Below are 57,671 nucleotides of genomic sequence, written 5' to 3'. Positions count from 1 at the left end.
TGCGTCCGTCCCGGGCGCCCACTCTCGATGTGTCGCGGCGGATCGCGGCCAACCCGGACTTCGTGGTGACGGTGCTGGCACCCACCCGGGACCGGCCGCCCGAGGGGCGGGAGGCGTCCTGGTACGCGGAGAGCAGCCGGCTCTGGCGTCCCTTCGGGGCCCGGCAGGAGCTTCCGGTGGCCGAGTACGCCGCGAGCATCGCCGAGCGGCTCGGACTGTCGGTGCACACGAGTGACTTCGCCGACGCCGGGGACCTGCTCGAGATCCGCCCCGGCGCGCTCCTGATCGACCCGTGGTTCACCGAGCTTCCCGGCGGCGTACCCGCTCTGCGGGCCGCCGCGCGGGCGCTGCCGCCGTGGGTGGTCCCGCTCGTGGTGACCGACGCCGACGACCCGCGCGACGCGCACCGCGGCGCCGACCTGGCGCGGCTGGTCCTGGGCGTGCTGCAGGACGCGGGCGCGACGCGAGCGCGGTGGGTCGGGCGGACGGACGAGTTCGCCGGGCTGATGCCAACAGTGGTGACCGAGGCCCGGCGGCTCTACCTGAAGCACGGCGCGGTGTTCCCGGCACCGGGGCCTGTTACCCGGCCGCCCAGCCTCCGCAACCCGGCCCCGTCATCGTTCGAAGCCCCGGAGATGCCCGATGAGCACTGAGCGCGACGGTCAGATAGTCACCTTCTACTCGTTCAAGGGCGGAACGGGCCGGACGATGGCGCTGGCCAACGTCGCGTGGATCCTCGCTGCCAACGGCAAACGGGTGCTGGTCACCGACTGGGACCTGGAATCGCCCGGACTGCACCGCTTCTTCCACCCCTTCCTGGACGTGTCGACGATCGGCGGCACGGCCGGGGTCGTCGACCTGATCCGGGACTACGAGTCGGAGACCATCCGCGAGGCGGTACGGCCGGAGGGCTGGGTGGAGCAGTTCGCCCGGGTCAACCGGTACGCCTTCTCGCTGGCCTGGGAGTTTCCCGGCGGCGGCGGGTTGAACTTCCTCTCCGCCGGCCGGCAGAACAGCGATTACGCCGTTTCGGTGAACGGGCTGGACTGGGACACCTTCTACCACCGGTTGGGCGGTGCGCAGTTCTTCGAGGCCCTCCGCGAGGACATGAAGCGCGAGTACGACTACACCCTGATCGACAGCCGGACGGGGCTCAGCGACGTCGCCGACATCTGCACCCTGCACCTGCCGGACACCCTGGTCGACTGCTTCACCCTCAGCGACCAGGGCATCGAGGGTGCCGCTCAGGTCGCCAGAACTGTCGCCGTGCACCCCTCGCGCCGCGGCATTCGGATCCTTCCCGTGCCGATGCGGGTCGACCAGGCGGAGAAGGAGAAAGCCGACGCCGGGCGTGCGCTCGCGATGCACCGCTTCGCCGGTCTGCCCACCGGGATGACGGAGGAGGATCGGCGCCGCTACTGGGCGGCGGTTGAGGTGCCGTACCGGCCCTTCTACGCGTACGAGGAGACGTTGGCGACCTTCGGCGACACGCCGGGCTCGCCCACGTCGCTGCTGGCGGCGTTCGAGACGCTGACCGCGCAGTTGACCAACGGCGAGGTGCACGCGATGCCGCCGATGGACGAGTCGGTGCGCGAGCGGGAGAAGGCCCGCTTCCGGCGTCGCCACAAGCTTCCCGGCGACGACCTCATGCTCCGCTACGCACCGGAGGACGCGGTCTGGGCGGAGTGGATCGAGCGGGTGCTCAGCTCGGCGCAGATTCGCGTCGTCGACGGAACCCAGCCGATCGAGAGCGGCGTTCGCCTGCCGGCCCGTACGCTGACCATTCTCTCCCCGGCCTACGTGGCCCTGCCCCCCGCCGCGTTGCCTCCGCGGGACCCGACCGTCGACACCACTCCGCTCGCGGTCTACGTGAGCGATCTGCGGCCACTCGCGGAGTTCGCGGTGGCCTCCTCCACCCAACTGGCCAACGTCACCGCGGCGACCGCCGCCGAGCGGCTACTTCGGCTGGTGGGGGGCCCGTTGCCGCTCCGCCTCGATGGCCGGGCGGACGGCGGCCTGCGTTTCCCGGCCGCCGAGCCGGCCGTCTTCGAGGCCCCGAACCGCAACGCGCGGTTCACCGGACGGGAGAATGAGCTGGCCCTCCTGCGCCGACACCTGACCGGACCGGTTGCCGTGCCGGTCGCGTTGCAGGGGATGGGTGGGGTCGGCAAGACCGAACTCGCCCTGGAATACGCGCATCGGTTCAAGTCCGCCTACGACGCGGTGCTGTGGATTTCCGCTGGCGCGACGGAGTCGATCGGCGCCGACGTGGAGAAGTCGCTGGCGGCCTTCGCCGACCGGCTCGGCGTCGGTGGCAACCCGGACCAGGCGGACAACGCACGCGCGGTGCTGGAGGCGCTGGGGCGGGGTGAGCCCGGGCGGTGGCTGTTGGTGATCGACAACGCCGAGGAGGTCGACCCGTTCAAGCGATTCCTGCCGCGCGGCGGGCACGTGTTGCTCACCTCGCGCAACCAGGGTTGGGGGGAGCGGGCCACGCTGATCCAGGTCGACGTCTTCGCCCGTAAGGAGAGCGTCGCCCACCTGCAACGTCGGGTGCCCACCCTCACCGAGCAGGAGGCGGACCGGATCGCCGACGCGCTCGGGGACCTGGCGGTCGCGGTAGCCACGGCCGGCGCCTACCTGGCCGACACCGGTACCTCGGTCGACGCGTACCTGGAGCAGATCGAGCGGCAAGGTCCCAGCGCCCTCTCCGTGGAAGCCACCTGGGATCTTTCGTTGGCGCGGCTGCGCGCCCAGTTCCCGGCGGCCTACCGGCTGTTGCAGCTCTGCTCGGTGCTGGCCCCCGAGATAGACCTGGGCCTGCTCTACAACGACGAGATGGTGAAGACGTTGGCGCCGTTCGATCCCGCGGTGTCGGAGCCCATGATGATCGGGCGGCTGGTCCAGCGGATCAACCGGTCGGCGCTCCTCACGATGAACATGTCCGAGCAACGGATCCTGGTGCACCGGTTGCTCCAAGCGGTGGTCCGGGGCGGAATGACCCCGGACGAGATCGCCGACACCCGACACCGGGCGCACCTGGTGCTGGGCAAGGCGTGGCCCGGCGGTGACGCCGACGATCCGCGTACCTGGGACAGGTTCCGCAGGCTCTGGCCGCACATCGAGGCCTCCGGCGCGATGGGCAGCAAGGACGAGTCGGTCCGGGAGCTGATGATCGACCGGGTGCGGTATCTCTGGCGTCAGGGAGAACTCGATGCGGCGAACGCGTTCGCCAAGGAGGTCGACGCGGTCTGGTCAAAGCGGCGGGACCGCCTCTACGGCACCGAGGAACTCGCCACGTTGCGTCGGCAGTTGCTGCACCTGCGCTTCAACCGTGCGAACGTGCTGCGGGCGCTTGCCCACTACGTCGAGGCCCACGACCTGGACCAGGAGACTCACGAAGCGCAACGGGCGCTGCTGGGTGACAGGCATTCGCACACCCTGATGACCGCCGGCAGCCTGGGTGCGGATCTGCGGGCCCTCGGCCGCTACACCGACGCGATCGAGCGTGATCAGGAGACCTACGACGCGTGGAGTGAGGAGTTCGGCGAATACCATCCGCGCACGCTCTTCGCGGCCAACAACCTCGCACACTCCTACCGCCTGGTGGGCGACTTCCGCTCGGCCCGCAGTCGGGACGAGGCGGTGTTCCAGCTCCGCCGGCAGGTGCTCGGCCCGGAACACCCGTACACAGTGCACTCGGCCGCCCAGCTGGCACGCGACCTGCGGGAGGCCGGTGAATACGCCAACTCGGCCAAGATGCTGCGCACTGTGCACGAACAACTCGCCAGCCTGAAGGAGATCGGCAGCGAGGCGGGGGACACGCTGAACGCTCAGGTCAGTCTCGCGGTGTCGCTGCGGAGCGCGGGCCAGTTGGCGGAGGCGGCCGGACTGCTCGACGCGGCGTACCCGGTGCTCGAGGAGAAGTTCGGGCGGGACAATCCCGAAACGCTGATCTGCCAGGCGGCGCTGGTCGCGAATCTGCTGGCATTCGGCGAGACCGAACGCGCGGTGGCCGAGGCGACGCAGGTGGCAAGGATCTACGAGCAGCGGCTCGGGGCCACCCACCCGCACACCCTTGGCGCGTTCAGCAACCTCGCCGTGGCGCAGCGGGCCGTGGGCCGGGTTGCCGAGGCCCGCGCGACGGCCGAACGGGCGGCCGGTGCCCTGCGCGAGGCGCTCGGTCCGGACCACCCGCACACCCTCGCCGCTGAGGAGAACCTCGGCATCTGCCTCGCCGAGGAGGGGGACCGGGACGCCGCACTCGACCACCTCCGGGCAACCGCCGAGCGTTGGCTGGCCGCGTCCGGGTCGCGCCATCCGGACGCCCTGCGTTGCCAGGCGAACCTGGCACTCGTCGTGCGCGAGAACGTGGGCGACCGGCCGCCGACGGCCGCCCCGGTCGTCTCGTTGGGCGAGGTCGTCGGGGCCGACCACCCGGGCGTGCGGGCTCTGCGGGACGGGCGCCTGGTCGCACGGATCATCGACCCTCACCCGTTCTGAGTTCCAACGACACCAGACCGGGTCCGCCGCGTCCCCACGGAGCATGCCGATGAACAACGATCGCGAAGGCCAGGTCGTCACCTTCTACTCGTTCAAGGGGGGAACGGGTCGGACGATGGCGTTGGCCAACGTGGCCTGGATCCTGGCCGCCAGCGGCCGGCGGGTGCTCGTCGCCGACTGGGACCTCGAGTCACCCGGTCTGCACCGCTTCTTCCATCCGTTCCTCGACGCCGAGGCCATCCAGGGCACCAGCGGTGTGATCGACATGATCCGTGAGTACGAGTGGGAGACCACCAGGGTCGACGACCGGCCGGACCGCTGGATGGAGCAGTACGCCCGGGTCGGGCGGCACGCGTTCTCGCTGCGCTGGAACTTCCCAGCCGGCGGTGGCCTGGACTTCCTCTCCGCCGGCCGGCAGAACAGCGACTACGCCGTCTCGGTGAGCGGGCTGGACTGGGACAACTTCTACAACCGGCTGGGTGGGGCGCAGTTCTTCGAGGCGCTGCGGGCGGACATGAAGCGCCAGTACGACTTCACCCTGATCGACAGCCGGACGGGGCTCAGCGACGTCGCCGATATCTGCACCCTGCATTTGCCGGACACCCTTGTCGACTGCTTCACCCTCAGCGACCAGGGCATCGACGGCGCGGCCCGGGTGGCGCACTCGGTCCGGGACCGGTACCGGCGGCGCGACATCCGGATCCTGCCGGTGCCGATGCGGGTCGACCAGGCCGAAAAGGAGCGGGCCGAGGCGGGTCGCCTGCTGGCCATGCGCCGGTTCGCCGGCTTGCCGGCCGGCAAGACCGAAGCGGAACGGCGGCGTTACTGGACCGCGGTGGAGGTGCCGTACCGACCGTTCTACGCGTACGAGGAGAAGCTGGCGACTTTTTGTGATCCGCCCGGCTCGCCGACGTCACTGCTGGCCGCGTACGAGACGTTGACCGGGATCCTCACCGACGGCGCGGTGACCGCGCTGCCGGTGATGGACGAGTCGGTGCGGGAGCGGGGCAAGGCCCGTTTCCGCCGTCGCACCGAGGCGATCGACGACCAGATCGTGCTCCGGTACGCGCCGGAGGACGCCATCTGGGCCGAGTGGCTGGAGCGGGTGCTCAGCTCGGCCGGGCTGCGGGTGGTGGACCCGACAGCCGCCGTCGGGTCCGCCGGGACGCCGGCCCCGCGCACGCTGACAGTGGTCTCACCGGCGTACGTGGCGACGCCGTCCGGCGGTCTGCCCGACCGGGACACGAGCACCGGTTCCACGGCCCTCGCCGTGTACGTCGCCGACCTGCGCCCGCTTGCGGAGTTCCCGTCGCAGAGTTCGACCAACCTCGTCAACGTGAGCGCCGCGACCGCCGTGGAGCGGGTGCTGCGGCTGGTCGGCCGACCGGTGCCGTCGTCGGCGGACGGGCCAGCGGGTGGGGGCACCCGTTACCCCGGCACCGAGCCGCTGATCTTCAACGCCCCCAACCGGAACGCGCGCTTCACCGGCCGGGAGGACGACCTGGCCCAACTGCGCGCGCAGTTGCAGAGCGGGGGTAGCGCGGTGGTGCTGCCGGTCGCCCTGCAGGGCATGGGCGGCGTCGGTAAGACGCAGGTGGCCCTGGAGTACGTGCACCGGTTCAAGGCCGGCTACGACGTGGTCTGGTGGATCGTGGCGGACCCGCCGCAGTTCGTCGACACCGCCCTCGCCGACCTTGCCGGCCGCCTCGGCATTCTCGTCGGGCCGACCCTGCCCGACACGGTCCGGTCGGTGCTGCAGGTGCTCGGGCGCGGTGAGCCGTACGAGCGGTGGCTCGTGGTGCTGGACAATGCCGAAGAGCTCGACCAGATCGAGCCCTTCCTGCCGCAGGGCCCCGGGCACGTCCTGCTGACCTCCCGCAACCGCGCCTGGGGCGACCGGGCGAACCCGATCCAGGTGGACGTCTTCCACCGCACCGAGAGCGTGGCGCACCTCGCCCAGCGGGTGCCCACGATCAGCGCCGACGAGGCCGACCGGGTGGCCGAGGCGCTCGGCGACCTGCCGATCGCGGTGGCCGCGGCTGGCGCCTGGCTCGCCGACACCGGCACGTCCGTCGCCGACTACCTGCGGCAGATCGAGCGACACGGCCCCAGCGCGCTCTCCGTGGAGGCGACCTGGGACCTGTCGCTGAACCGGCTGCTCGACCAGGCGCCGGCCGCGTACCGGCTGTTGCAGCTCTGCTCGGTGTTGGCCCCGGAGATCGCCCTCGAACTCATCTACAGCGACGAGATGGCGGAGGCCCTCGTGCCGTTCGACCCGTCGGTGTCGGAGCGGCTCGTGCGCGGCGCCCTGGTCCAGCAGATCAACCGCCTGGCACTGGTGAAACTGGACGTTCAGGGCGGCCGGGTCCAGGTGCACCGGCTGTTGCAGGCGGTGGTCCGCGACCGGATGACCGACGACGAGATCGACGCCGCCCGCCACCAGGTGCACCTGGTGCTGGCCGCGTCCCGACCCCGTGGAGACGTGGACGATCCGACCACCTGGGCCCGGCTGCGCATGCTCTGGCCGCACCTGGAGGTCTCCGAGGCGCTGACCTGCCCCGACGAGTCGGTGTGCCAGCTGCTGATCGACCGCGTCCGCTATCTGTGGCAGCGCGGTGGTCTGGATCAGGCCGACAGGTTCAGCCAGGAGGTGGACGACACCTGGAGTGCCAGGCTCGGCGACACGTACGACGAGGTCGAGGCGTCTGCGCTGGGCCGCCAACTGTTGCACCTCCGGTTCAACCGGGCGAACATCCTGCGCAGCCTGGGCCGGTTCAGCGAGGCCCGAGACCTGGACGAGGCGGTGCTGGCCGAGCAACGCCGACTCCTGGGCCCGCTGCACCCGCACAGCCTGATGACCGCTGGCAGCCTCGGTGGTGACCTGCGGGCGCTCGGCCGCTACGCCGAGGCCCTGGAACGGAACCGATCCACCTACGCTTCCTGGCTCCACGTGTTCGGCGAGGACCACCCCGGGACGTTGAGCGCGGCAAGCGACCTCGCCGTCTCGTACCGCCTGGTCGGCGACTACCGGTCGGCCCGTCGCTGGGACGACGAGGTGCACCAGCGGCGGCGGCTGGTGCTCGGCCCCACCCACCCCCACACTCTCGCCTCCGCCATGCGCCTCGGCATCGACCTGCGGGATGCGGGCGAGTACGAGAGGTCGGCCACCCTGCTACGCACCGTGTACGACACGTACTGCGAGGTGCTCGGGCCGGATGACGGCCAGAGTCTCGTCGCCCAGATCAACCTGGCGGTGTCCCTGCGCAGCTCCGGGCGGGGCAGTGAGGCCGCGCCGATGTTCGAGACGGCCTACCGCGAGTTCGACGAACGCTTCGGGCCGGACAACCCGGGCACGGTGGCGTGCCGGGCGAGCCGGGCGGCGAACCTGTTGGCGGTCGGCGACGCGGCTCAGGCGCTGACCGAGATGAACGCCGTGCGCCAGGCGTTCGAGGAGCAGCTCCAGCTCGGCCCGGAGCACCCGCACGTCCTGGCGACGGTGAGCAACATCTCGGCGGCGGAACGCGCGCTCGGACGTAAATCGGACGCGCTCGCGTCGGCGGCCCGGGCGGTCGGTGACTTGCGCAAGGTGCTCGGCCCCGACCATCCGCACACGCTCGCGGCTGAGGTGAACCAGGCGGTGTGCCTCGCCGAGGAGGGTGATGGGGAGTCGGCGCGGGACCGGCTGCGGGAGACCGCCGGCCGGCTGGCCACGGTGATCGGCACCGAGCACCCCGACACGCTGCGCTGCCTCGGCGATCTCGCCCTGGTGGCGAAGCTGACCGGCGGCAGCAGCGTCGAGGACGTCGACGTCGTGGCGGATCGGCTGGCCGAGGTGATTGGCGTGGAGCACCCGACCGTGCAGACCCTGCGTGAACGGCGGTTCTTGGTCCGGGTGATCGACCCACACACCATCTGAGCGCGGCGTTCGGCGGGCGGCCGGCCATCCGGGCGGCCCCGCCGGCCCCGGCCAAACGGTCAGAGCCGTGGGCTGGTCGCGAGGGCCGGCGTGGCCAGCCAGGTCAGGGTCTGCGGGAGGATCTCCACCGCCCCGAAGTGCGCGGCCCCGGGCTGCACCTGCACCTCGGCGCGCGGGATCCGCGAGGCGAGCCAGTGCGAGTGCTCCACCGGGGAGAAGCTGTCCAGCTCGCCGTGCCAGAGCCGGACCTCCGCGCGGATGGCGCTCAGGTCGAATCCCCAGCCACGCCGGATCGCCAGCACGTCGTCGATCCAACCCTCTGGGCCGTGTCGCAGCGCCTCGGAGTACATGTTGGTGAGCAGCCGGCGGATCGCGACGTCGTCGACGACCCGGATGTCCTCGTCGGGCAGTTGAGGGCGGAGGAAATCCAGCAGCGTCATCGGGTCCCGGCGGGCCTCGTCCGCGCGGACCTTCAGGTTGAGCGTGAGCTCGGCCAGGTCCTCGTCGGCCTGCCCGTGCTTTGCCAGGTTCGAATCCGCCATCCCGGCGTACCAGTCCAGGTCGGGTGCGCCGGCCGGGACGAGCCCCACCAGTACGGCGGCCCGGGTGACCCGGCCCGGCAGGAGCGCAGCACAGGCCAGGGCGTGCGGCCCACCACCGGAGCGGCCCACCACCGCGAACCGCGCGATGCCAAGGTCATCGGCGATCGCCGCCACGTCGGCCGCCGCGTCGGCCACCCGCCGGCCTTCGTGCCGGTCGGAGTCGCCGTACCCGGGTCGGTCGTAGCAGACGAGATGCACGCCGAGGCGGTAGACGACGATGCCCCGGGGCCGCGGGCCGCTGCGGCTGCCCGGGGTGCCGTGCAGCAGGAAGACCACGGGCCCGTCCGGCGCGCCCGAGGTCTCCACGGCGAGGTGCCGCCCGTCCGGCGTCATGACGGTGCGTTGTGCCGCATCTCGTCCCGTCACGCGTGGCCTCCCGCGGGTCGTTCTGCGCTGCCCGGCTGTGTGGAGCCGCGCAGCGGACCTGAGTACGAAGACCCCGAATCGCCCAGAATCACGCTTTGTGCCGCAGCGTACTGCCCGCCGCAAAACCTCACCACGGCTCGCCCGGTCGACGCCACAGGACCGGACAAAGCCGGTCGGAGGTGCCACCGGACCGGGCCGCTACCCTGGTAGCCCGAGGGGAAGGGGCACCAACAGGGTGGCTAGGACCTACAACGTCGTCACGTACGGCTGCCAGATGAACGTGCACGACTCCGAACGCATCTCCGGCCTGCTCGAGCAGGCGGGATACGAGCGTGCACCCGCTGGCGACGACACCCCGGACATCGTGGTCTTCAATACCTGCGCGGTGCGGGAGAACGCGGACAACCGGCTCTACGGCAACCTCGGTCGTCTGCGCCCGGTGAAGGACAAGCACCCCGGGATGCAGATCGCTGTCGGCGGCTGCCTCGCCCAGAAGGATCGGGGCGACATCGTCCGCAAGGCCCCCTGGGTGGACGTCGTCTTCGGCACTCACAACATCGGCGCGCTGCCGGTGCTGTTGGAGCGGGCCCGGCACAACGCCGCCGCCGAGGTGGAGATCCTGGAGTCCCTCGACGTCTTCCCGTCCACGCTGCCCACCCGCCGCGAGTCCACGTACGCCGGCTGGGTATCGATCTCGGTGGGGTGCAACAACACCTGCACGTTCTGCATCGTGCCGGCGCTGCGCGGCAAGGAGAAGGACCGGCGCCCCGGCGACATCCTCTCCGAGGTGCGCGCCCTTGTCGACGAGGGCGTGCTGGAGGTGACCCTGCTCGGGCAGAACGTCAACTCGTACGGCGTGGAGTTCGGCGACCGGTACGCGTTCGGCAAGCTGCTGCGGGCCTGCGGCGACATCGACGGGTTGGAGCGGGTGCGGTTCACCAGCCCGCACCCGAAGGACTTCACCGACGACGTGATCGCCGCGATGGCCGAGACGCCGAACGTCTGCCACTCGCTGCACATGCCGTTGCAGTCCGGCTCCGACGACGTGCTCCGGGCGATGCGCCGGTCCTACCGCTCCGAGCGCTACCTGGGGATCATCGAGAAGGTCCGCGCGGCGATGCCGGACGCGGCGATCACCACCGACATCATCGTCGGCTTCCCCGGTGAGACCGAGGCCGACTTCCAGCGCACCCTGGACGTGGTCCGGGAGGCCCGCTTCTCCTCGGCCTTCACCTTCCAGTACTCGAAGCGGCCCGGCACCCCCGCCGCGACAATGGACGACCAGCTACCCAAGCAGGTGGTGCAGGAGCGTTACGAGCGGTTGATCGCATGCGTCGAGGAGATCACCTGGGCGGAGAACAAGCGCCTCGTCGGTGAGACCGTCGAGGTGCTGGTCGCGGTCGGCGAGGGCCGCAAGGACGAGCGGACCGGCCGGATGTCCGGTCGGGCCCGCGACGGTCGACTTGTGCACTTCGCGACCGAGACCGCCGACGGGGAGTCCCTGGCCGGTCAGATCCGGCCGGGCGACATCGTGCACACCACTGTCACGTACGCCGCGCCGCACCACCTGAACGCCGACGGCGCGCCGGTGGCGCACCGTCGCACCCGGGCCGGTGACGCGGCCGAGGCGGGGCGCTCCCCGCGTACCCCTGGGGTGTTGCTCGGTCTGCCGACGATCGGCGCACCGCCGGTCGTGGCTGCCCCCGCCGCTGGCTGCGCCACCCACTGACCGCGCGGAGGGGCCCCTGGACGAGGGGCCCCTCCGTGATCAGATGGTGATCTTGCCGGCGCCGGCGCCCGCCGTCACGATGGACTTGACGTTGCTCGCGGTGTCCAGCTGGTACGAGTACGGGATGCTGGCGACGCTGCCGCCGGTCTGGCCGGTGGGCGAGTTGACGAAGTGGTTGTTGCGGGCGACCAGGCTGCCGGGCCCCGAGTCCCCCTCGCCGAGGTGGTACGGGTCGTCGACGTTCTCGAAGTAGTTGCCCTCGACGAGCACGCCGGCGTTCTCGGTGGACGCCACGCCGTAGCCGCCGTTGGCCCGGTAGTAGTTGTTGTAGACGTGCACCGGGTTGCCGAAGCGGACCCGGGGGTTGCGCTGGTTGCTGCCGTCGAACCAGTTGTGGTGGTAGCTCACCCGCAGGTGGCCGACGTCCTGGCTGGCGTTGTCGTCGCTGTGACCGAGCAGCATGGTCTTGTCGTGGCTGAAGACCCGGTTCCACGAGACGGTGACGAAGTCCGAGCCGCGCTTGATGTCGACGGCGCCGTCGTACCCGTTGCTGAAGCTGTTGTGGTCGATCCAGATGTTGGTGGCCGACTCCTGCACGTTTATCGCGTCGTCGTTCCAGTTGCGGAAAGTCAGGTTGCGAATGATCACGTTGCGGTCACCGCTGACGTTGAGCCCGCAGCCGACGATCGTCGCCCCGTAGTTGCCGATGATGGTCTTGTTGGACCGGACCCGCAGCATCCCCGAGCAGGTGATCGTCCCGGTCACCCGGATGACGGCGGCGCCTGTGGCGTTCAGCGCGCTGGTGAGGCCCGAGGCGTTGCTGACGGTGGTCGTGGCGGCGTTGCCGCCACCAGTGGTGCCGCCGTTCTGGGTGGCCCAGCCGACCAGCGCCGACGGCTGCTGGCCGGGCGGGGGAGTGCTCGACGGTGGCGGGGTGGTCGGCGGTGGGGTGGTCGGTGTGGTGCTGCCGGTGCAGGCGACGTTGTTCAGGCTGAAGCTGCTCGGAGCCGGGTTGCTGGAGTTGTTCCAACTCGCGTTGAAGCCGAACGAGGCGCTGGCGTTCGTCGCCAGGTTGCCGTTGTAGTCGACGTTCGTCGCGGAGACCTGGCTGCCGCTCTGCGTGACTGTGGCGCCCCACGCCTGGCTGGTCTGCTGACCGGCCCCGTACGACCAGCGCAGCGTCCACCCGGAGACCGGGTCGCCGAGGTTGGTGACCGTGACGTTGCCGGTGAATCCGCCCGGCCACTGGCTGGCGACCGAGTAGGCCACCTGGCAGCCGGCGGCCGCCTGGGCCGACACGGAGGTCAGAAGCCCGGCGGTGACCAGGGTGGCGGTGGCTGCGGCAGTGGTGGCGATCAGCGTCATTCGACGCCGTCCTGTGCGCATGCTGCTTCCTTTCGGTGAGGCGGACGGAGGTGTCGCGACGCCCATGCCCGTGGGCGGCGAATCTCGGCCGGGACCAGTGGTCCTCGGGCCCGCCGGTGCAGGTTCGTGAAGGAGAGCGGCTCCCGCGCTCGCACCCACCAACGAAGAGGCAAGCGCTTTCCCGATGAAAACATAGAAGAATCTGAATGTAAATGGCCGGGACGGCCGATGCGCTGCACACCGGCCGCCCCGGCAGTGGCGCACCGGCCGTCCCGGTGGATCAGCAGGCGGTGCCGTTGAGTTTCACAGTGCCCGGCGCGCTCGCCGTGCCGTTGGCGGTGAAGCCCACCGTGACCGACCCGCCTGCCGGCAGGGACGGAGCGTGGCTCGGAGCCGCCGCGGTCACCGTCGTACCGGACTGCGTGACAGTGGCGTTCCAACCGCTGCCCAACGTCACCCCGGACGGCCAACTCCAGGTGACCGACCACGGGTTCACCGCGCCCGAGCCGGTGTTCTTCACCGTCAACTCGCCCTGGAAGCCGCCCTGCCAGGCGTTGACCTGCCGGTAGGTGGCCGTGCAGGCGCCGGTCGGCGGGTCCGTCGGCCCGCCGGTCGGCGGCCCGCTGGTGCCACCACCGGACGGCGCGATCAGGTACGGCTGGAGGATCGCCTGCTTGGCGGTGTTGACATTGGTCCAGTCGTCCAACGCGATACCGCCGGTGTCACCCGAGTTGGGGTTCCACGACCAGTAGGTGAAGGACATCCCGGTCACCCCGGTCCCGGTGTACGCCATCAACTTCTCCAGCCACACCTTGTCCTTCGGGTCGACCAGGGTGCTGCCGAACTCGCCCATCATGATCGGGGCGATGTTCTGCTTGTAGAGGTAACCGAAGTACTTGTCCCAGATGGCCGGCATGTTCGCCGGGTAGTCCGGGGCGTCGAACCAGGTCTGCCGGTACACCGAGGTGGCGTACTCGTGCGGCGAGTAGACCAACCGGTTCGCCACACTCAGCCGGACCGGGAACTGCCCCGCCTTCGACAGGTTGCCACCCCACCAACCGCAGTCCTCGTCGTTGCTGGTGTCGCCGTCCCAGACGTTGGAGAGGCCACCACTCGGGCAGCTCACCCCCTCCACGAAGATCAACCAGTTGGGCTGGACGCCGAGGATGGCGTTCCCGGCCCGCTCGGCGGCGAGCCGCCAGTCCCGGGCGGTGTCGCCACAGCCCCAGCACGCGCCGGTGGCCGCCGGGTTGGTGCCCTCCGCGTGCGGCTCGTTGTGCAGGTCGGCACCGATCACCGTCGGGTTGCCCGCGTACCGCTGCGCGAGCATCTTCCAGTCGTTGATCCAGGTCGCCTCGGAAACAGTCGACGTGTACCAGAGTGGTGACTGCCCGGCCGCCGTCGGCCGGTGCCGGTCCAGAATGATGCGCATGCCCTTGCTGCCGGCGTAGTTGATCACCTTGTCCAGGATCTGCAACGGCGACAGCCCGATCAGGTCCGGGTTGACGAAGTCGTTGATCCCACTGGCGGTCGCACCCGGCTTCAGGGCGTCGTTCGAGTACGGCACCCGCAACGTGTTGTAACCCAACCGGGCCATCGTGTCGAGCTGCCCCCGCCACGGGTTGTTCGACCACAGCCCGTGGAAGGTCTTGTTGTCGGTCTCCATGCCGAACCAGTTGATGCCGGTCAACCGGACCGTCGCACCGGTGCTGTCCACGATCTGGTTGCCACTGGTATGCAGATAACCCGTACCGGTGCCGGCGGCGACGGCCGGGCTGGTGCTGACAGCGGTGGCGAGGAAGACGCCAGCCGCGACGGTGACGAGCGCGGTGAGCGCGCCGCCGAGAGCCTTGGGACGGAACAATTCAAGCTCCACTTCGGAGATCCGGCGCCGTCCAGAAACGACGCCGGCGGGCGGCCGTCCGCACGTCACGGTCCCTCAGGGGTACGCGGACAGCACGCGACGGACCATGTCACGCGGACGTGGTCACTCGCGGAAGCTCACCGGCGACCCTCGACGGCGGATGCTCCGCCTTCGTCGCCCTCGCGCCGGTGGCCCTACCTGGCTCCGTCGCTCATTCTGATCAGCCCACGTCAATGCGTCAACATCAGGGATGTTGCTGTCTCCGGCCTGTCCTAGGCAGCAACATCCGGGAAACTGCGCGCATCTTGACGCGGTAGCGGCGACGCGGGCCCGGGTGAGCGGGGGTTCGGAGCGCGGAACGCGGGGCCTGTGTCGCGCGGATGCCGGAGGCCGGAAACGCGGGAGCCCCCGGTCCCATCAAGGGAACCGGGGGCTCCGGACGTCGTCAGCTCAGCCGGCCTGCTCGGCGAGTTGGAGGAACTGCCGCTTGGAGGCGAGGGCCTGCTCGGCCTCCTTGATCCGGCGTGCGTCCCCGGCGCTCTGCGCCCGGGCCAGCCGGTCCTCGGCTTCCGCGACCTGCGCCCGCATCTGGGCGAGCAGCGGGTTGTCCTCCTTGGTGGTGCGGCGCCACGCCGAGTCCATCACGTCACGGACCTTGTCGTCGATGACGCGCAGTCGACGCTCCAGCCCGGCGGCCGCCTCGCGGGGCACCCGGCCGGCCTCGTGCCACTGGGCCTGGATCTCCCGCAGCTTGGCCTGGGCGCCCTTCGGGTCGGCGTCGATGTCCAACGCCTCGGCCTCGGCGAGCAGGGCCTGCTTGCGCTCCAGGTTGCCGCGCTGCTCGTTGTCCCGTGCGGAGAAGACCTCGCTACGCCGGCTGAAGAAGGCGTCCTGCGCACCCCGGAACCGTTCCCAGAGCTTCTGCTCGGCTTCCTTGGAGGCGCGCGGGGCGGCCTTCCACTGGGTCATCAGGTCCTTGAGCTGGTTGGCGGTGGCGGCCCAGTCGGTGGAGTCCGCGAGCTTCTCCGCTTCGGCGACCAACTCTTCCTTGGCGGTCTGGGCCTGCTTGCGCTGCGAGTCGAGGGAGGCGAAGTGGGCGCCGCGGCGGCGGGTGAAGCCGTCCCGGGCGGCGGCGAACCGCTTCCACAGCTCACCGTCGGCCTTCTTGTCGACCCCGCGGATGGTCTTCCACTCGTCGAGGATCTCCTTGAGCCGGTCGCCGGCGGTCTTCCACCCGGTGGATTCGGCGGCCAGCTTTTCGGCTTCCTCGACCAGCGCGGTCTTGCGGGCCAGGGCCTCGCCGCGGGCGGCGTCCCGGGCGGCGCGCGCTTCGCCGGCCTTCTCCTCGGCGAGGGTCGCCAGCTTGTCCAGGCGGGTGGCCAGCGCGTCGATGTCGCCGACCACGTTGGCCTCGGGCAGCGTGGTCCGGATCCGCCGGATCGTGCTCAACGAGTGCCCGGCGTCCGCCGCACCCGACTTGAGCCGCGCCTCGGTCAGGTCCACCTCGGTCACCAGGTCGGCGAAGCGTCGTGCGAAGTGTGCCAGGCCCTCCTCCGGTGCTCCCGCCTGCCAGGATCCGACCACCCGCTCTCCCTCGGTGGTCTTGACGTACACGGTGCCGTCCGCGTCCACCCGTCCGAAGGCAGTCCAGTCGCTCATGTGCCCATCCTCGTTCTCCCGGCGTCGAGGGATCGATCCCCCGTCGCCGCCACGGCGCAGCCAAGTTACTTCCGGCATTGTCACAGGTCCGACCCGGTCCGCGTCGAGCGCCTATCGCCGACCGTGACCATACGGTGTCCTAGGGGCCGAATGACCGGATCGGCGCGGAGACGCACCGGGGATTCCCGCTACGGTGGACGGGTGCCACTGGTCGCCGCCGCCGTCTGCCCGCATCCGCCCCTGCTCGTGCCCGAGGTGGCCGGCTCCGCAGCCCCGGAGTTGGACGATCTGCGGGCGGCCTGTGACACCGCCGTACGCCGGCTGTTGACCACCGATCCGGACATTGTGGTCCTGGTGGGCACCGGCCCGGTGACCGGCCCGATCCGCACCCCGGCGACCGGTTCCCTCCAGCCCTGGGGTGTCGACCTGGACGTGCCGATGGTGGCGGGCCAACCGGACCGGGGCGCGGTGCTGCCGTTGAGCCTGACCATCGGTGCGTGGTTGCTGGCCCGGCACGAAACCCGACCGCCGGTGACGGCCGTGCAGGTGGCCGCCGACGCCGGCCCGGCCGAGCTGGCCGCGCTCGCCGACGAGGTCGGTGCCGCCGGTGACCGGGTGGCGTCGCTGGTGCTCGGGGACGGGTCGGCCTGCCGCGGGGAGAAAGCACCCGGGTACGACGACGCGCGTGCCCTCCCGTACGACCAGAGGGTTGCCGAAGCGCTGGCCGACGCGGACCTGGACGCCCTGCTCGACCTCGACCCGGTGGTGTCGACGGAGCTGAAGGCCGCCGGTCGCGCCCCCTGGCAGGTGCTCGCGGGCGCGGCCCGCGCGGCTGGTGGTGGGTGGCGCGGCGAGTTGCTGCACGACTCCGCTCCCTACGGGGTGGCGTACTTCGTGGCGTCCTGGGAGCGGGCGTGACAGGCCTGGTCGTCGCCGTGGTCGGCCCGACCGCGGCCGGTAAGTCCGCGCTGAGCATCGCGTTGGCGCATGCGCTAGACGGGGAGGTGGTCAACGCCGACTCGATGCAGCTCTACCGGGGCATGGACATTGGTACGGCGAAGCTGACCCCCGCCGAGCGGGACGGGGTGCCGCATCACCTGCTGGATGTCTGGGAGGTCACCGAGGCGGCGAGCGTCGCGGAGTACCAGCGGCTGGCCCGCGCGGCGGTGGACGACATCCTGTCGCGGGGGCGGGTGCCGCTGCTGGTCGGTGGCTCCGGGCTGTACGTGCGGGCGGTGCTGGAGCGCTTCGAGTTCCCCGGCACGGACGCGGCGCTGCGGGAGCGGCTGGAACGGGAGTTGGCCGAGGTCGGCCCGGCCCCGCTGTACGCGCGGCTGCGCGCCGCCGACCCGGTCGCCGCCGAGAGCATCCTGCCGGCCAACGGCCGGCGGATCGTCCGGGCCCTGGAGGTGATCGAGCTGACCGGCGCGCCGTTCGCCGCCTCGTTGCCGCAGCCCACGCCGTACTACCCGTCGGTGCAGCTCGGCGTCGACCTGGACACCGGTCTGCTGGACGAGCGGATCGCGCTGCGGGTGGACCGGATGTGGGCCGACGGCCTGGTGCCGGAGACCCGGGAACTGGTCGGGCGGGGGCTGCCCGAGGGGCGGACGGCGAGTCGGGCGCTCGGCTACCAGCAGGTGCTGCGCCTGCTCGCCGGTGAGCTGACCGAGGCGCAGGCGCACGACGAGACGGTCCGGGCGACCCGGCGGTTCGTCCGCCGGCAGCGGTCCTGGTTCCGCCGCGACCCGCGGATCCACTGGTTGGACTCGACGACCCCGGACCTGATCGGGGCCGCCCTGCGTCTGGTGCCGGCGGCTGCGCGATGATGGTGGGCGTGGAGTTCACCAAGGGCCACGGCACCGGCAACGACTTCGTCCTCCTTCCCGACCCGGACGGTCAGCTCGACCTGACGCCGGAGCTGGTCGCGGCGCTCTGCGACAGGCGTCGGGGCATCGGCGCGGACGGCGTCCTGCGGGTGGTCCGCGCGGCCAAGCATCCGGACGGCGCGGGGCTGGCCGGCGAGGCCGAGTGGTTCATGGACTACTGGAACGCTGACGGCTCGTTCGCCGAGATGTGCGGCAACGGCGCTCGGGTCTTCGTGCGCTACCTGCTCGACACCGGGTTGGCCACGCCCGCCGGCGCGGCGTTGCCGGTGGCAACCCGGGCTGGCGTCGTGCGCGCGCTGGTCGAGGGCGACGCCGTGTCCGTCGAGATGCGTCGACCCCAGGTGTACGACAGTTCTGCCGCCACCCTCGGCGGGCTGACCCTGACCGGTGCGGTGGTGGACGTCGGCAACCCGCACCTGGTCTGCGTCCTGCCGGCCGGCGTGGAGCTGTCGGCGCTGGACCTGACCGTCGCGCCCGGGTTCGACCAGGCGGTCTTCCCGAGCGGGGTGAACGTCGAGTTCATCGTGGCGGGCGACCCGGTCGACGGCACCGACGAGCACAGCCTGATGCGGGTGTACGAGCGCGGCAGCGCCGAGACCCTGTCCTGCGGGACCGGTGCCTGCGCGGTGGGCGCGGTGGCACTGCGCGACGCCGGCCTGGACACCGGCGTGGTCGCCGTCGACGTCCCCGGCGGTCGCCTGACGGTGACCGTCACCGAAACCTCCTGCTGGCTCTCCGGCCCCGCCGTCCTGGTGGCGACCGGCGAGATCAGCCTGTCCGCGCTCGCGGTGTGAACAGTCGGTCGAGGTGGTAGGTCAGGATCGCCAGCGCGCTCGCGCCGTCGCGTTGACCGCCGAGCACGCTGGAGCCCAGCCCGTTCGTCAGCGCCAGTAGCCCGGCGGCGACCGCGTCACAGTTCAGCTCCGGGTCGACGTCACCGTCCTGCTGGGCTTGCCGGAGTTGTCCGGCGAGCAGCCGTTCGAGCTTGTCGGGGTACGTGGTGCCGTGCCGTTCGGCGAGGTCCGGCTCGGTGAACACCAGCGCGTAGTAGCCGGTGTAGGCCCTGGTGAGCTGGTGGCCCTCGGGGTCCGTCGGGAGGACGGCGGAGAGGGTGCCGACGACGACGGTGCGCGGGGTGACCGGGCCGAGTGCCCGAATCCGTGCCTCGACGCGGGCGGTCAGCTGTTCGCCGAGATAGCCCAGCGCGGTCATCAGCAGCTCGTCCTTGGTGTGGAAGTAGTACTGCACCAGCCGTAGCGACACCCCGGCCTCGGCGGCCACCTCCCGCATGCTGGCGGACTGCAGTCCCCGGCTGCTGGCGATCCGCAGCAGCGCGTCGCCGATCTGCCGACGCCGCTGTTCATGGTCGACGCGCTTGGGCACTGGGCGGTCCGTCCTGTTCGGTCAGCGAGCTTTGATGGTACGGTCGTACCATGAAAAACCCCGGGGAGACGGAGTCATCGTGACAGTCGCACGGATCGGCGAGTTCACCAGCGATCGCGCCCGCGTCCGGTTCCTTGACGCGTACGAGCGGACCCGGCGTCGGGTGTGGCCCGCCGGCGCGGTTGCCGTCGACCTGCCGACGAGCTTCGGTCACACCCGGGCCTACCGATGGGGAGCCGGAGACGCTACGCCGTTCGTGCTGCTGCCCGGAGCCGGCGGCAACGCCCTGAGTTGGCACCCGCACGTACGCCGTCTCGGGCGGCACCGGCCGGTGATCGCCCTCGACCCGGTTGGCGAACCCGGCTGCTCCGTGCAGTCGCTGCCGCTCGACGACGGTCGGGACTGGGCGCGCTGGCTGTCCGAGGTCCTCGACGGGATGGGCGTGGACCGGGCGTACCTCGTCGGCTCGTCGTTCGGTGGTTGGGTGGGGTTGCAGTACTCCCGGCACTCACCCGGCCGGGTGGCGGGCCTTCTCCTCCTCGACCCGGCCGGCTTCGGCACCGTCAACGGCCGGTTCCTCGCCTGGGTGGTGCTGGGCGGCCTGGCCGGCCTCGCCCCCGCCCCGGTCCGCCGCGGCGCGGCCCGGCTGCTGCGCAACGCGACCCTGCGCGACGACGACCTGATGGGGCTGGCCCGCGCCACCTTCGGCTTCCGCCGCCGGCACCCGGTCCCACCGGCGCTCACCGACGACGAGTTGCGTGATCTCGCGGTGCCGGTCCTGGCGCTGCTCGGCGAGCGCAGCCAGCTGTACGACGCCCCGTCGGTGGCCGACCGGATCAGTGGCCTGATTCCGGGCGCCCGGTCGGAGGTCGTTCCCGGCGCGGGTCACGACCTGCCGCTGAGCCACCCGGACCTCATCGCCGCCCGCGCCGCCACCTTCGCACCCACCACCCAACCCCGACCCCCCGCCCCCGCCCCCGAAAGTTGATCAAGAGGTTTGCGTCAGAATCAGCGCGATTCCTGACGCAAACCTCTTGATCAACAAGGTGGGGGAGTGGGGTTGGGGGGCCGGGGTTACGGGGTGGCGCTGGCGGTGGCGGCGATCTCGGGGAGGTCGGCGGGGCCGGGGTCGGCGGCCGGGAGCGGGCTGGGGTTGTGCGCGGCGGCGCGGACGGCGGCGGCGACCGCCGGGGCGACCCGGGAGTCGAACACGCTCGGCACGATCACCGTCGGGTTGATCTTGTCTTCGCCGACCACGTCGGCGATGGCCCGGGCGGCCGCGAGGGCCATCTCCTCGGTGAACTCCTCGGCGTGCGCGTCGAGCATGCCGCGGAACACACCGGGGAAGGCGAGCACGTTGTTGATCTGGTTCGGCTGGTCCGAACGGCCGGTGGCGACCACCGCGGCGTGCTTGCGCGCCTCCCGGGGGTCGACCTCCGGGTCCGGGTTGGCGAGCGCGAAGACGATCGAGTCCTTCGCCATCTGGGCGATGTCGTCGCCGGTGAGCAGGTTCGGCGCGCTCACCCCGATGAACACGTCGGCACCCCGGATCGCTCCGGGAAGGTCGCCGGAGTAGTTCTCCTTGTTGGTGTTCTCCGCCAGCCACTGCCACGCCGAGTTGAGCCCGGTCAGCCCGCGGTGCAGGGCGCCCTCCCGGTCGTACGCGATGATGTCGCCGACGCCCTGGCGCAGCAGCAGCTTCATGATCGCGGTGCCGGCCGCGCCGGCTCCGGAGACGACCACCCGGACGTCCGCGAGTTGCTTGCCCACCACCCGCAGCGCGTTGGTCAGCGCGGCCAGCACGCAGATCGCGGTGCCGTGCTGATCGTCGTGGAAGACCGGAATGTCCAGCGCCTCGCGCAGCCGGGCCTCGATCTCGAAGCAGCGCGGCGCGGCGATGTCCTCCAGGTTGATGCCGCCGTAGGCCGGCGCGATCGCCTTGACGATCTGCACGATCTCGTCGGTGTCCTGGGTGTCCAGCACCACCGGCCAGGCGTCCACCCCGCCGAAGCGCTTGAACAGCGCGGCCTTGCCCTCCATCACCGGCAGCGACGCGGCCGGGCCGAGGTTGCCCAGCCCGAGCACCGCCGAGCCGTCGCTGACCACAGCGACGGTGTTGCGCTTGATGGTCAGTCGCCGGGCGTCGGCCGGGTTCTCGGCGATCGCCATGCAGACCCGGGCAACCCCGGGGGTGTACGCGCGGGACAGCTCGTCGCGGTTGCGCAGCGCGACCTTCGAGGTCACCTCGATCTTGCCGCCCAGGTGCAGCAGGAACGTCCGGTCCGACACCTTGCGCACGTCCACGCCGTCCAGCGCGGTCAGCGCGTCGACCACCTGGTCGGCGTGACCGGCGTCGGCGGTGTCGCAGGTCAGGTCGACGATGACGTTGGTCGGGTCCGAGTCCACCACGTCCAGCGCCGTGACGATCGCCCCGGCCTCGCCGACGGAGGTGGTGAGCCGGCCGATCGAGGAGGCGTCCGCGGTCACGGCGATCCGGATGGTGATCGAAAATCCGGCGCTGGGCATTCGGGTGATGGCCACGGGATCCCTCCGTAACGGCTGTGCGGCCGTTCGGCCGCCGCCCGCATTTCTACCGGGTTGTCGCGGCCGACCAGCATTCGCCCCCGCTTTTGGCGACCTTCACCATGGGCATATAGCAGGTGCGTTCGGCGTTGTGTCATGTCAGGATTACGTTCTACTTATCAAAACGGACAGGAGAACCGCTTGCGAGACCAGGAGAGCTTTGTCCCCGTCGAGGACGAGCTCGACGACGTCACCACCGGCGAGATGGAGCTGTCGGAGCGGCAGTCCCTCCGACGCGTCCCGGGCCTGTCAACCGAGCTCACCGACGTCACCGAGGTGGAATACCGCCAGCTGCGGCTGGAGCGGGTCGTCCTGGTGGGCGTCTGGACCGAAGGCACTGTCACCGACGCGGAAAACTCGCTGACCGAGCTCGCCGCGCTGGCCGAAACTGCCGGTTCGCAGGTGCTCGAAGGGCTCATCCAACGTCGTACCCGACCTGACCCGGCCACGTACATCGGCCGTGGCAAGGTCGATGATCTTGGCGCTGTGGTGCTCGCCACCGGCGCCGACACGGTCATCTGTGACGGTGAGCTGTCCCCGTCGCAGCTGCGCAATCTGGAGCAGCGCACCAAGGTCAAGGTCGTCGACCGCACCGCGCTGATCCTCGACATCTTCGCCCAGCACGCCAAGAGCAAGGAAGGTAAGGCGCAGGTCGAGCTGGCCCAGCTCGAATACCTGCTGCCTCGACTGCGCGGTTGGGGTGAGACGCTCTCCCGGCAGACCGGTGGTTCCGGCCGGGGTGGCGGCGCCGGCGGCGGTGTGGGTGTCCGTGGTCCCGGTGAGACCAAGCTGGAGACCGACCGGCGGCGCATCCGGCACCGCATCTCCCGGCTGCGGCGCGAGATCAAGAGCATGAAGACGGTACGCGTGACCAAGCGTTCCCGCCGTTCCCGTAACTCCGTTCCCGCGGTGGCCATCGCCGGCTACACCAACGCCGGCAAGTCCAGCCTCCTCAATCGCCTGACCGGCGCGGGCGTGCTGGTGGAGAACGCGCTGTTCGCCACGCTGGACCCGACGACCCGCAAGGCCACCACCTCGGACGGGCGGCTCTACACCCTCTCCGACACCGTCGGCTTCGTTCGACACCTTCCGCACCAGATCGTCGAGGCGTTCCGCTCGACGCTGGAGGAGGTCGCGCAGGCGGATCTGGTGGTGCACGTCGTGGACGGCGCCCACCCGGATCCGGAGGAGCAGGTCCGGGCGGTCCACACGGTGCTTGCCGAGGTCAGCGCGGACCGGCTCCCCGAGCTGTTGGTGGTCAACAAGACCGACGCCGCTGACGAGGACACTCTGCTGCGGCTCAAGCGGCTCTGGCCGGACGCGATCTTCGTGTCCGCGCACTCCGGGCGGGGCATGGACGAGCTGCGCGCGGCGATCGAGGAGCGGCTGCCCAGTCCGGCCGTCGAGGTCCGCGCCGTGCTGCCGTACGACCGGGGCGACCTGGTCGCTCGGGCGCACCGTACGGGTGAGGTGCTCAGCACGTCGCACCTGCCGGAGGGCACTCTGCTGCACGTCCGGGTCGGCGCGGAGCTGGCGGCGGAGCTGATGGCCTTCGACGTGGAGCGGCAGGGGCAGGCGGCCGGCAGCCGGTCCTGACCGGCCACGGCGTCATCCCCCGGAAACGCGCGGCATGCGACACTGGCCGAATGCGCCGCGTTGTTTCCTCGGTCACGGTTGCCCTCGGCCTGCTCGGGGCAACCGTGGCGCTCGCCGGAGCCGCCGCGGCGGCTCCCGCCCCTGGGGCGTCCGGGCCGCCCGCCGCGAACCCTGGCCAGAAGCGATGCACGATCACCGACGAACGCCTACGGGAGCTGTCCGGGCTGGTCGCCACCAAGAGTGGCTACATCGTCATCAACGACGGCACCGACGTCGCGGAGCGCAAGCGGGTGTTCTTCCTCGACAGCAAGTGCAAGATCTCGAAGGAGCCGGTCCGCTACTCGGGGCAGGGTCCGTTCGACACCGAGGATCTCGCCCTGTCCAAGGACGGCCGCACCCTCTGGATCGCCGACACCGGTGACAACCCCGACTCGAAGGAGCGCCGCAGCCGCGTCGCGCTCTGGTCGATGCCGGTCACCGGCGCCAGGCAGCCGACGCTGCACCGGCTCTCCTACCCCGAGGCCAAACCGCACGACGCTGAGGCGTTGCTCATCGGCGACGACGGAAAACCGCTGATCATCACCAAGGTGACCAGCGGCAAGGCCGAGATCTACACGCCGTCGGCGGCCCTCAAGAGCGGCGACACCGATCCGGTGCCGATGCGTAAGGCCGGCGAGCTCACGCTGCCGAAGACCCAGACGGAGAACACCCTCAACACGTTCGGCCGGATCGCCATCACCGGCGCGTCCCGGGCACCGGACGGCTCCCGGGTGGTTCTGCGCACGTACGCGGACGCCTTCGAGTTCGACGTGACCGGTGGCGACATCGTGGGTGCGCTCACCACCGGCAAGCCGCGGGTGACGCCGCTGGCCGACCCGTTCGGCGAGGCCATCAGCTACACCCCGGACGGAAAGTCGTTCCTCACCGTCTCCGACGCGGGCCGGTTCACCGAGGACGAGCCGATCGACATCCTCGGCTACACCCCGTCCACGTCGACGGCCGCGCCACTGGCCGCCGAGGACGGTGCCAAACCGGCCGCCTCGAAGTCCTGGACCGACGGGCTGAGCCTCGACGACATCACGTACCTGGTAGGGGCGGTCGGGCTGATCGGCCTGCTGTTGGTCGCCGCAGGAATCTTCGGCATCGTTCGCGCCCGCCGTCGGCCGCCGACAGCTGACGCGCCCGACCCGTCGGAGCCGGACGATGAGCCGTTCGGCCCGCGTGCCGGCCGTGCCGTCGACGGGTTCCCTGCCGACGATGACCGCAGGGGTGGTGTGTACGGGGGCGGCGCGCCGGCCGGCGGCGCCGTCTACGGCGGTGGTCCGGGTCGCGGCGGCCCGGCCCCGGCGGGTGGCGCGGGTCGCGGCGGCCCGGCCCCGGCGGGTGGCGCGGGTCGCGGTGGCCCGGCCCCGGCGGGTGGCGCGGGTCGTGGTGGCCCGGCCCCGGCGGGTGGCGCGGGTCGTGGTGGCCCGGCCCCGGCGGGCGGTGGGGTGTACGGCGGTGGCGGCCGGCCGGCCTCGGCTGACGGCGGCTACGGTGCGCCGCGACCGGACGGCGGCGGTGCTGGCGTTTACGGCGGCGGTGGTCGTCCCCCCGCTGGCGGCGGTGGTCGTCCCCCGGCTGGTGGTGGTCGTCCCCCGGCTGGCGGTGGTGGTCGTCCGCAGGGCGGCGGTGGCCGTCCTGGCGGTGGCGTGTACGGCGGCGGTGACGGCGGTCAGCCCGGTCGCGCGGAGCCGCCCCGGCGCGGCGGGCCGGAGCCCGACAACCGGGGCCAGCGGCCCAGCCGGCGACGTGACGAGGACGCCCCCGTCGACCCGTACGGGCAGTATCCCGGGGGCGGTCGCGGCCCACGGGGCGACCGTTACTGATCGGACGCTGTAGCGCTCACCCGGTCTGACGAGCGGTGTGGGTGAGCGCTGGTGGCACCCACCCGCCGATCGGTCAGATCCGGCGTAGCACCGCCACGACCCGGCCCATGATGGTGGCGTCGTCGCCGGGGATCGGGTCGAAGGCCGGGTTCTGCGGCATCAGCCAGACGTGCCCGTCGCGCCGCCGGTAGGTCTTCACTGTCGCCTCGCCGTCGAGCATGGCGGCCACGATCTCGCCGGAGTCGGCGGTCGGCTGCTGCCGGACGACCACCCAGTCGCCGTCGCAGATCGCCGCGTCGAGCATCGAGTCGCCCTTGACCTGGAGCATGAAGACCTCGCCCTCACCCACCAGCTCGCGGGGGAGCGGGAAGATGTCCTCCACGGCCTGCTCGGCGAGGATCGGCCCACCGGCGGCGATCCGACCGAGCATCGGCACGTACGCCGGGGTGGGCCGCTGTGCCCTCGACAGCTCGTCGTCGATCGCCTCGCTGGGGGCGCGTACGTCCACCGCGCGCGGCCGGTTCGGGTCGCGGCGCAGGAAGCCCTTCTTCTCCAGCTCCTTGAGCTGGTAGGCGACGCTGGACGGCGACACCAGGCCGACCGCCTCGCCGATCTCGCGGACGCTCGGCGGGTAGCCGTGTCGTTCCACCCAGGTGCGGATGAACTCCAGGATGCGCCGTTGGCGGGCGGTCAGGTCGACCGTCGCCGGGTCGGGGAAGGCGCTGACCACCGGGGTGACCGGACGCACGGCGGGCTGACCCGTCCGGCTGCGCGCGGCGCTGCGGCGTCGGGTGGCCGGGGGGCCCGCCTCGGTGATCTGCTGCGGGCTCTTCGGCCGGCTGGCCCGTTCCTCGGTCACGTCCGTCCTCCCTGGTCGGCGCTGGGTGCCTCGTCGGCTCGTGGTGCGTGCGGTGGTGCCACGTTGTTCATGACCGTATAGGTGAGATCAGTCATTTTCAAACATCTGTACGACCTCTCACCGGCGTGTCGGGGTGAAAAAGCGCTCCGCTCGTACGGATGTTCTGATAAATGGTACGTCAGGTAGCACTGGTGTTCGATCCTGCATCATTTCCCGGCTGGGTCCGGCCGGCTGGCCGGTAACCCGGGCGGCATCGTGACGTTGGGTCTTCGGGCGTTGTGCGGTGCGTTGATGACCGGATGGTCCGTGACGCGCCGGACACGCCGACCAACTTGACCCGGCTTCCGCAGCGACATACCGTCGACCCCTAGATGTAGTAGTGACACGGGCGTAAGTTGCCTACAGGTTGGGTCTGACTACCGACCGCACTCCCGTAAGGTTCATCACGGCGGGCGCTGTGAGCGCATCACACCGCCGTGGTGAGTCGTGCCCGGGCGTGCCCGGTACGACGCGGTTGATCACGATTAGGAGGTAGGCGATGCGGTGTCCGTACTGCCGGCACGCTGACTCCCGGGTGGTCGACTCGCGGGAGGCCGACGACGGCCAGCTCATCCGACGGCGGCGATCCTGCCCGGAGTGCGGCAAGCGGTTCACCACCGTCGAGGAGGCGGTCCTCGCTGTCGTCAAGCGCAGCGGGGTGACCGAGCCGTTCAGTCGCACGAAGATCATCGGCGGGGTGCGTAAGGCGTGCCAGGGCCGGCCCGTGGACGACGACTCCCTCGCGCTGCTCGCGCAGCGGGTGGAGGAGTCGGTCCGGGCCAAGGGGGCCGCCGAGATCCCCAGCCACGACGTGGGCCTGGCGATCCTGGGTCCGCTACGCGACCTGGACGAGATCGCCTATCTGCGGTTCGCCAGCGTCTACCGCTCGTTCGACTCGCTCGCCGACTTCGAGCGCGAGATCGAGACGTTGCGGGCCGCGGCGCGAGCCCGGGAACAGGGCCGGGCCGATGCGGTGGAAACCGCCGGCCGTACCAGCTGAGTCTTCACGGTTTTTCACAGAGATTGGGACGCGCGGTGGGGCACCGCGCAGACGAGGGGGGCGACGGCGTGACAACTAGCCGTTCACGAAACAAGGCAGGCGCGGGGCTGAAGATCGAGCGGGTGTGGACGACCGAGGGGGTCCACCCGTACGACGAGCTCTCCTGGGAGCGCCGTGACGTCGTGATGACCAACTGGCGGGACGGCTCGATCAACTTCGAGCAGCGTGGGGTGGAGTTCCCGGAGTCGTGGAGCGTCAACGCCGCGAACATCGTCACCACCAAGTACTTCCGGGGAGCGGTGGGGACCCCGGAGCGCGAGTGGTCGCTCCGGCAGCTGATCGACCGGGTGGTCACCACGTACCGCACCGCTGGTGAGGAGTACGGCTACTTCGCGAGCCCGGCCGACGCCGAGATCTTCGCGCACGAGCTGACCTGGATGCTGCTGAACCAGGTGTTCAGCTTCAACTCGCCGGTCTGGTTCAACGTCGGCACGCCGTCGCCGCAGCAGGTCAGCGCCTGCTTCATCCTGGCCGTCGACGACTCGATGGACTCGATCCTCGACTGGTACAAGGAGGAGGGGCTGATCTTCAAGGGCGGCTCCGGCTCCGGGGTCAACCTGTCGCGCATCCGTTCGTCCCGTGAGTTGCTCTCCTCCGGCGGCAACGCCTCCGGCCCGGTCAGCTTCATGCGCGGCGCGGACGCCTCCGCCGGCACCATCAAGTCCGGCGGCGCGACCCGCCGGGCGGCCAAGATGGTCATCATCGACGTGGACCACCCGGACATCCAGGAGTTCGTGGTCACGAAGGCGCGCGAGGAGGACAAGATCCGCGCGCTGCGTGACGCCGGGTTCGACATGGACCTCGGTGGCTCCGACATCGTCAGCGTGCAGTACCAGAACGCCAACAACTCGGTCCGGGTCTCCGACGAGTTCATGTCGGCGGTCGAGAACGGCAGGGGCTTCGACCTGCGCGGCCGGCTGGACGGCTCGGTGATCGAGACCGTCGACGCCAAGAACCTGTTCCGCTCCATCTCCCAGGCCGCCTGGGAGTGCGCCGACCCCGGTCTGCAGTACGACGACACGATCAACGACTGGCACACCTGCCCGGAGACCGGGCGGATCACCGCGTCGAACCCGTGCTCGGAGTACCTGCACCTGGACAACTCCTCGTGCAACCTGGCGTCGCTCAACCTGATGAAGTTCCTCCGCGCCGACGGTGGCTTCGAGGTGGAGAAGTTCGTCAAGTCCGTCGAGTTCGTCATCACCGCGATGGACATCTCGATCTGCTTCGCGGACTTCCCGACCGAGAAGATCGGTGAGACGTCCCGCGCCTACCGGCAGCTCGGCATCGGCTACGCCAACCTGGGCGCCCTGCTGATGGCCACCGGCCTGCCGTACGACTCGGAGCAGGGCCGCTCGGTCGCCGCGTCGATCACGTCGCTGATGACCGGCACCGCCTACCGCCGTTCCGCCGAGCTGGCCGGCGTCGTCGGCCCGTACGACGGCTACGCCCGCAACGCTGAGCCGCACAAGCGGGTCATGCGCAAGCACGCCGCGGCCAACGACGAGATCAAGCCGACCAGCCCGGTGGCCACCGCGATCGTCCGCGAGGCGACCAAGCAGTGGACCCAGGGCAACAAGATCGGCGACAAGTTCGGGTGGCGTAACGCGCAGGCCAGCGTGCTCGCCCCGACCGGCACCATCGGCTTCATGATGGACTGCGACACGACCGGCGTGGAGCCGGACCTGGCGCTCGTCAAGTTCAAGAAGCTGGTCGGCGGCGGCTCGATGCAGATCGTCAACCAGACGGTGCCGCGCGCCCTGCGCAGCCTCGGCTACCCCGAGGAGCAGGTCGAGGCGATCGTCGAGCACATCGCCGACCACGGCCACGTGGTGGACGCCCCCGGCCTCAAGCCGGAGCACTACCCGGTCTTCGACTGCGCCATGGGGGAGCGGACGATCGCCCCGATGGGTCACGTGCGGATGATGGCGGCCATCCAGCCGTTCGTCTCCGGCGCGATCTCCAAGACGGTCAACATGCCGGAGGCGGCCACCGTCGAGGACGTCGAGAAGATTTACTTCGAGGGCTGGAAGCTCGGCCTCAAGGCGCTGGCGATCTACCGGGACAACTGCAAGGTCGGCCAGCCGCTTTCGGTGGCCAAATCCAACAAGACCACCGAGCCGGTCGCCGTCGAGACCGCAACGGCCGCGCCGGCCGCGGTCGAGAAGGTCATCGAGTACCGGCCGGTGCGTAAGCGCCTGCCGAAGAAGCGCCCGTCCGAGACGGTCAGCTTCTCCGTCGGTGGCGCCGAGGGCTACCTGACCGCGTCGTCCTACCCGGACGACGGCCTCGGTGAGGTCTTCCTCAAGATGTCCAAGCAGGGCTCGACCCTGGCCGGGGTGATGGACGCCTTCTCGGTGGCCATCAGCATCGGCCTCCAGTACGGCGTGCCGCTGGAGACGTTCGTCAGCAAGTTCACCAACATGCGCTTCGAGCCGGCCGGCATGACCGACGACCCGGACGTGCGGATGGCAGCGTCGGTGATGGACTACATCTTCCGTCGCCTGGCACTGGACTTCCTGCCCTACGAGCGTCGCGCCGAGCTGGGCATCTTCACCGCGTCGGAGCGGGCCGCTCAGCTGCGGGCCGAGGCCGACGCGGAGGCCGCCGCCGTCACCGGTGCCGACCTCACCGCGATGGCGTCGTCCGCGCCGGTGGAGACCCCGGCGAAGCCGGAGGCGCTCGCCCAGCCGGCCCAGGAGATGGCCGACGTGGCCGCCGCCAAGCCGGCTCCGAGCGTGGGTTCCAGCACCGAACTGCTGGAGGCCGTGATCGGCAAGGCCGCCGACGCGCCGCTCTGCTTCACCTGCGGTACGAAGATGCGCCCCGCCGGTAGCTGCTACGTCTGCGAGGGCTGCGGCTCCACCAGCGGCTGCAGCTGACGTCGGGAAGTTGTGCATGTCTGCTGTGAGTACCTCCTAAGAGGAATCACTCGTTGACATCTATCCTGGTCAAGGCCTAGAACAGATGCCTCCCACCCGAATGCGGGCGGGAGGCATCTGCTTTTGGTGCGCGTGATGAAGTGATGAGAAATAGGTCGAGAGATGGCTCTGGGACCTACTTTTCATCACTTGATCACGGGGATCGTCGGTACTGAGCTCTACCTGACCTGGGTGCCCGCGGGCGCGGAGCCGAGCTACTGGTTCGCTCTCTCGGCGGCGCGTACGGCGTTGCGGAACAGCATCGCGACGGTGGTCGGGCCGACCCCGCCGACCCGGGGGGTGATGGCACCGGCCACCTCGGCGCACGCTTCGTCCACGTCCGGCAGGAGGCGCCGCCCGTCGTAGCGGACGCCGGCGCCGATGACGACCGCGCCGGGCTTGACGTGCTCAGGCTTCACGATCCCGGGTACGCCGGCGGCGGCGACGAGGATGTCGGCGCGGCGGGTGTAGCGGTCCCAGTCGGGCACGCCGGTGTGGACGACGGTGACGGCGGCGTTGGCGGTCGGGCGCTTCTGGGCGAGCAGCATGGCCAGGGGGCGGCCCAGGGTGGCGCCGCGGCCGAGGATGACGACCTCACGGCCGGCGACGGGAATCTCGTAGTACGCCAGGAGGGCTTCGATGCCGGCGGGGGTGCACGGCAGCGGGCCGGGCAGGCCGACGGCGAGACGCCCCATGTTCAGTGGGTGCATGCCGTCGACGTCCTTGTCCGGGTCGATGGTCTGCAACGCCGCGTCGTAGTCCAGATGCCCCGGCACGGGGTACTGCACGAGCAGCCCGTGCACGTCCGGATCGGTGTTGAATCGGGCAATGGCCTGGTGCAGCTCGGCCTGGGTGGCGGTGGCCGGCAGATGCACGTGCGGGGAGGCGAACCCGAGCGCGGCAGCCTGACGCTGCTTGATGGCGATGTAACCGGCGCTGGCGTCGTCGTCGCCGACGAGGATGGTGGCGAGGCTCGGTGTGATCCCGCGGCTGCGCAGCCGGGTCGCCGCGGCGGCGGTCTCGGCCAGGACGGCTTCGGCGACTGGTGCACCCGGCAGGAGCCGGGCCGCGCCCGATGAGGTGTGGTGCTCGGCGGATGGGCTGGTCGTGGTCATGACGGTTCCTCGACGCAGGCGCCCAGGCGGTCGACGCCCGCGAGAGGCTCCCCGATGGTTTGACCATCCCCGTGCCGCCAGTCGCCGGTGCCTCGATCATGCCCCATCACCAGGGCAACTGCCCAGTTGGACCAGCACCGCCGCCGTCAGCGGCGGGTGGGCTCAGTCGGTCGGCAGCAGCGGGCGCATGAACGTCCGCTCGTACCGCACGACACAACCCGAGTTGTCCCGGATGCTGTCGGCCGCGAGGAACTCCGGGTCGTTGCCGAACCGCGCGCGGTAACGCTCGTAGGCCGCCAGGCTCTCGAAGCTGAACAGCGCCTCGGCCTTGTCGCTGGCGCCCTCGGCGGGCAGGAAGTAGCCGTGGTGCACGCCACCGTGCGTGGCCACCAGCCGCATCCATGCCCGGGCGAAGTCCTCGAACGCTTCGATCTGCGCGGGATCGATGGTGTAGTGCACGACACAGGTGATCACGCCGTCACCCTACGGCCGGATGTTCGGTAACACTCGTGCTCCGCCTGACGAAGAAGGGGTGTGAAGGCTACGAGGGAGGACGGCCTGTGAATGAGCCGAGCCGAGCCGACGATGACATCTCCGGCATCGGAGCCGATCCGCTGGCTTTCGAGGTCTTCTACCGCCGGCACCTGGAGGCGGTGGGCCGTTTCGTGGCGCGGCGGGTCGACGACCCGCATCTCGCCGCCGACCTCACCGCCGACGTGTTCCTGGCGGTGATCGAGTCGGCGGCCGGCTACCGGCCGGAGCGGGGCAGCCAGATCGGCTGGCTGTACGGGGTGGCCCGCAACGTCATCGGCGACGAGCGGCGTCGGGCGGCCCAACGGCTGCGGGTGACCGGCCGACTGGCCGGACGACGGGACCTCGGCCCCGATGACATCGCGCGCATCGAGGAGCGGATCGACGCCGAGTCGGCGGCCCGCCGCACCCACAGGGCGCTGAGCGAGCTGCCCGAGGGCACCCGGACGCTTGTCGAACTCGTCGCCGTGGACGGCCTCAGCGTCGCGGAGGCGGCGACAGTGCTCGGGATGTCACCGGTGGCCGCCCGGGTCCGCCTGCATCGTGCCCGCCGCATCGTCCGCGCCGTGCTCGCCCGCCCGGTCACCACCCTCGCCTGATGAGACGGAGATGACGATGAACGAGACCGAACGGTCGCCGCAGGGGTTCGAGGAGCAGCTTCTCAGGGATCTGACCGCACACGTCGCCCAACGGGCCGAGGAGGCGTCGGCGGTCCGTCCGGCCGGACGCCGTGCCCAGTTCCTGCGCGGTTGGCGTTTCGTCGGAGCGCTCGGACTGGCGGTGACGCTGACGGCCGGTGCGTTGGCGGTCCAGACCATGAGGCTTGGCGATCAGCCGCCGCCGACTGCCAGCGCGTCGGAGATCTTCCACCTGGCGGCCGACGCGGCCCGGCAACAGCCGGAGCTCACCGCCCGACCCGACCAGTACGTCTTCACCGAATCCCTGGTGACGATCCGGGACCTGCCGGACAGCGGGCCCTACCAGACCATCCGGAACCAGCTGTGGCAGTCGGCTGGCGGAGTCGCGTACACGAAGGGACGCTACCGACCGGAGGCTGATCCGAACGGGTGGGGCGAGCTGAGGGAGCTCCGCATCGACGATGCCGCCGATCCCACGAAGGAGCTTGACGCGTTCCAGCCGCCGGCGTACCACGGCGACCTGCCCACCGACCCGGACGAGCTGCTTCGCTACCTTCGGGAACACCCGGTCGACCTGCATCTCCCCGAAGGGGCCGACGAGGAGGCCCTCTACGCGGACGAGAGCATGGCGTACACCACCGCGCGGTCGATGCTCGACGGCTACGTGCCGCCCCGCGCGCTCGCGGCGCTGTACGAAGTGCTGGCCCGGGAGCCCGGCGCGACAGTCATCTCCGCCGACGTGGTGGACGCCGCAGGCCGGCACGGGGTGGCGATCCGGATGCCCGGCGTGATCGCTGGCAACGTGGACCTGCTCTTCGACCGCGACACCCACGTCTTCCTCGGGCGCCGCCACTCGGTGATACGCCACGGCAAGGAGTCACTGGAGTCGGCTGCCGCGCTCCTGCGGGTCGCCATCGTCGACCGGCCGGGCCAGGTGCCGTGAGCCAGCCGGTCACGGCCGGCCGGTCAGGGCTGGGCGAACAGGGGGCCGTAGTTCGAGCGGAACATCTGCTCGCCGAGGCGGCGCATCACCAGCTCGCGCAGCGCGGGCGGGAGCCCGGTGGCCTTGTCGCGGCGATGGGTCTGGCTGAGCACCCAGTCGGTACGCGGGCGGCGCCGCGCCTCGTACCCGCGCAGGGCCTCGGCAACGGACCCGGCGGTCGCCAACGACGAGGCGAGCACGACCGCGTCCTCCAGGGCCATCGCCGCGCCCTGGGCCATGTTCGGTGAGGTGGCGTGGGCGGCGTCGCCGATCAGCAGCACCGGCCCCCGGGACCAGGAGTCGAGCACGACCTCCTGGTTCGGCCCGGCGTGCAGGGTGCTGTCGTCGTAGTCGAGGGCCTTGAGCATGGTGGCCACCGGCTCGGTGAACGTCTCCGCCAGCTCGTCGCGCCAGCCGGGCCGGTCGGCCACCGGGCCGTCGTTGTAGTAGCAGTACGTCTGCTCGGCGCTGATCGGAATGGTCAGGAACTGCCTGCCGCGCCCCAACTGCACCGACCAGACCGGCTCATCGTCGACGCGGGGGGCGACCCACCGGTACGCGTACTGGCCGAGGTTGCGGGCGGCCTGACCGTCGAAGGCGAGCCGGCGGACCGTCGAGTTCACCCCGTCCGCGCCGAGCAGCAGGTCGTACCGTTCGGTGGCACCGTCGTCGAACTCGACGGCGACCTGGTCGCCCTCCGCGAGGAGCGCGACCGGTTGGCGACCCCAGCGGACCGGGGTGTCGCCGACGCCGGCGAGCAGCGCCCGGTGCAGTTGTGCCCGGGGCAGCGACACGCACGGCCCGACGCCCCGCCACAGCGCGGCCACGTCGATGTCGAAGAGGCGACGCCCGCGCTGGTTGGCGCTGCGCTGCCGGGTGATCTCCACGGACACGTCGGCGACCGGCTCCCGCAGACCGAGTACGTCGAGCATCCGGGTGGCGTTGCCGGTCAGGTAGATCCCGGTGCCGGAGTCGGTCGGCCCGGATGCCCGCTCGACCACGTCGACAGTGGCACCCCACTCGCGCAGCGCGGCAACCGCCGCCAGCCCGGCGACACCTCCGCCGACGATCAGCACCCGGACGCCGTCACCCCGCACGACACATTCCTCCCCGTTGCCCCTGCGCGACCCCGCTGAGCTGCTGCTCAATGGTCCAGCTGCGGCAGCACTCTACGAGGCGGGTGAGCCGGCGCACGGGAACGGGGGCTGAAATACCGAGGAATGGGCTGCGACGATGAGGCCATGACGACCGCTGAGACGTACGCCGAGTTCGGCAGCCGCGAGGCGCGCGGTGTGTCGCCCACGTATGAGCGCCTGTCGCAGGCGGTCGCCCGCGACGATGACCTGCTCACCCTGCTCGACGGGCTGCCGCCGGCCAAGCGGCAGCCGAATCTGCTGTTCGGCGTCGTCCGTTGGCTCGGTGGTCCGGTCGACGACCCGGCCGCGTTCCACGACTACGTGGTGACGCACTGGCCGGCCATCGAGACGCAGATGCTCACCCGGGCGACCCAGACGAACGAGGCGGGCCGATGCGCGGTCCTGCTGCCGGTGCTCGCCGCGCTGCCGCAGCCCCTCGCCCTGCTGGAGGTCGGTGCGTCGGCCGGGCTCTGCCTCTACCCCGACCGGTACGCGTACCGCTACGGCGACCGTCAGGTCGGCTCCGGTGAGCCGCTTCTCGACTGCGCGGCCAACGGGTTGGTGCCGCCGGCAGGCGTACCCCGGGTGGTGTGGCGGGCCGGGCTCGACCTCAACCCGCTCGATGTGACCGACAGCGACGACGTGTCCTGGTTGGACGCGCTGATCTGGCCGGAACAGGCCCATCGGCGGGCCCGGCTGCGCGCCGCGGCGGCGGTGGCCGCGGCGGCGGTGGCCGCGGCCGACCCGCCGTTGTTGGTCCGCGGTGACCTGGTGGACGATCTGCCGGCGCTGGCCGCGCAGGCGCCGACCGATGCGACGCTGGTGGTCTTCCACACGTCCGTGCTCTATCAGGTGCCGTCCCCGCGCCGGGACGCGTTCGTCCGGTTGGTCGGCGAGCTGCCGGGGCACTGGGTGGCGAACGAGGCGCCCACGGTGCTCCGGTACGACGGGCTGCCCACCCCGCCGAGCGACGCGCTGCACAACGTCCTCGCGCTCGACGGAAAGCCGCTGGCCTGGACCAGGGGCCACGGTCAGGCGCTCACCTGGTTCGGCTGACGTCACCGAGCCGATCGGCTGCCAGGCCGTTGGGTTGACCCGGTCAGCTCAGCGGGCCGGCTCGGGCATCCGGTGGCGTAGGGCCCGGATGAACCAGTCCACCGAAGGCGCCGTCGCATCGCCTGTCGACCAGCCGTTGAGCACCGCCAACAGGTCGAGGTAGCGGTCCCGGCGGGGGTCGTTGGCCGGCACCAGCCGGTCGAGCAACCGCCGACGCAGGTCGGCCTCGTCGGAGCGACCGTGCAGGCTCGCGTACCGGTTGCTGACGGCCGCGACCACCGGGCCGGCGTCCGGGCTGGTTGGGTCGAGGCCGGCCGCGAGGGCGGGTGCCACCGCGTCCCGGACCAGCGCGACGGCGTCCGGGCGGGGCAGCCCCGGGATGTCGTGGTCGGCGGCGTGCTGCCGCGCGAGCCGTCGCATCCGGTCCCGGAACTCCGCGTCCCGGCACAACTCGGCCAGCTCCAGCCACGCCTCGACCTGCTCAGTGCTCGGGTCGTCGGGAAGCTCCGGTGTCATTGAGACGATCACACCCGGGTACGCGGTCTGGTCGCCGAGGTCGGCGAAGACGCCGTCCAGGAAGTCGGTGACCAACTGCCCGCGTTCGCGGGTGGTGAGCTGGGCCAGCCGGTGCAGCTCGTCCACCTCGGCCGGGCTCGACCCGCGCCTCGCCGCGACGGTGAGCACCGCCTGGCGCAGCCGCAGCACCCGGATCTGCACGGCCAACGCCTCGGCGTGCGCGGCGGCCACCTCGTGCAGGGGCACCTCGTCGTTCACCACCCGCCGGATGGTGGCCAGGTCCAGGCCCAGGTCACGCAACGTCCGGACCAGCTCCAACCGGGCCACGGCCGCCGGGCCGTACCGCCGGTAGCCGGCCGGGCTCCGATCGGTCGGCGGCACGATCCCGCTGTCGGCGTAGTACCGGATGGTCTTGACGCTCAGGCCGGTCCGTCGGGCCAGCTCGCCGATCGTGTGACGCGTCTCCCCGCTCATGCCCCCACCCTCGCGTCTCCCCCCGGTGGAGACTCAAGCACCATCCGAGCCGGCGAGGAATGCCGCGACCGTCGCGGTGAACGCCTCGACGTCGTCGAGCCACGGGTAGTGCCCGGCGCCCGGCTGGACGACCAGCGTGGCGCGCGGACTCAGCTCGGCGAACCGGGCCAGCAGTCCCGGCGGCGCGGCCAGGTCGACCGCACCGGCGAGCAGCAACACCGGGCCTCGATGTGCGGCGAGCGCCGTACGACTGGCCGGCGGATCGAAGGCGCCTTCGGAGCTGAAGATCCGCGCCGCCTCTTCGTTGCGCTGACCATCCTCGGCCGCCTGATGCGCCCGTGCCGTCTCGTCCCACCGGCCGTAGAGGAACGGCGCGATTGCCTGCCGGGCGTCCGGGTCGGCCTGACCTGAGAGGACCGACTCCAACGCCGCTGCCGCTGCTGGAAACCACGGCTCGTCGGCCCGGGGCTGGATGACCTCCTGGCGCTGGGCAGCGGTCACCTCCAGCCCGACCGCTCGGATGCTCGGGTTGATGAGCGCGAGTCGGCCCACCCGATCGGGGTGCCGGGTCAGGTATCGCAGAGCCAGGTTGGCGCCGGCGGAGTGCCCGAGCAGATCCAGCCGGTCGAGGCCCAGGTGTCCGCGTAGCGCCTCCACATCGTCGACCATGCGGTCGCAGCGGTAGGTCGAGACGTCCGCTGGGGCCTCCGAGCGGCCGGTGCCCCGTGGATCGAGGATGACAAGCGTCCGGTGTGCGCCCAGACCGCCGAGGTCACCGAGGTACGCGGAGTTGCGCATCGGCCCGCCCGGCAGGCAGACGAGCGGGTCTCCAACCCCGATCGTCCGGTACGCGAGGATGGTCCCGTCGATCCCGGCGAAGGTGCTCATCATCGGTCAGCGGATCCGCTGGTGGCGGAGCAGGACCACGCCGTTGCCGAAGACGCGGCTCTCCACCAGCCGCAGACCTGTCGGAGTCTCGGCGTCGGGGAAGAGTCGGCGGCCCCGACCGACAAGCACCGGGTGGACGTAGATCCGGTACTCGTCGATCAGGTCGTGTCGGGCGAACGTCGCGGCCAGGTCGGCCCCACCGAGCGCCAGGTCGCCGCCCGGTTCGGCGGTGAGTTTGCGGACCTGCTCGACGTCGACCTCGCGCACGACTGTGGAGTTCCAGTCGGCGTGGTCGAGGGTGCGCGAATAGACGATCTTCGGCATGTCCCGCCAGATCCGGGCGAACTCGCGCTCCGGGCCGCTGGTGGTCGGGTCCTGATCGGCTGTCGGCCAGTAGGCGGCCATCAGCTCGTAGCTGACCCGGCCGTTGAGGAACCCGCCCATCGGGGCGATCACGTCGTTGAAGTGCTGGTGCAACTCCTCGTCGACCTGGTGCCAACTGATGTCGCCACCCGGGCCTTCGAAGAACCCGTCCAACGACAGGCTCATCTGCACAACGATCTTCCGCATCGCGTCTCCTCCGTAGGATTCGATGGTTGTCGACCTCGATCGTCGTCGGACCGTACGCCGAAACGCGACCACGCCGGGGGCATGTCGCCGGATTCCAGGCAGCGGGAGGCCGACACCGCACCGTCCCTAGACTGCTGCGGTGAGCGAAGAGCGGAAACCCCTGGCCGGCCGGCCGCTCACCGAGCCGCACCCCTCCCGGCTGTCGCCGGAGCACCCCGACCGGGCCCGGATCCTCGCCGCGCACACCGCCGCATTGGCCGCCGGTGAGGCTGGTTACCTCGACCCGGCGAGCGGGCTGTTCGTGCTCAGCGCCGGCTTCCTGGCCCGTCGTGGCACGTGCTGCGGGCGCGGCTGCCGGCACTGTCCGTACGTGGACGATCCACCGTCGGAATAGGCGTCAGCGGGGGCTTTCGCCCGACACCGACACCCCGTACGGTGTCCGACGGACACCTGGCGGGCGCCTTCCGCCGTCGGTCGGCGAGAGGGTGGAACGTGCGCGGGCGGATCATGGTCGCCGGGCTGGCCGGGCTGCTGGTGAGCGGGTGCGCCGACGAGGCGGAACCGGTGGCGGTGCCGCCACCGGTGCCGATCGCTGTGGACGTGGCGGCGGCCTCCTCGGGCGGCGCCTGCCGTCTGCTGGACTTCGGGGTGATCGAGCAGGTGGTGAAGGTCCGCTTCGACGTGGCGGCGGCCAGCGCGCAGGGCGACACCCACACCTGTGTGGTCCGTGCCGCGGGTGCCACCCTGCCGGAGTTGGCGCTCAGCGTGACCGAGACCACGATCGACAAGACCACCTTCGGCGCGGACGTGGTGCCGGACAAGGCGGCGAAGGTCACCGGGCTGGGTCAGCAGGCGTACAAGCGGACCACCGCGGCGGCGAGCGGGCACGGGCCGGTCGCCGAAGTCGGCTGGCTGGCCGGCGACGGAAGGCTGGCCACGGTGAGTTGGACCACTGCCCGTGGCAGTGAGCGCTCGGCGGCGGAGAAGCTGACCGGTGACCTGACCACGTTGGCGAAAAAGGTGGACACCCGGGCGTTGTGACGCCCGGATGCCCAGTTGATCAGTTGGCGGCGACGAAGACCCGGGAGGCGACCTCGCGGGGCAGCCGCACCCGGTCACCGGAGCGGTCGATCGACACCCCGTCGCGCTCCTGGGCCACTGTCACAGTGGCGCCCGGGTCGACACCGGCGGCATGCAGCTGACGCAGCACGTCGCCGTCGGTCTGCACGCTCTCGCAGATCCGGCGGACGACCACCGGCCCGGAGAGGCCGGGGAAGGCCAGGTTGCGCTCACCCTCGGCGGCCTCGGTCGCTTCCGCCTCGGGGGAGCCCAGCTCCTCCAGACCCGGGATCGGGTTGCCGTACGGGGAGCGGGTCGGCCGGTTGAGCAGGTCGTAGACCCGCTTCTCCACCGCGTCGCTCATCACGTGCTCCCAGCGGCAGGCCTCCTCGTGGGCCTCCTCGTAGGGCATCCCGATGACGTTGACCAGCAGCAGCTCGGCGAGGCGGTGCTTGCGCATCACGGAAACGGCGGAGCCGCGACCCAGCGCGGTGAGCGTGAGGTGTCGGTCACCCTCGACGGTGAGCAGGCCGTCGCGCTCCATCCGGGCGACGGTCTGGCTCACTGTGGGGCCGCTCTGTCGTAGCCGCTCGGCGATCCTGGCACGCAGCGGTGGCACCCCCTCCTCTTCGAGTTCGAGGATGGTGCGCAGGTACATTTCGGTCGTGTCCACTAGATCATGGCTCTTCACTTTCGCCCCCTTTGTCCGGAGGCAGCGAAGGTAGCTTCGCGATCAGTGGTGTCGACCAGGTCGTGAGACTTCATAACGTCAGCGGCCCTCCGGTGCACGATGGTACCTCGGGTAAACGGCCGACGACCGTCGCCGAACCGCATGCCGTCCAGCCGAATGGTGTTGGATGTCGCCATGTCCGGTACCCAGGAGCCGTTGGTCGAGGTCGACCGGCTCGCCGCCGAGCTCGACCAGGTCGACCCGCCCACCCTGCTCGACGTCCGCTGGCGGCTCATCGGCCCGCCCGGGCACGACGACTACCTCGCCGGCCACCTGCCGGGGGCTGCCTTCGTCGACCTGGACACCGCGCTCTGTGGGGTGCCGGGCGTCGGCGGCCGGCACCCGTTGCCCGACCCGGCAGCGTTGCAGGCGGCGCTGCGGGCCGCCGGCGTCCGCGCCGGTCACCCCGTGGTGGTGTACGACGGCGGCGACGGCATGGCCGCCTCGCGGGCCTGGTGGACGCTGCGCTGGGCCGGCCACCGGCCGGTGCGCCTGCTGCACGGTGGCTACCCGGCCTGGGTCGCCGCCGGCCGACCCGTCTCCACCGATGCGCCCGCCCCACCCCCCGGTGACATCGTGGTGCGCCCCGGGGATCTCCCGGTGCTCGACGCCGGGCAGGCCGCCGCGTTGGCCGCCGCGGACGGTGCTGTGCTGCTCGACGTACGGGCGGCGCCCCGCTACCGGGGCGAGGTCGAGCCGATCGACCCGGTGGCCGGGCACGTGCCGGGAGCGGCGAACCTGCCCGCCGGGGAGTACGTCGGGCCGGACGGACGTTTCCTGGCCGCCGACGTGCTGAGTGAGCGGTTCGCCGCCGCCGGGGTGACCGAGGGGCGGGCAGTCGGGGCGTACTGCGGCTCGGGGGTGACCGCCGCCCAGGCGGTGCTGGCGCTGCACCTGGCCGGCCGGACGGACGCCGCGCTCTACGTTGGATCGTGGAGCAACTGGGTGGCGGACCCGGCCCGACCGGTCGCCTCGGGGTCGACACCCGGCCGCTGACCAGCGCGTGCGGTGGGCCCGCGCCGATCCTCGTGCGACGATGGGCTCATGTCCGACGACACTGTGGTGGTGTGGGACGAGTCGCTGCTCGCCTACGACATGGGTGACCATCCACTCGACCCGGTCCGGGTGGAGCTGACCATCGCGCTCGCCCGCGAGCTGGGCATCCTGAATCGGCCAGGGGTGCGGATGGTCAAGCCGGAGCCCGCCGACGATGCCCTGCTCACCCGGGTGCACGCGCCGGCCTACCTCGCCGCGGTGCGCAACGCGCCGCGCGACCCGCTCTTCGCCGGGTACGGGCTGGGCACCTCCGACAACCCGGTCTTCGAGGGTATGCACGAGTCCAGCGCGCTCATCGCCGGCGCGACGGTTGCCGCCGCCGAGGCGGTCTGGCGCGGCGACGCCCGGCGGGCGGTGAACGTGGCGGGTGGGCTGCACCACGCGATGTCCGCCCGAGCCTCCGGCTTCTGTGTCTACAACGACCCCGCAGTGGCCATCGCCCGCCTGCTCGACCTGGGCGCCGAGCGGGTCGCGTACGTGGACGTCGACGTGCACCACGGCGACGGCGTGCAGGACATCTTCTGGAACGACCCGCGGGTGCTGACGGTCAGCCTGCACGAGACCCCGCTGGCGCTCTTCCCGGGCACGGGTTTCCCGGACGAGACGGGTGGGCCGGGTGCGCAGGGCACCGCCGTCAACATGCCGTTGCCGCCGGGTGTCGACGACAGCGGCTGGCAGCGCGCGTTCCACGCGACAGTGCCGTCGGTGCTGCGCGCGTTCAAGCCGCAGATACTGGTCAGCCAGTGTGGCGCCGACGGCCACCGGCTGGATCCGCTCGCCGATCTCAACCTGACTGTGGACGGGCAGCGGGCCACCTACCTGGCGCTGCGGGCGCTCGCCGACGAGCTGTGCGACGGCCGGTGGGTGGCCACCGGCGGCGGCGGGTACGCGCTCGTCGAGGTGGTGCCCCGGGCCTGGAGTCACCTGCTGGCAGTGGCCACCGGTGACCCGATCGACCCGGCCACGCTCACCCCACCCGCGTGGCGGGACCTGGTCGTCTCCCGAGGTCTGGGCCGGGAGGTGCCGCTGCGGATGACCGACGACGCCGACCCGTCGTACGAGCCGTGGCAGCCGACCGGCGAGCCGAACGCGGTGGACCGGGCGATCGCGGCCACCCGCAAGACGGTCTTCCCGCTGCTCGGGCTCGACCCGCACGATCCGCGGGACTGAGCCGGGCCGTTCGGTGACGAGTCTGGACCAGCCGGTCGACGTGCTGCTCAGCGATGGCAGCACTGTCCAGTTGCGACCGATCGACCCGGCCGACGCGCCGGGCATCGTGGCGATGCACAGCCGGTTCTCCGAGCGCACCCGCTACCTGCGGTACTTCTCGCCGTACCCACGCATCCCGGAACGGGATCTGATCCGTTTCGTCACAGTGGACCACCACGACCGGGAGGCGTTCGTGGTGCTGGCCGCCGACCAGATCGTCGCTGTCGGCCGGTACGAGCGGCTCGGCCCGCAGGCCCCCGAGGCCGAGGTGGCCTTCGTGGTGGAGGACGCCTACCAGGGGCGGGGGATCGGCTCGGTGCTGATGGAGCACCTGGCCGACGCGGCCCGCCGCAACGACATCATGAGCTTCGTCGCGGAGGTGCTGCCGGCCAACGGGACGATGTTGCGGGTCTTCGCCGACTTCGGCTACCAGGTTCAGCGCGAGTACGCCGACGGCGTGGTCCACCTGAGCTTTCCCATCGCGCCCACCGAGGCCAGCCTGGAGGTGCAGCGCGGCCGGGAGCACCGCACCGAGGCCCGCTCGATCGCCCGGCTGCTCGCCCCGCGCGGCATCGTCGTCTACGGTGCCAGCGCCACCGGCCAGGGCGTCGGCGCGGCGGTGCTCGGGCACCTGCGCGACGGTGGGTTCACCGGTGCGGTGGTGCCGGTGCATCCGAGCGCGTCGACAGTGGCGGGCCTCCCCGCGTACCCGTCGGCTGTTGCTGCCGGAACGCCGGTGGACCTGGCGGTGGTGGCGGTCCCACCGGAGGCGGCGACCGCTGTTGTCGCCGACGCCGCCGCCGCGGGGGTGCACGGCCTGGTGGTCATCTCGGCCGGCTTCGCCGAGGCCGGCGGCGAGGGCGCGGCCACCCAGCGGGCGCTGGTCCGCGCGGCGCACGCAGCCGGCATGCGGGTCGTCGGCCCGAACTGCCTGGGCGTGGCCAACACCGACCCGACGGTACGCCTCAACGCCACCCTCGCCCCGGCGTTGCCGCCGGTCGGCCGGGTCGGCATCTTCAGTCAGTCCGGTGCGTTCGGGGTGGCGCTGCTCGCCGAGGCGGACCGGCGGGGCCTCGGGCTGTCCAGCTTCGTCTCGGCCGGCAACCGGGCCGACGTCTCCGGCAACGACCTCCTGCAGTACTGGCAGGACGACAGCGGCACCGACGTGATCATGCTTTACCTGGAGACCTTCGGGAACCCGCGCAAGTTCGCCCGGCTGGCCCGGCGGATCGGCCGCGCCAAACCGGTGGTCGCGCTCGCCTCGCCGGCCCGCCCGCCAGGGGTCGGTGACGCCGCCGGGCCGGACGAGGTGGCGGTGGGGGCACTCTTCGCCCAGTCCGGGGTGATTCGGGTGGACACCGTGCCGGAGCTGCTCGACGTGGGTGTGCTGCTGGCCAACCAGCCGTTGCCGGCCGGCGGCCGGGTCGGTGTGGTCGGCAACTCCTCGGCCCTCACCGGGCTCGCCGCGACCGCCTGCGTCGGGCACGGGCTGAGCGTGGCAGACGGATATCCCCGCGACGTCGGGCCGAGCGCCGGCGCCGCCGAGTTCGCCGCCGCGCTCGCCGAGACGGCCGCTGACGAACGGGTGGACGCCCTGGTGGTGGTCTTCGCCCCGCCGCTTCCCGGCCAGCTGACCGAGGTGGACGCCGACGTGACCGCCGCGCTACCGGCCGCCCTCGCGTTGGGCAAGCCGACAGTGGCGACGTTCCTGGTCGGGCGGCTGCCACCGGGGGTGCCGGCGTACGGCGGCGTGGAGGAGGCGGTCCACGCGCTCGCCCGCGCCCACCGGTACGCCGAATGGCTTCGCCGCCCACCCGGGGTGGCACCGGAGCTGCCCGACGTCGATCGGGCCGCCGCGCAGGCCGCGCTGCGGGCCGACGGCACCGACCCGGGTGCGCTGCTGGCCGCGTACGGCATCGATGTGGTGGCCTCGGTGTCTGTCGACTCGGTCGACGCTGCTGTCGACGCGGCGGCGCGGCTGGGCTTCCCGGTTGCGCTCAAGGCGGCCGCTCCCGGGCTGCGACACCGACTCGACCTCGGCGCGGTCCGGCTGGACCTGCCCGACGAGCCGACCCTCCGCCGGGCGTACACCGACCTGGCGGCGACCTTCGGCGCGGACGCGCTGGTGCAGCCGATGGTCCCGCCCGGCGTGGCCTGCGTGGTGGAGGTGGTGGAAGACCCCGCGTTCGGGCCGGTGGTCGGCTTCGGCCTGGGAGGGGTCGCCACCGAGCTGCTCGGCGATCGGGCCTGGCGGGCGGTGCCGCTGACCGACACCGACGCGGCCGAGCTGGTCGACGAGCCTCGGGCGGCGCCGCTGCTGCGCGGGCACCGGGGAGCCGCGCCGGTCGACCGGGCGGCCCTGGCCGATCTGCTGCTACGGGTGGGTCAGCTCGCCGACGAACAACCCCGGGTGCGCTCGCTGACCCTCAACCCGGTGCTCGCCCGCCCGGACGGCATCTCGGTCCTGCACGCGCAGGTGGGGGTGGGTGGCGTGGTCGCCCGCCCGGACACCGGCCCCCGCCGCCTGTGAGCGTGCCCGGTCAGGCGCGGCTGGAGATCTGCTGGACGCCCCAGGTGTTGCCGTCCGGGTCGGCGAAGAAGACGAAGCCCACATTGTCCAGTGGATCCGGCACCGGCCGGGGGTTCTGACCGATCACCTGGATCTCGCTGACCTCCACACCCCGTTCGACCAGCTCCTCGTGGGCTCGCTTCAGGTCGGGCACCACCAGTTGCAGACCCTTGAGTGAGCCGGGCGGCATCTCCGGGACGACGCCCTTGCCGATCACGACCGAGCAGCCCGAGCCGGGCGGCGTCAGCTGGACGATGCGCGCGTCGTCATTGATCACGGTGTCGTGGTCCACGGTGAAGCCGAGCTGCTCGGCGTAGAACGTCTTCGCCCGGTCCACGTCGGAGACCGGCACGATCACCACTTCGAGTGTCCAGTTCATGGGTGCTCTTTCTCTGTCGTTGTTGAGTGCAGCAGGGCGGCCAGGCGGGTGAAGCTCTGCCCGACGCCTCGCGTCATCGGGTAGCGCAGCACGGTGTCCCGCCCCGTCGCGGTGGCGTAGAGCAGTGTGGTGGTGACCGTCGTCTGACTGGCCAGCTCGGTGATCTCGTGGCTGACCAGCGTCTCGCCCGGGTAGGACTGGTCGTCGAACAGCTCGGTGTAGACCAGACGGTGCGGTGGCTCGATCTGCCGGTAGACCCCAGCCTGGACCATCTGCGCGCCCTCCGGGCCCTGCGACACGAACCGCCACCGCCCGCCGACCCGCAGGTCGACATCGCACTCCGTCAGCCGCCAGCCGCGCGCGCCGTACCACCGAACCAGCAGTTCGGGTTGGGTGAAGGCCGCGAACACCAGGTGCGCCGGTGCCTCGAACAGCCGACTCAACACGATCTCCCGGTCGCCCGAGGTGTGGACGACGAGCGGGTCATCGACGCCGCTCACCCGTGCGACTCGTTCGGTCGGGGGCGTCGACGGGCGGAGTCGGGTTGGTCGACGGACTGGAGTTCGCCGAGTAGCGCGTCGAGGCGCTGATAGCTCTCCGCCCAGTAGTCGCGGTAGTCGGCGAGCCAGGCTGTCGCCTCCCGCAGCGGTCGGGCCTCCAGGCGGCAGGGTCGGCGCTGGGCGTCCCGTCCCCGGCTGACGAGCCCCGCGCGTTCCAGCACCTTGAGGTGCTTGGAGATGGCCGGCTGGCTCATCGCGAAGGGTGCTGCCAGCTCCGTCACGGTCGCCTCCCCAGCCGCGAGTCGGGCGAGGATTGCCCGCCGAGTCGGGTCGGCCAGCGCCGCGAAGGTCGCGTCCAGCAATTCGGTGCCCACCACGTATAACCTCCTGGTTTCATAACCAAACGGTTTCTACCGTGGATGGTGACGCTGGTCAAGCACCCCGACAGCACGGAAGGCCCCGGCGAACCGCCGGGGCCTTCCGTGGGAACCGGGTGCGTCAGCAGGCGTACGCCTCCAGGCGCTGGGCCCGCTCCGGGGCGCGCAGCTTCAGCAGCGTCACCTTCTCGATCTGCCGGATCCGCTCCCGGGACAGGCCGAACTCCCGACCGACCTCGTCCAGGGTGCGCTGACGGCCGTCGTCCAGGCCGAAACGGAGGCGGATGACCGCCTGTTCCCGCTGGGACAGGGTGGAGAGCACGACGCTGACCTCGTTGCGCAGCTCGCCCTGGGCGGCGGCGTCGCCCGGCTCGGTCCGCGGGTCCACCGAGGCCACGAAGTCGCCGAGCGCGCTCTCACCGTCGTCGCCGACGGCCTGGTCCAGGCTGACCGGCTCCCGGTCGTAGGAGATCAGCTCGATGACCTGGATCTCGGGGACCTCCAGCGCGCGGGCCACCTCGGCGACAGTCGGTTCGCGGCCCAGCGTCACCGCCAGTTCGCGGCGGGCCCGGACCATCCGGTTGACCTGCTCGACCATGTGCACGGGGATGCGGATGGTGCGGGCCTGGTCGGCCATGGCGCGGGTGATGGCCTGCCGGATCCACCAGGTGGCGTATGTGGAGAACTTGTAGCCCTTGGCGTAGTCGAACTTCTCAACGGCCCGGATCAGACCGAGGTTGCCCTCCTGGATCAGGTCGAGAAACGCCATGCCACGGCCCGTGTAGCGCTTGGCGATGCTGACCACCAGCCGCAGGTTCGCCTCCAACAGGTGGTCCTTGGCCGCCCGACCCTCGGCGACGATCAGCTCCAGGTCGGCTCGCAGCTCCGCGGAGACCGGGGTGCAGGTGGCCAGCTTCTCGTCGGCGAACAGGCCGGCCTCGATGCGCCGGGCCAGGTCGACCTCCTGCGCGGCGGTCAGCAGCTTCGTCCGGCCGATCCCGTTGAGGTAGGCCCGGACCAGGTCGGTGGAGATGCCGCGCTCGTCGGTGGCGTCCAGGTCGACGAGGGCCTCGGGGGCCCCGTCAGTGTCGGTCGTGGTGGCCGGGCGCGTCCGGTGTTCCGTCATCTGCAGGACCATCTCTGTCTCTCCCCGTTTCCACGTCGGTGCCGTGTTCCCGGCCCAGTGGTGCCGGTGTGACAACAGCTTGGCGGGCGGGGCGTAAAACGGGAGTGAGGCGATCGGGCACCCGACAGGAATCGCGTCAGATCGCTGGTGCGGTGTGTCGTCGGAGTGTGTGGTTGCCCGCCCCGGCTACGTTGCGGACGGCCGGCCACCTCTGGCCAGCCGGAAACGACAGTTGGAGGACGGTGTGGTCTTCAAGCGGCTCATGAAGGCGATGGGCGTCGGTGGTCCGTCGGTGGAGACGGTGCTGGCCAACCCGAACTGCCGCCCGGGCGGCCAGTTGGAGGGCCGGATCCAGGTGCTGGGCGGCGACCACCAGGTCGACATCGACCACGTCACCCTCGGCCTGGTCACCCGGGTCGAGGTGGAGAGCGGTGACAACGACTACGACACCACTCAGGAGTTCCACCGCCAGCAGGTCACCGGCGCGTTCCGGCTGGAGCCGGGGCAGCGCTACGACCTCCCGTTCCGCTTCGACGTGCCGTGGGAGACACCGGTCACCGAGCTGTGCGGGCAGCACCTGCACGGAATGACGATGGGCCTGCGTACCGAACTGGAGGTCGCCCGCGCTGTCGACAAGGGGGACCTGGACGCCGTGTCGGTGCACCCACTGCCGGCGCAGGAGCGACTGCTGGACGCGCTGCTGCGGCTGGGATTCCGGTTCGCGCGCGCGGATGTGGAGCGCGGCCACATCTACGGCGTACGCCAGACGTTGCCGTTCTACCAGGAGATCGAGTTCAGCCCGGCACCGCAGTACGCCCGCTCGATCAACCAGTTGGAGGTCACCTTCATCGCCGACGCCCAGCAGATGCAGGTGGTGCTGGAGGTCGACAAGCGCGGCGGCGTCTTCACCGAGGGTCGGGACGCCTTCGGTCGGTTCACTGTCGACCACGCCACCGCCGACCGCACCGACTGGACCGCCGAACTCGACAACTGGCTCCGCCAGTCCCTGACCCGCCGAGGCCTTTTCTCCTAACCCCACCCCCACCCCCACCCCGCCATCAACCGTGTGGGGTGGGTGGGGGCGGGGGGTTAGAGGTCTAGGAGGAGGGTTTGGGGGCCTATGTTGGTGCTTTCCACCACCATGTGGGCGCGGAAGCGGCCGGTCTCCACCTTCGCTCCTCGTTCGCGTAGGGCGTCGACCACCGCTGTCACCAGTGGCTCGGCGACCTCGGCGGGGGCGGCGGCGGACCAGCTCGGTCGGCGGCCCTTGCGGGCGTCGCCGTAGAGGGTGAACTGGCTGACCACCAGGATCGGCGCGCCGGTGTCGGCGGCGGACCGCTCCCCGTCCAGGATGCGTACCTCGTGCACCTTGCGGGCCATCGTCTGAGCCGTCTCAGCGGTGTCGGTGTGGGTCACGCCGAGCAGCACCAGCAGGCCGTTCTCGATCGCACCGACAACCTCGTCGTCCACCGTCACGCTGGCCCGCCCGACTGTCTGCACCACCGCCCGCATCAGACGTTCACCGGCTCGATGAAGCCGCGCTCCACCAGGTGCGCCACGATCGGGCCGGCGGCCTCGGCCATCTCGTCGGGCTCGACGTCGTGCGCGGCGGCGAGCAGGGCGAGCTGGTCACGCAGTGGCAGCCGGCCGTCCGCGCCACCGACCAGCGCCAGTACCAGCGGGTCGATCTCCTCGGTCCAGCGCAGGCCGTGCGGCATCGCGAGGACCTGACGGTCCACCCCCCAGCCCTCGTCGCCCATGGTGGCCTCCTGTCGCAGTTGGAGGCCCTCGGCGGCCCGGTAGCGCTCGGCGAGCAACGCTTCGGTGTCGCGTACCCGGAGGAAGTCCTGGCGGTCGAACCAGGCGGCGACCTGATCGCCCAGCGGCGGCTGCACCTGCTGGCGCAGATCCTCCACCCGGACCACCGGGTCGGCATGCCCGCCACGACGCAGCGACACGATGCCGAAGCCGATGCCCTCCACCTTGTGCGCGTCGAACCAGTCCAGCCAGGCGGCCATCCGCTGCGGGTCGGCGGTCTCGGCGGCGTCGGTGAGCCACAGGTCGACGTACGCCATCGGGTCGGCCACCTCGCGTTGGATCACCCAGGCGTCCAGGCCGGTCCCGGCGAACCAGCCGGCCACCCGCTCGTCCCACTCCTCGCCGGCGACGTGCACCCAGTTGGCCAGGTACTGCATGGTGCCGCCGTCGGTGAGCAGGCCCGGGGCGGCGGCGGCCAGCTCGGCGCCGATCGCGTCACCGACCCGGCCGGAGTCGCGGTACACGTGCGTGGTGGTGCCCGGGCCGACCACGAACGGTGGGTTGCTCACCACCAGGTCGAACCGCCGACCGGCCACCGGGGCGACCAGGTCGCCGCGGAGCAGCTCCCAGTCCTGACCGTTGAGGGCGGCGGTGGTCGCGGCGAAGCGCAGCGCCCGCTCGGAGAGGTCGGTGGCGGTCACCGATTCGGCGTGCGTGCCCAGGTGCAGGGCCTGGACGCCGGAGCCGGTGCCCAGGTCCAGCGCGGTGCCGACCGGTCGGCGCACGGTCGCGCCGATCAGCGTGTGGGTGGCCCCCCCGATCCCGAGGACGTGCTCGGAGTGCAACGGGCGACCCGGGCGGGCGCTGGCCGGCACGTCGGCGAGCACCCACCAGTCCTCGCCGTACGGCTCCAGGTCGACGCCGGCGCGCAGGCCGTCGCCGTACCGCTCGACCAGCCCGCCAGCGAGGGCCTCCGCCAGGCTCAGCGGTGTCAGCGCGGCGGCCACCGCCTCCTCCGGCTCGGTCTGGTCGCAGATGAACACCCGGATCAGGGTGCCGAGCGGGTCGCCGTCCTCGGTGGCGCGCAGCGCGGCCCGGTAGTCGTTGCGGGCGACCGCCGCGGTCGCCTGCGCGCCCAGCCGCTCGGCGATGCCGTGGCTGGTGAAGCCGGTCCGGGTCAGCGCGGTGCGCAGCGCGTCGACACCGGCGGGGGAGAGCAGCATGTCGTGTTCGTCCACCCCGACATCCTGCCTCCCGTCGCGTCCCGGGTGAGCGTCACCCGCCGGAAGGTGTCGGAGCGTCGGTGTACGCCCGGGTCGGTGCGCCGGGCAGGATGGTCGGCATGACGCTCGTGCTGCCCATCGACCCCGAAGCAAACCGGCTGCTGGAGCGCAGCCCACTGGCCCTGCTCCTCGGCATGGTCCTGGACCAACAGGTGCCGATGGAGAAGGCGTTCTCCTCGCCGTACGTGCTGGCGCAGCGGCTCGGCCATGAGCTGGACGCGGCGGAGCTGGCCGGGTACGACCCGGAGGCCCTGGTCGCGCTCTTCGCCCAGCCGCCTGCGCTGCACCGGTTTCCCAAGGCCATGGCGGCCCGGGTGCAGGAGGTCTGCCAGGTGCTGGTGGAGCGGTACGACGGTGACGCTGCGCTGCTCTGGGCCGAGGTCGCCGACGGGCCGGAGTTGCTGCGCCGGGTCTCCGCGCTGCCCGGCTTCGGCAAGCAGAAGGCGCAGATCTTCGTGGCCCTGCTCGGCAAGCGGTTCGGGGTGACCCCGCAGGCCTGGCGGAAGGCGGCCGGGGACTACGGCGACCCGGGCGCCTACCGGTCGGTGGCCGACGTCACCGACGCCGATTCGCTGCGTCGAGTGCGGGAGTTCAAGCAGCAGGTGAAGGCGGCGGCCAGGGCGAAGACCGCCGACGGCTGACCAACCGGCCTGGTGAGGGGCGGTGTGCTCAGGCGGCGGTGGGGTGCGCCAGCGAGGCCAGCGCGCGCCGGACGTCGGCCAGCGACACGGTCGCCGAGTCGTCCAGGTCGGCCAGGCCGGCCTCGATCCACTGGCGCATCAGCGTGGTGACCCCGATGCCCCGGGCGTCGGCGGCGGCGCGGACCCGCTCGTAGGTGTCCAGTGGCAGCCGCACCGAGCGGCTCACCATCGGCACGTCGCTGTCGGGGGTGGGCAGCTCCGCCGCCGGGCTCTCGTCGATCAGCTCGGCGATTCGTTCGCCGCCGCCGTGGAACTGCTTGGTCGCGTCGTTACGGTGCATCGTCACGGCCTCCTCATCTACCGAGATCTCCGCACGGCCTCGTCGTAGCGCTTGGACTCGACGTCGCTCAACTCGCGGGCGGAGAGAATGTCCCAGTCGTTGTCGGTGCCATCGGCCTCGGCGAGCAGCACCGCCAGCCTGCGGCCCCGACGGGCGGCGGCGTAGACCACCATCACGTCGTCACCCAGATGACGGATGACCCGTCGGGCGCTGTGCAGCGCCTCCCAGACTTCCCCGGGTGTGACGTCGTAGACCCTCAGGTTGGCCAACGCCTCGTCGGTGAAGCTGAACCTGCTGCCCACATCGCGGAGCGTACCACGCGCGTAACACGTGGCGGGATGAGTAGAAGTTCGCTGATCACGGACCTGCGGTGACAGGATGAGGCGTAACCCCCTCGAGGAGGTCCATGGTGAAGCGTCAGGCGTACCAGCCGATTCTGATCACCGACGCCTCGCGCAGCCAGGACGATCAGCTCAACAGTCGCCAGCGCCGCTATGTCCTGATGATGGGCATCCGGGTGCTGTGCATCATCGTCGGCGCGATCCTGGTCGGTGCGAACGCCCCACTGCTCTGGCTCTGGCTGCCACTGTGCGGCCTCGGCATGGTGCTCATCCCCTGGCTGGCCGTGCTGCTGGCCAACGACCGGCCGCCGAAGGAAGAGCACCGGCTGGCGAACCGGTTCCACCCCCGTCAGCAGGACGACACCCCGCCGATGAGCCTCACCGCCGAGGAGCGCCCACACAAGGTCATCGACGCCGAACCCTGACCCGCGAACGGGCCAGGGTTCGAGCAGCCGGGGCGGTGGCCGTGCGCCGGCCGCTACGCCTGTGGCCGAGCCCCGGCGGTGGAGACGGCCAGCGCGCCCAGGTCGGTGGCGCGACCCAGTGCCGCGGTCGGAGTGGCACCGGCGAGCCACGCGGTGAGCAGACCGGCAGCGAAGGCGTCCCCCGCACCCGTGACGTCCACCACCGCCACCCGGTTGGCCGGAGCCACGCAGACCGGCGTGGTGCGATCCACCCAGACCGCGCCGGCCGCACCGCGCTTCACCACCACCCGTCGAGCCGTCGCCGACAGCGCCCGCCCCTGCGCCGCCGGGTCCAGGCCGCCGGCCAGCACCGTGGCCTCGTCCGCGTTGACCAGGAGCAGGTCGATGTCGCGTACCCAACTCAGGAACACCGCCGCGCCGACCCGCCGCAACGGCGCCGCGGAGGCTGCGTCGACGCTGATGGTGAGCCCGCGCTCGCGGGCGGAGGCCAACGCCCGCAGCCCCGCGCCGCGCGACTCCGCGTCCAACAGGGTGTACGCGGACAGGTGCAGATGCCCAGCGTCGGGCACCGCCGCGAGGGCCTGCTCGACGTGGGCGGCGCTCAACCGCAGGTTCGCGCCCCGCTGGCTGACCATGGTGCGCTCGTCGTCGGCGGCCAACACGATGACGGTGCCGGTCGGGGCGCCGTCGATCCGCTCGATGGCGCAGTCGACGCCGGCCCGTTCCAGCTCGGCCACCCGGTCCCGCCCGGCGTCGTCGTCACCGACGGCCCCCACGAGCGTGACGTCCACCCGCTGCGCGGCGATCCAGGCGGCGGTGTTGGCCGCCTGACCGCCGCCGCCGAGACTGATGGTGGCCCCGGTGTCCGAGCCGGCGGCCAGCGGTCCGGACAAGACGGCGACCACATCGGTGATCACGTCGCCGACGACGACCATCCGGGCCGGTCGGGTCATGCCGGGACGGCGGTGCCGCGGGCCACCGAGGCGACCGCGATCCGCGCGGCCAGGTCGGCGTTGCGCAGGATGATCCGTACGTTCACCGCCAGGCTCGCACCCTCGGTTGCCGAGTGGAAGTGCGCGAGCAGGTACGGCGTGACCGCCTTTCCGGAGATGCCGTCCCGCTCCAGCAGGGCCAGGCCCTCGGTGAGAGTCCGGTCGTGCAGCTCCGGGTCGAGCTGTTCGTCGACCGGCAGCGGGTTGGCGATGAGCAGCCCGCCGGTGTGAACGGCGTGTTCGTCCCGGGCGGCGAGCACGGCGGCGACCTGCTCCGGCGAGTCCACCGACCAGTCCAGGTCGAAGCCGGCGTCGGTCAGGTAGAAGCCGGGGAACCGGCGGGTGCGGTAACCGACGACCGCGACCCCGAGGGTCTCCAGGCGCTCCAGGGTCGCGCCCACGTCGAGGATCGACTTGACCCCGGCGCAGACCACGGCGATCGGGGTCTGCGCCAGGGTGACCAGGTCCGCCGACTCGTCGAAGGTGTGCTCGGCCTCCCGGTGCACCCCACCCAGCCCGCCGGTGGCGAACACGCCGATGCCGGCGGCGGCGGCGACGGCACTGGTGGCGGCGACGGTGGTCGCGCCGTCCGCGCCGGTCGCGGCGGCGACCGCGAGGTCGCGGACGGAGAGCTTGGTCACGCCGTCGACCGTGGCCAGCCGGGTCAGCTGTGCGTCGTCCAGGCCGACCACCAGCTCACCGGCGATCATGCCGATCGTCGCCGGAACGGCCCCGGCCTCCCGAACCGTCCGCTCGATCTCTCTGGCCACGCGCAGGTTCTCCGGTCGGGGAAGCCCGTGCGAGACGATGGTGCTCTCCAGGGCGACGACGGGTCGGCCGTCGCGCTGGGCTTCGGCCACCTCGGTGCCGTAGCTGATGCGAAAGTCAGTCACACGGGCACCGTACGGGGTGGGGCCCCCGCAGGGCTCAAGTGGACCCGGCCGTGATGACCTGCCAAACTTGTCCGTCGGAGGTGCAGACGTGAGCACAGAGGTTCTCGAGCGTCCGGAGCTGAAGGACGCCGATACCGGTCCCGAGATGTTCCATTACGTCCGCAAGGAGAAGATCGCCGAAAGCGCCGTCATGGGCACTTTCGTCGTCGCTCTCTGCGGCGAGACCTTCCCGGTCACCAAGGCGGCCAAGCCGGGTTCGCCGGTCTGCCCCAAGTGCAAGGAGATCTACGACTCGTACCGTGAGTGAACCTCGGCCGGTGCTCCGGCCGGCGACGTAGCCTGCGGCGGTGACCACCTCCACCGCCCTGCTCTTCGCCGACCTGACCGGGGTGGCGGTGTTCGCCGCGTCCGGGGCCTCGGCGGCGGTGGCCAAGCGACTGGACCTGTTCGGTGTCGCGTTCGTCGGCTTCGTCGCCGCCCTCGGCGGTGGGATCTTGCGGGACCTGGTCATCGATGAGGTGCCGCCGCTGGCTTTCGCCGACTGGCGGTACGCGGCCACTGCCGCGATCACCGCGCTCGCCGTCTTCTGGCTGCACCCGCAACTGGCCCGACTGCGCACCACGGTGCTGGTGCTGGACGCGGCCGGTCTGGCGCTGTTCACCGTCACCGGCACGCTCAAGGCGCTCGACGCCCGGGTGCCGGCGGTCGGGGCCTGCCTGATCGGCATGCTCACCGCCATCGGCGGCGGGCTCGGCCGAGACCTGCTCACCGCCGAGATCCCGGTCGTGCTGCGCCGGGAGATCTACGCGCTGGCCGCGCTGGCCGGTTCGATCCTGGTGGTGCTGCTGTACGTCACCGGGCAGACCGGGCCCGTCCCGCTCACCGCCGCCGCCGTCCTGGTCTTCGGGCTGCGCCTGATCGCGCTGCGTCGACGCTGGTCCGCGCCGGTGGCGACGCTGCGCCCGCCGCGCGCCGACGGGGCGGATCCGCGCACCGACCGGGAATGGTGAGACGGTCGGGCCGCTGATCGCTCGGGTGCGGGATTGTGACCAGCGTGGCGTCGCCTGGGCCCGACGGCCCGTGCTGGTTATGCTGAGTCGGCCTTCGCGGCAGCTTCTGCGCGGAGGCGTTTTCATGGGCGGCGGATCCTCGTGGCCCTCGCCCGGGGTCCGCCATAGTGCGGTCGGAGAGGAGCTTCGCGTGGCAGCCCGGACGCCGGTGCTCGAGACGTTCCCGGCGCTACGCGCCTGGCAGCGCAAGGCGATGGTGGAATACCTGCGTCGCCGTACCGAGGACTTCACCGCGGTCGCCACTCCCGGCGCCGGCAAGACCACCTTCGCCCTGCGGATCGCGGCCGAGTTGCTCGGTGACGGCACCGTGGAGGCGGTCACTGTGGTCGCCCCGACCGAGCACCTGAAGAGCCAGTGGGCAGACGCGGCAGCCCGGGTGGGCATCCAACTCGACGCCGCCTTCCGCAACGCCGACCTGCACTCCTCGGCCGACTTCCACGGCGCGGTGATCACCTACGCGCAGGTGGGGATGGCCCCGCAGGTGCACCGACGGCGCACCATGACCCGACGCACCCTGGTCATCCTCGACGAGATCCACCACGCCGGGGACTCCCGCTCCTGGGGCGACGGGGTGAAGAACGCCTTCGAACCCGCCGTACGCCGGCTGATGCTCACCGGGACGCCGTTCCGCTCCGACGACAACCCGATCCCGTTCGTCAGCTACGAGCGGGGCGGGGACGGGCTGCTGCGCTCCCGCGCCGACTCGGTGTACGGCTACTCCGACGCGCTGCGCGACGGGGTGGTCCGGCCGGTGCTCTTCCTGGCGTACTCCGGGGAGACCCGCTGGCGTACCAACGCGGGGGAGGAGCTGGCGGCCCGGCTGGGCGAGCCGATGACCCAGGACCTGGTGGCCCAGGCGTGGCGTACCGCCCTGGACCCGGCCGGCGACTGGATGCCGCAGGTGCTGCGGGCCGCCGACGCCCGACTCACGGTGCTGCGCAACGCGGGCATGGCCGACGCCGGTGGTCTGATCATCGCCACCGATCAGCAGACCGCCCGCTCGTACGCCAAGCTCATCGAGCAGGTGACCGGTGAGAGGGCCGCCGTGGTGCTCTCCGACGACCAGGGCGCGTCCGCGCGGATCGCGACGTTCGCGGCGTCCGACCAGCGGTGGATGGTCGCGGTGCGGATGGTGTCCGAGGGGGTCGACATCCCACGACTGGCGGTCGGGGTCTACGCCACCAGCGCCAGCACGCCGCTGTACTTCGCCCAGGCGATCGGCCGGTTCGTGCGGGCCCGCAGGCCCGGGGAGACCGCGTCGGTGTTCCTGCCCAGCGTGCCGCACCTGCTCGGGCTGGCCAGCGAGATGGAGACCGAGCGCGACCACGTACTCGGTAAACCCAAGGAAGCCGACGGTTTCGACGACGACCTGTTGGAACGCGCGCAGCGCGACGACCAGGCCAGCGGGGAACTGGAGAAGCGGTTCGCGGCCCTCTCGGCCACCGCCGAGCTGGACCAGGTGATCTTCGACGGCGCGTCGTTCGGCACCGCGGCCCAGGCCGGCACCCCCGAGGAAGAGGAATACCTCGGCCTGCCCGGTCTGCTCACCGCCGACCAGGTTTCGCTGCTGCTCACCAAGCGCCAGGCCTCACAGCTCGCCGCCCAACGCCGCCGTACGGCCGACGGGGCCGCTCAGCCGGCCGCTGCGGCCACGGCAGCGCCGCCCGCACCCATGAGCGCCGCCCAGCGTCGCGTGGCGCTCCGGCGCCAACTGAACGCTCTGGTGGCCGCCCGACACCACCGCACCGGCCAGCCGCACGGCAAGATCCATGCCGAGCTGCGCCGGCTCTGCGGCGGGCCGCCGAGCGCCCAGGCCACCATCGAGCAGCTTGAGGAACGCATCGCCACCGTGCAGACCCTCTAGACGCGGCCGGCCGTGGCGGGCCGGTGGCCGGTCGGCTGCGCCCGTACCCCCGCAGGTCCTGGCGCGGCCCGGCGCGGCCTGGCCCGGCGCGGGCCCGGCGCGGCCCGGCCCGGCCCGGCGCGGGCCCGGCCCGGCGCGGGCCCGGCGGCCGACGGCTGCTGGGTGTGCTGCTCGACGGCAAGGGCGTGGAGAAGCTGACCGACGGCGAACGCGTGCTGCTCCTGAACGCGTCGGCCGTCTCGACGATCTGCTCGGCTTCGAGGTGCCGGCGACGCGGGCCGTCGGTGATCACAGGTGGGGCCTCACCGCCACCGCCGTGCCCGGTTCACCGGCCCGCAGCAACCGGTGCCCTGGTGACCACCCGCCCCGGTTTTGGTGGCGGCCGTGTCGCCGTGGGCCGTGTTCTTGTGGCGGGACCGGGTGTTACCTGCGGTGGGACGTGCCTGTGTGGTGGTCGGTGTTCGTGCGTGCGGTGTGGTCGCTGTCCGTGCTGCGCCGTGATCCACTCGGCTTCCTTGAAGACGCGGGGTTCGACCGAGGTGGAAAGCGCGACTTCAAGGAACCCGAGTGGATCAACGGAGGCCTGGCTGGTGCTGCGGCTAGCCTGCCCGGAACGGCTATGAATGCCCCTGTGCGGGCGTCCCGATCTCAAGATCGCGCACCATCCTGGTTCTAGTGGCTTCCCGGGGTTCCGTGGCCACTACATCCTGGGTCGCGTGCGATCTTGGTAGCCGGGGGCGCCAAACCCGGGGTTCCGATCTTCCAAAGGGGCGGCGTTCGTCGTCAAGATCTGCGCAGGATCAGGGATGTTGCGGTCTCCGGCGTGTCGGAGGCAGCAACATCGGGAATGTTGCGCGGATCTTGGGCGCGGGGCGCGGGGCGCGGGGGTCCTCGACGGGTACGCCGTCGACGTACAGCGTCCCCTGGTGGTCCGCGTGGTGCACCCGGCCGGCC

At 71.5% G+C, this 57,671-nt stretch carries 50 protein-coding genes (1 of these 50 running past the window's edge); 26 read left to right on the top strand and 24 right to left on the bottom strand.

The annotated features are described in order from the left end of the window. The 3 genes in view from ABZU43_RS30890 to fxsT (ABZU43_RS30880) are tightly spaced (at most 49 nt apart) and all read left to right on the top strand, a layout consistent with a single transcriptional unit that may run on beyond the window. Positions 1–653, top strand: partial view of a TIR-like protein FxsC gene (locus ABZU43_RS30890; RefSeq protein ID WP_355009919.1) — the 3' portion only. Its footprint begins 592 nt before the window's first position; 653 of the gene's 1,245 nt are visible here — the last part of the coding sequence; the start codon falls outside the window, past its left edge; the stop codon is at positions 651–653. Then, positions 643–4,503 (top strand): FxSxx-COOH system tetratricopeptide repeat protein, encoded by a 3,861-nt coding sequence (fxsT, locus tag ABZU43_RS30885; RefSeq protein ID WP_355009918.1) that lies wholly within the window; start codon positions 643–645, stop codon positions 4,501–4,503. Before ABZU43_RS30890 ends, fxsT (ABZU43_RS30885) begins: the two co-directional genes overlap by 11 nt. 49 nt (positions 4,504–4,552) lie before the next feature. Then, a complete protein-coding gene (fxsT, locus tag ABZU43_RS30880) occupies positions 4,553–8,419 on the top strand; it encodes an FxSxx-COOH system tetratricopeptide repeat protein (protein ID WP_355009917.1) in 3,867 nt (1,288 codons plus the stop codon). Between the two features lie 59 nt (positions 8,420–8,478). Here fxsT (ABZU43_RS30880) and ABZU43_RS30875 read toward each other — a convergent pair whose 3' ends face one another. Further along, a complete protein-coding gene (locus ABZU43_RS30875; protein WP_355009938.1) occupies positions 8,479–9,354 on the bottom strand; it encodes an alpha/beta hydrolase in 876 nt (291 codons plus the stop codon). Between the two features lie 268 nt (positions 9,355–9,622). On the opposite strand from ABZU43_RS30875, the gene miaB reads away from it, so the two are divergent. Next, positions 9,623–11,116: a tRNA (N6-isopentenyl adenosine(37)-C2)-methylthiotransferase MiaB gene (miaB, locus tag ABZU43_RS30870; RefSeq protein ID WP_355009916.1), complete on the top strand. Its 1,494-nt coding sequence runs from the start codon at positions 9,623–9,625 to the stop codon at positions 11,114–11,116. A 39-nt stretch (positions 11,117–11,155) separates the two neighbouring features. On the opposite strand, the gene ABZU43_RS30865 is transcribed toward miaB, so the two are convergent. The 3 genes from ABZU43_RS30865 to ABZU43_RS30855 form a co-directional block, all read right to left on the bottom strand. Next, positions 11,156–12,502, bottom strand: coding sequence for a cellulose binding domain-containing protein (locus tag ABZU43_RS30865; RefSeq protein WP_355009915.1), 1,347 nt, complete (start codon positions 12,500–12,502; stop codon positions 11,156–11,158). 259 nt (positions 12,503–12,761) lie between these two features. After that, on the bottom strand, positions 12,762–14,345 hold the full coding sequence (locus ABZU43_RS30860; protein ID WP_355009937.1) for a cellulase family glycosylhydrolase: 1,584 nt from the start codon (positions 14,343–14,345) through the stop codon (positions 12,762–12,764). Between the two features lie 450 nt (positions 14,346–14,795). Beyond that, the gene (locus ABZU43_RS30855; RefSeq protein WP_355009914.1) at positions 14,796–16,004 is read right to left on the bottom strand and encodes a DUF349 domain-containing protein; all 1,209 of its coding nucleotides are present in this window, start codon (positions 16,002–16,004) and stop codon (positions 14,796–14,798) included. Positions 16,005–16,154: 150 nt separating this feature from the next. On the opposite strand from ABZU43_RS30855, the gene ABZU43_RS30850 reads away from it, so the two are divergent. The 3 genes from ABZU43_RS30850 to dapF are packed head-to-tail and all read left to right on the top strand — an operon-like array spanning position 16,155 to position 18,684. Then, positions 16,155–16,922, top strand: a complete 768-nt coding sequence (locus ABZU43_RS30850; RefSeq protein WP_355009913.1) for a hypothetical protein — start codon at positions 16,155–16,157, stop codon at positions 16,920–16,922. Continuing rightward, positions 16,919–17,830 (top strand): tRNA (adenosine(37)-N6)-dimethylallyltransferase MiaA, encoded by a 912-nt coding sequence (gene miaA / locus ABZU43_RS30845; RefSeq protein ID WP_355009912.1) that lies wholly within the window; start codon positions 16,919–16,921, stop codon positions 17,828–17,830. The genes ABZU43_RS30850 and miaA overlap by 4 nt, the downstream gene beginning before the upstream one ends. Positions 17,831–17,838: 8 nt before the next feature. Then, positions 17,839–18,684 carry a diaminopimelate epimerase gene (gene dapF / locus ABZU43_RS30840; protein WP_355009911.1) on the top strand — a complete coding sequence of 282 codons (846 nt, stop codon included), beginning with the start codon at positions 17,839–17,841 and terminating at the stop codon, positions 18,682–18,684. Here dapF and ABZU43_RS30835 read toward each other — a convergent pair. Then, positions 18,659–19,273 (bottom strand): TetR/AcrR family transcriptional regulator, encoded by a 615-nt coding sequence (locus ABZU43_RS30835; protein ID WP_355009910.1) that lies wholly within the window; start codon positions 19,271–19,273, stop codon positions 18,659–18,661. The genes dapF and ABZU43_RS30835 overlap by 26 nt on opposite strands. 79 nt (positions 19,274–19,352) lie before the next feature. On the opposite strand from ABZU43_RS30835, the gene ABZU43_RS30830 reads away from it, so the two are divergent. Further along, positions 19,353–20,261, top strand: a complete 909-nt coding sequence (locus tag ABZU43_RS30830; RefSeq protein WP_355009909.1) for an alpha/beta fold hydrolase — start codon at positions 19,353–19,355, stop codon at positions 20,259–20,261. An 86-nt stretch (positions 20,262–20,347) separates the two neighbouring features. On the opposite strand, the gene ABZU43_RS30825 is transcribed toward ABZU43_RS30830, so the two are convergent. Then, on the bottom strand, positions 20,348–21,814 hold the full coding sequence (locus ABZU43_RS30825) for an NAD-dependent malic enzyme (RefSeq protein WP_355009908.1): 1,467 nt from the start codon (positions 21,812–21,814) through the stop codon (positions 20,348–20,350). Between the two features lie 183 nt (positions 21,815–21,997). Between ABZU43_RS30825 and hflX the strand changes: the two genes are divergently transcribed. Both hflX and ABZU43_RS30815 read left to right on the top strand, forming a co-directional pair. Beyond that, entirely contained in the window at positions 21,998–23,452 is a 1,455-nt protein-coding gene (gene hflX, locus ABZU43_RS30820; protein WP_355009907.1) for a GTPase HflX, read from the top strand. Positions 23,453–23,502: 50 nt separating this feature from the next. Then, positions 23,503–25,320 (top strand): hypothetical protein, encoded by a 1,818-nt coding sequence (locus tag ABZU43_RS30815; protein WP_355009906.1) that lies wholly within the window; start codon positions 23,503–23,505, stop codon positions 25,318–25,320. A gap of 73 nt (positions 25,321–25,393) precedes the next feature. Here ABZU43_RS30815 and lexA read toward each other — a convergent pair whose 3' ends face one another. Then, positions 25,394–26,179 (bottom strand): transcriptional repressor LexA, encoded by a 786-nt coding sequence (gene lexA / locus ABZU43_RS30810; protein ID WP_355009905.1) that lies wholly within the window; start codon positions 26,177–26,179, stop codon positions 25,394–25,396. A gap of 538 nt (positions 26,180–26,717) precedes the next feature. Between lexA and nrdR the strand changes: the two genes are divergently transcribed. Together nrdR and ABZU43_RS30800 are read left to right on the top strand one after the other, a co-directional pair. Further along, entirely contained in the window at positions 26,718–27,218 is a 501-nt protein-coding gene (gene nrdR, locus ABZU43_RS30805) for a transcriptional regulator NrdR (protein WP_124854399.1), read from the top strand. 35 nt (positions 27,219–27,253) lie between these two features. Continuing rightward, entirely contained in the window at positions 27,254–30,160 is a 2,907-nt protein-coding gene (locus tag ABZU43_RS30800; RefSeq protein WP_355009904.1) for a vitamin B12-dependent ribonucleotide reductase, read from the top strand. 254 nt (positions 30,161–30,414) lie between these two features. Here ABZU43_RS30800 and ABZU43_RS30795 read toward each other — a convergent pair whose 3' ends face one another. Then, a complete protein-coding gene (locus tag ABZU43_RS30795) occupies positions 30,415–31,314 on the bottom strand; it encodes a bifunctional 5,10-methylenetetrahydrofolate dehydrogenase/5,10-methenyltetrahydrofolate cyclohydrolase (protein ID WP_355009903.1) in 900 nt (299 codons plus the stop codon). Between the two features lie 162 nt (positions 31,315–31,476). Continuing rightward, entirely contained in the window at positions 31,477–31,788 is a 312-nt protein-coding gene (locus ABZU43_RS30790) for an NIPSNAP family protein (protein WP_355009902.1), read from the bottom strand. A gap of 86 nt (positions 31,789–31,874) precedes the next feature. On the opposite strand from ABZU43_RS30790, the gene ABZU43_RS30785 reads away from it, so the two are divergent. Both ABZU43_RS30785 and ABZU43_RS30780 read left to right on the top strand, forming a co-directional pair. Continuing rightward, positions 31,875–32,444, top strand: coding sequence for a sigma-70 family RNA polymerase sigma factor (locus tag ABZU43_RS30785; RefSeq protein WP_355009901.1), 570 nt, complete (start codon positions 31,875–31,877; stop codon positions 32,442–32,444). A gap of 10 nt (positions 32,445–32,454) precedes the next feature. Next, positions 32,455–33,426, top strand: a complete 972-nt coding sequence (locus ABZU43_RS30780) for a CU044_5270 family protein (protein ID WP_355009900.1) — start codon at positions 32,455–32,457, stop codon at positions 33,424–33,426. A 23-nt stretch (positions 33,427–33,449) separates the two neighbouring features. Here the strand turns inward: ABZU43_RS30780 and ABZU43_RS30775 are convergent, their stop codons facing one another. Further along, the gene (locus ABZU43_RS30775; RefSeq protein WP_355009899.1) at positions 33,450–34,562 is read right to left on the bottom strand and encodes an FAD-dependent monooxygenase; all 1,113 of its coding nucleotides are present in this window, start codon (positions 34,560–34,562) and stop codon (positions 33,450–33,452) included. Between the two features lie 144 nt (positions 34,563–34,706). Between ABZU43_RS30775 and ABZU43_RS30770 the strand changes: the two genes are divergently transcribed. Continuing rightward, positions 34,707–35,657 (top strand): DUF2332 domain-containing protein, encoded by a 951-nt coding sequence (locus tag ABZU43_RS30770; protein WP_355009898.1) that lies wholly within the window; start codon positions 34,707–34,709, stop codon positions 35,655–35,657. Positions 35,658–35,705: 48 nt separating this feature from the next. Here the strand turns inward: ABZU43_RS30770 and ABZU43_RS30765 are convergent, their stop codons facing one another. The 3 genes from ABZU43_RS30765 to ABZU43_RS30755 are packed head-to-tail and all read right to left on the bottom strand — an operon-like array spanning position 35,706 to position 38,105. Then, the gene (locus ABZU43_RS30765) at positions 35,706–36,647 is read right to left on the bottom strand and encodes a MerR family transcriptional regulator (RefSeq protein WP_355009897.1); all 942 of its coding nucleotides are present in this window, start codon (positions 36,645–36,647) and stop codon (positions 35,706–35,708) included. Positions 36,648–36,680: 33 nt separating this feature from the next. Continuing rightward, positions 36,681–37,535: an alpha/beta hydrolase gene (locus tag ABZU43_RS30760; protein ID WP_355009896.1), complete on the bottom strand. Its 855-nt coding sequence runs from the start codon at positions 37,533–37,535 to the stop codon at positions 36,681–36,683. Between the two features lie 6 nt (positions 37,536–37,541). Further along, complete coding sequence (locus tag ABZU43_RS30755; protein WP_355009895.1) at positions 37,542–38,105, bottom strand: dihydrofolate reductase family protein; 564 nt, start codon at positions 38,103–38,105, stop codon at positions 37,542–37,544. Positions 38,106–38,244: 139 nt separating this feature from the next. Between ABZU43_RS30755 and ABZU43_RS30750 the strand changes: the two genes are divergently transcribed. Then, positions 38,245–38,499, top strand: a complete 255-nt coding sequence (locus tag ABZU43_RS30750; protein ID WP_355009894.1) for a DUF5522 domain-containing protein — start codon at positions 38,245–38,247, stop codon at positions 38,497–38,499. Between the two features lie 98 nt (positions 38,500–38,597). Next, entirely contained in the window at positions 38,598–39,146 is a 549-nt protein-coding gene (locus ABZU43_RS30745) for a hypothetical protein (RefSeq protein WP_355009893.1), read from the top strand. A 19-nt stretch (positions 39,147–39,165) separates the two neighbouring features. On the opposite strand, the gene ABZU43_RS30740 is transcribed toward ABZU43_RS30745, so the two are convergent. After that, positions 39,166–39,855 carry a metal-dependent transcriptional regulator gene (locus ABZU43_RS30740; protein WP_355009892.1) on the bottom strand — a complete coding sequence of 230 codons (690 nt, stop codon included), beginning with the start codon at positions 39,853–39,855 and terminating at the stop codon, positions 39,166–39,168. A 174-nt stretch (positions 39,856–40,029) separates the two neighbouring features. Between ABZU43_RS30740 and ABZU43_RS30735 the strand changes: the two genes are divergently transcribed. Genes ABZU43_RS30735 through ABZU43_RS30725 form a run of 3 tightly spaced genes read left to right on the top strand, consistent with a single transcriptional unit; the run spans position 40,030 to position 44,689 of the window. Then, positions 40,030–40,890, top strand: a complete 861-nt coding sequence (locus ABZU43_RS30735) for a sulfurtransferase (RefSeq protein WP_355009891.1) — start codon at positions 40,030–40,032, stop codon at positions 40,888–40,890. A 48-nt stretch (positions 40,891–40,938) separates the two neighbouring features. Next, on the top strand, positions 40,939–42,120 hold the full coding sequence (locus tag ABZU43_RS30730; RefSeq protein ID WP_355009890.1) for an acetoin utilization protein AcuC: 1,182 nt from the start codon (positions 40,939–40,941) through the stop codon (positions 42,118–42,120). 13 nt (positions 42,121–42,133) lie between these two features. Continuing rightward, positions 42,134–44,689: a GNAT family N-acetyltransferase gene (locus ABZU43_RS30725; RefSeq protein WP_355009889.1), complete on the top strand. Its 2,556-nt coding sequence runs from the start codon at positions 42,134–42,136 to the stop codon at positions 44,687–44,689. A gap of 10 nt (positions 44,690–44,699) precedes the next feature. Here ABZU43_RS30725 and ABZU43_RS30720 read toward each other — a convergent pair whose 3' ends face one another. From ABZU43_RS30720 to sigB, 4 genes are all read right to left on the bottom strand, one after another. Next, positions 44,700–45,107, bottom strand: a complete 408-nt coding sequence (locus ABZU43_RS30720; RefSeq protein WP_355009888.1) for a VOC family protein — start codon at positions 45,105–45,107, stop codon at positions 44,700–44,702. Next, on the bottom strand, positions 45,104–45,607 hold the full coding sequence (locus ABZU43_RS30715; RefSeq protein WP_355009887.1) for an SRPBCC domain-containing protein: 504 nt from the start codon (positions 45,605–45,607) through the stop codon (positions 45,104–45,106). The genes ABZU43_RS30720 and ABZU43_RS30715 overlap by 4 nt, the downstream gene beginning before the upstream one ends. Then, positions 45,604–45,981, bottom strand: coding sequence for a metalloregulator ArsR/SmtB family transcription factor (locus tag ABZU43_RS30710; RefSeq protein WP_355009886.1), 378 nt, complete (start codon positions 45,979–45,981; stop codon positions 45,604–45,606). Before ABZU43_RS30710 ends, ABZU43_RS30715 begins: the two co-directional genes overlap by 4 nt. 124 nt (positions 45,982–46,105) lie before the next feature. Beyond that, on the bottom strand, positions 46,106–47,110 hold the full coding sequence (gene sigB, locus ABZU43_RS30705; protein ID WP_355009885.1) for an RNA polymerase sigma factor SigB: 1,005 nt from the start codon (positions 47,108–47,110) through the stop codon (positions 46,106–46,108). A 244-nt stretch (positions 47,111–47,354) separates the two neighbouring features. Here sigB and ABZU43_RS30700 point away from each other — a divergent pair, with 244 nt between their 5' ends. Continuing rightward, positions 47,355–48,143, top strand: coding sequence for a sporulation protein (locus tag ABZU43_RS30700; RefSeq protein WP_355009936.1), 789 nt, complete (start codon positions 47,355–47,357; stop codon positions 48,141–48,143). A 56-nt stretch (positions 48,144–48,199) separates the two neighbouring features. On the opposite strand, the gene dtd is transcribed toward ABZU43_RS30700, so the two are convergent. Both dtd and ABZU43_RS30690 read right to left on the bottom strand, forming a co-directional pair. Beyond that, entirely contained in the window at positions 48,200–48,622 is a 423-nt protein-coding gene (gene dtd, locus ABZU43_RS30695; protein WP_355009884.1) for a D-aminoacyl-tRNA deacylase, read from the bottom strand. Continuing rightward, positions 48,622–50,106: a methyltransferase gene (locus ABZU43_RS30690; RefSeq protein ID WP_355009883.1), complete on the bottom strand. Its 1,485-nt coding sequence runs from the start codon at positions 50,104–50,106 to the stop codon at positions 48,622–48,624. The genes dtd and ABZU43_RS30690 overlap by 1 nt, the downstream gene beginning before the upstream one ends. A 95-nt stretch (positions 50,107–50,201) precedes the next feature. Between ABZU43_RS30690 and ABZU43_RS30685 the strand changes: the two genes are divergently transcribed. Beyond that, positions 50,202–50,792 carry an HhH-GPD-type base excision DNA repair protein gene (locus ABZU43_RS30685; protein WP_355009935.1) on the top strand — a complete coding sequence of 197 codons (591 nt, stop codon included), beginning with the start codon at positions 50,202–50,204 and terminating at the stop codon, positions 50,790–50,792. Between the two features lie 28 nt (positions 50,793–50,820). Here ABZU43_RS30685 and ABZU43_RS30680 read toward each other — a convergent pair whose 3' ends face one another. Then, positions 50,821–51,132: a hypothetical protein gene (locus tag ABZU43_RS30680; protein WP_124858894.1), complete on the bottom strand. Its 312-nt coding sequence runs from the start codon at positions 51,130–51,132 to the stop codon at positions 50,821–50,823. 17 nt (positions 51,133–51,149) lie between these two features. Then, positions 51,150–51,434: a hypothetical protein gene (locus ABZU43_RS30675; RefSeq protein ID WP_030489374.1), complete on the bottom strand. Its 285-nt coding sequence runs from the start codon at positions 51,432–51,434 to the stop codon at positions 51,150–51,152. 104 nt (positions 51,435–51,538) lie between these two features. Between ABZU43_RS30675 and ABZU43_RS30670 the strand changes: the two genes are divergently transcribed. Further along, positions 51,539–51,898, top strand: a complete 360-nt coding sequence (locus ABZU43_RS30670) for a DUF3099 domain-containing protein (protein ID WP_355009882.1) — start codon at positions 51,539–51,541, stop codon at positions 51,896–51,898. A gap of 53 nt (positions 51,899–51,951) precedes the next feature. On the opposite strand, the gene ABZU43_RS30665 is transcribed toward ABZU43_RS30670, so the two are convergent. Further along, positions 51,952–52,851 (bottom strand): PfkB family carbohydrate kinase, encoded by a 900-nt coding sequence (locus ABZU43_RS30665; RefSeq protein WP_355009881.1) that lies wholly within the window; start codon positions 52,849–52,851, stop codon positions 51,952–51,954. Then, a complete protein-coding gene (locus tag ABZU43_RS30660) occupies positions 52,848–53,783 on the bottom strand; it encodes a pseudouridine-5'-phosphate glycosidase (protein WP_355009880.1) in 936 nt (311 codons plus the stop codon). The genes ABZU43_RS30665 and ABZU43_RS30660 overlap by 4 nt, the downstream gene beginning before the upstream one ends. 88 nt (positions 53,784–53,871) lie before the next feature. On the opposite strand from ABZU43_RS30660, the gene ABZU43_RS30655 reads away from it, so the two are divergent. The 3 genes from ABZU43_RS30655 (at position 53,872) to ABZU43_RS30645 (ending at position 56,717) form a co-directional block, all read left to right on the top strand. Further along, positions 53,872–54,090 (top strand): DUF3039 domain-containing protein, encoded by a 219-nt coding sequence (locus ABZU43_RS30655; RefSeq protein WP_007456912.1) that lies wholly within the window; start codon positions 53,872–53,874, stop codon positions 54,088–54,090. A gap of 40 nt (positions 54,091–54,130) precedes the next feature. Next, on the top strand, positions 54,131–54,793 hold the full coding sequence (locus tag ABZU43_RS30650; RefSeq protein WP_355009879.1) for a trimeric intracellular cation channel family protein: 663 nt from the start codon (positions 54,131–54,133) through the stop codon (positions 54,791–54,793). Between the two features lie 190 nt (positions 54,794–54,983). Then, complete coding sequence (locus ABZU43_RS30645) at positions 54,984–56,717, top strand: DEAD/DEAH box helicase (protein WP_355009878.1); 1,734 nt, start codon at positions 54,984–54,986, stop codon at positions 56,715–56,717. The last annotated feature ends 954 nt before the right edge of the window (positions 56,718–57,671 follow it).

The sequence above is a fragment of the Micromonospora sp. NPDC005205 genome (assembly GCF_040608275.1).
Classification (GTDB): Bacteria; Actinomycetota; Actinomycetes; order Mycobacteriales; family Micromonosporaceae; genus Micromonospora.
This window is presented reverse-complemented; position numbering and strand designations above follow the sequence as displayed.

What these genes read in the sequence shown, in the direction of transcription:
- fxsT (WP_355009918.1), top strand. Translation starts at nt 643, where the DNA reads ATGAGCACTGAGCGCGACGGTCAGATAGTCACCTTCTACTCGTTCAAG.
- fxsT (WP_355009917.1), top strand. Translation starts at nt 4,553, where the DNA reads ATGAACAACGATCGCGAAGGCCAGGTCGTCACCTTCTACTCGTTCAAG.
- ABZU43_RS30875 (WP_355009938.1), bottom strand. Translation starts at nt 9,354, where the DNA reads ATGACGCCGGACGGGCGGCACCTCGCCGTGGAGACCTCGGGCGCGCCG.
- ABZU43_RS30865 (WP_355009915.1), bottom strand. Translation starts at nt 12,502, where the DNA reads ATGCGCACAGGACGGCGTCGAATGACGCTGATCGCCACCACTGCCGCA.
- ABZU43_RS30855 (WP_355009914.1), bottom strand. Translation starts at nt 16,004, where the DNA reads ATGAGCGACTGGACTGCCTTCGGACGGGTGGACGCGGACGGCACCGTG.
- ABZU43_RS30850 (WP_355009913.1), top strand. Translation starts at nt 16,155, where the DNA reads ATGACCGGATCGGCGCGGAGACGCACCGGGGATTCCCGCTACGGTGGA.
- ABZU43_RS30815 (WP_355009906.1), top strand. Translation starts at nt 23,503, where the DNA reads ATGCGCCGCGTTGTTTCCTCGGTCACGGTTGCCCTCGGCCTGCTCGGG.
- nrdR (WP_124854399.1), top strand. Translation starts at nt 26,718, where the DNA reads ATGCGGTGTCCGTACTGCCGGCACGCTGACTCCCGGGTGGTCGACTCG.
- ABZU43_RS30795 (WP_355009903.1), bottom strand. Translation starts at nt 31,314, where the DNA reads ATGACCACGACCAGCCCATCCGCCGAGCACCACACCTCATCGGGCGCG.
- ABZU43_RS30780 (WP_355009900.1), top strand. Translation starts at nt 32,455, where the DNA reads ATGACGATGAACGAGACCGAACGGTCGCCGCAGGGGTTCGAGGAGCAG.
- ABZU43_RS30770 (WP_355009898.1), top strand. Translation starts at nt 34,707, where the DNA reads ATGACGACCGCTGAGACGTACGCCGAGTTCGGCAGCCGCGAGGCGCGC.
- ABZU43_RS30765 (WP_355009897.1), bottom strand. Translation starts at nt 36,647, where the DNA reads ATGAGCGGGGAGACGCGTCACACGATCGGCGAGCTGGCCCGACGGACC.
- ABZU43_RS30760 (WP_355009896.1), bottom strand. Translation starts at nt 37,535, where the DNA reads ATGAGCACCTTCGCCGGGATCGACGGGACCATCCTCGCGTACCGGACG.
- ABZU43_RS30755 (WP_355009895.1), bottom strand. Translation starts at nt 38,105, where the DNA reads ATGCGGAAGATCGTTGTGCAGATGAGCCTGTCGTTGGACGGGTTCTTC.
- ABZU43_RS30735 (WP_355009891.1), top strand. Translation starts at nt 40,030, where the DNA reads ATGTCCGGTACCCAGGAGCCGTTGGTCGAGGTCGACCGGCTCGCCGCC.
- ABZU43_RS30730 (WP_355009890.1), top strand. Translation starts at nt 40,939, where the DNA reads ATGTCCGACGACACTGTGGTGGTGTGGGACGAGTCGCTGCTCGCCTAC.
- ABZU43_RS30720 (WP_355009888.1), bottom strand. Translation starts at nt 45,107, where the DNA reads ATGAACTGGACACTCGAAGTGGTGATCGTGCCGGTCTCCGACGTGGAC.
- sigB (WP_355009885.1), bottom strand. Translation starts at nt 47,110, where the DNA reads ATGACGGAACACCGGACGCGCCCGGCCACCACGACCGACACTGACGGG.
- dtd (WP_355009884.1), bottom strand. Translation starts at nt 48,622, where the DNA reads ATGCGGGCGGTGGTGCAGACAGTCGGGCGGGCCAGCGTGACGGTGGAC.
- ABZU43_RS30685 (WP_355009935.1), top strand. Translation starts at nt 50,202, where the DNA reads ATGGTCGGCATGACGCTCGTGCTGCCCATCGACCCCGAAGCAAACCGG.
- ABZU43_RS30680 (WP_124858894.1), bottom strand. Translation starts at nt 51,132, where the DNA reads ATGCACCGTAACGACGCGACCAAGCAGTTCCACGGCGGCGGCGAACGA.
- ABZU43_RS30670 (WP_355009882.1), top strand. Translation starts at nt 51,539, where the DNA reads ATGGTGAAGCGTCAGGCGTACCAGCCGATTCTGATCACCGACGCCTCG.
- ABZU43_RS30665 (WP_355009881.1), bottom strand. Translation starts at nt 52,851, where the DNA reads ATGACCCGACCGGCCCGGATGGTCGTCGTCGGCGACGTGATCACCGAT.